Source organism: Halomarina pelagica, from assembly GCF_024228315.1.
Taxonomy (GTDB): Archaea; Halobacteriota; Halobacteria; order Halobacteriales; family Haloarculaceae; genus Halomarina; species Halomarina pelagica.
Genome location: NZ_CP100457.1, coordinates 1 through 57,256, shown reverse-complemented (window position 1 = coordinate 57,256; position 57,256 = coordinate 1). Strand labels below are relative to the sequence as shown.

Below are 57,256 nucleotides of genomic sequence, written 5' to 3'. Positions count from 1 at the left end.
TTTCGAGCACCGCTACGCGGCTCGGCGAGCGGGCGAGGAAGGCGACGTCGTCGAGCGCGGCCATACGTCTTGGTACTGCACTGGAGCGGAATATGCCTTTGTGCTCGTCTACACGCTCGATACATCGAAAGGCCGTGTCCGACGGTACAGGTACAAGCGCGTCTGCAGATATACCACTCGCGATCTCGGAACGTTCACGCCAGACGGTCCAGAGCTGGTCGTCGATCGCAGCTTCCCCGAGTAACGGTAGAGGAGGATTTCGGCGGAGGCAGCCATTTCATCCCTCAGTGATGACCGGTCCTGTTGAGACTCTTATCTCTCGATAAGATAGATTCGATAGTCAACAATGCGAGTATCCGGCTGCTCGATATATCCTCCGAGAACGTGACATCCAAAACGAAAGGCCGACTGTTTCTCGACGGGTTCGGTCGGCTCGCTACTTGATGCCCTCGACAACCGCCAGACCAGAGAGTGGGCCGACGCTCCGCCGCTGGACGTTCGAGAAACCCGCCTCTCGGAGCCAGTCTTCGACTTCCTCGTGAGTGTAGATGTCTGCTCCGAGCGTCGTCAGATAGGTCAACGCGACGAACCGCAGGGCGGTCTGACTTACCGGTGTCCGTCCGCTTCCCTCCCACTGATCGAGCACGACGATCCGCCCGCCCGGCGTAAGGACATCGGCCACCCGCTCAAAGAGCGCAATGTTCCCGGCGGGATCGTGTGCGTGGACGACGTTGAACAGCAGTGCTACGCCATACCCCTGTCCGAGGTCGTCGGTTCGGTAGTCGCCCACTCGCGTGTCGACTTGTTCAGCCAACTCCGCCGGGATATTTTCGCGGATGGCTTCGATGGCGCCAGGGAAGTCGAAGAGAGTCGCCGAGAGGCCCGGGTGACGTCGACACAATTCCATCGCGTATAGTCCGTGACCCCCGCCGACGTCGAGGAGCCGTTCGGTTCCCTCTGGAACAGTCACCGTGTCGATCACGTCATCGAGGAGAAGAGAGGCAGTCGCTCGAAATCCCGCTTGGGCGATCTCCCAACGGCTGGGTTCTTCGTCGAACCATTCGTAGATGGACTGACTGGGTTCGCCGTTTCTGATGGCGGTTTCGAACTCACGCGCCCAGAACGGGAAGACGAGTTTCTTCCAGAAGGTGAGCCACGGCCCCATATCGGTCTCCGAATCAGCGAGGAGCCAGGTTTCGGTCATTCGGGTAAGCGTATACTGCTCGCCCTCTGTCGCTAGATAACCTTCGGCCACAAGGAAGTTGCACAGCACAGCGATCCCATCGGGATGCGCGTCCACACGGTCGGCTAGGGTTCCAGCTCCGAGCGGGGCGTCCGCTCGCGAGAGTGTCTCAAAGATGTCCAGCTCCAACGCGAGGGTCACCGATTCGAAACTCGCCGCACCGAATAGATCAAGCATCGGGGCCGGACCTCGGTTGAGCTTGAGTAACAATAGGCGCTCGATGAAGTTCGGGTTCACTGGCATGCGATCGGATAACGCTCTGGACCGAGATAACGATCTGGATCAGGGATATCGATCAATATGTCCGGGAGCAGCCGAGAGAAATGCATGCCTGTCATCTCGGATCTCGGGTGTTCCTCGCCACTCCGGGGGCCTGAGAATAACGCTCATAAATTCGCGCCGTCTACACGGTAAGAGAGCTTCGACAACAAAGTGGGGGAGATCTCCGAACGTGCTGCGATCACCGGACGCGTCCATTACGACGGGCGTATCTTCCCCATCGGAACGGAAATGGTAGTCACATGTCAGTAATTCGTACGAATGATATCGAGACCTACTACGAGCGCCGTGGCGACGGACCGCCGATCGTCTTCATTCACGGGGCAATCGTCGACCATAGCCAGTGGACGCCACAACTGGAGACGCTCAGCGACGAGTACACGACGGTCGCCTACGACGTCCGCGGGCACGGCCGGACGGGCGGCTCGACGACGGATCCGTACTCCATCGAACTGTTCGTCGAGGACCTCGAGGCACTTATCACAGCGTTGGATCTGGATCATCCCGTCCTATGTGGCCTCTCGATGGGCGGCTGTATCGCACAGGTGTACGCAGCCAGACACTCCGAGCAACTTGCCGGGCTCGTCCTCGCCGATACGTTCACTCCGGAGGTACTCGACTGGCGTGAACGACTCCAGTTTCTCATGCTGAAAGCCACCATCCCGCCGGTCCGACTCGTCGGCTACGAACGGGTGGAGAAGGTGATGGTATGGTTCCAAGAGCGACTCCAGGGCGAGGGGGTCAGCGGCGACTACGAGAAGATCGAACAGCTCCGCGCAGAGGGGCCGAAGATGGCAACCGACGAGTTCGCCAAGGTCATCCACGCCCTCACGAGCTTTCACGAGACGGACATCGACTTCTCGGCGATTGCCGTTCCGACGCTCGTCCTGTACGGCGAACACGACGCGGGGTTCATTCGCCGTCACGCACCAAAGCTCGGTGCCGACCTTCCGAACGCCACCGTTCGAGCGGTGCCCGACAGCGGCCATACGTCAAACCTCGATAACCCCGAATGTTTCACGATCGCGCTGCAGAATTTCCTTGCGGAGATCTCCTTCTGACGCGTTGTTCGGTACGGTAGGTGCCTCGCATCGTGTATACACATTCCGTCAGAGAATGATCCCTTGCTCTCGACATACGGTACGAGAAATCCACACATTGACGGGTAACGGCCACCCAGGTAGAGGAGATGAGATATGCAGTCCACTCCGAGGACGATGACCGGCTACCTGCGACGCTAGCTTGTTAACACGCTCGGAGAGCCAAGAGCGTAGTGGATGTATCGCGATGACCGCCCGCCCCTGCCTGACTGGATACTTACCATCTACCGGACGCTCAGCGCACGTATCCAGCGTGAGGAGGGTGGGCTGTCGAGAGAGACCGCAACGGACGTTATTGTCGCTGAGGGGATCGAAGCAGTCGACGCGGAGTACGCGCTCCAGCGGCTGATCGACCGCGGCTACCTCTACATGGTCGACGAGGAGCTATTCGTCACTGAGCCAGCGGCAGCCGAGGAGTAACGGATCGACGATCTCTCCCGTCGCTCGGGTGACTCGATAATGCGACATCGATAATTCGCCCTCAGCTGTCGAGGACGAACTCGGTATCCGTGATTGGGGTTGCCCCCTGTTCGACCGCGAACTCGACTGCTTGAGGATCCTTCATCAGAAAGAAATGGTGACCGTCGCGTGTCCAGTGTTCGACTGACTGTTTCAGGATCGCTGCGTGGTTCGTATACTGTTTTTTGACGACGCAGTACGCCTCGAACTCCTCGACAACCTCCAACTCGTAGTAGAATGGTTCGAGGAGTTCTTGGACGTGCTTGACCTCGTCGCTGGGGACGTCAAAGCGGTATTTCTCGCGGTTATAATACTGCTTGAGTTGGTTAAAGAGCTCCCAATCGTCGAAAAACTGTGCAAAGTGGTAGGTATCGTCGATCTCAAAGACGTGGATCGTCGTCGGCTCCACGTCAAACGTGGGCATACCGTACTTGTAGGCGAGCCACCCACATAACAGTGTTTCTGGAGTAGGTTGCGTCCTCGTCGGTGGTGTCGATTCGTCATCGTCGCCTCTTGAGCGGTGGGATGGCCACAGAACGAGTTGACGTGTGAATGATCGCGTTCGATCTGCTCTGCGTCTCGATGAGACTGATGTTCGGTGACGGAGACCGAACTATTCCTCCGATGCAATGCTCGATAGTCGGGTTTCTCTTCTCTCTGTGTGAAGACCGTGTGCTTCTGTCGAGGAAAACCTCTATGTTGGCGGCGGACGCTGTCTGTCGGTGCCTATGTCAATCCCTGACGTGACATCGCCGCGTTGTCTGCGGTGTGGCTTCGAAGCCCCCGCTGGGGATCGTGCCTGGGATCGAGTCAAGGTACCACCGCTCAGGACGATGACGCAGTGTCCCGAGTGTGGCAGTACGAACATCATCAGTCAACGCTACGAAACAGCGGCAGAGGAATGCAGCGGGCGAGAACACCACAGTCCAGTTCATTACCAACCATCCCTCCGAGAGACCACGGCCATGATGCATCGTTTCGTGGAGGCCAACGATTCTCGGTAGGGTCGTGATCCTCTGTAGGCACGCATACTCGCGGGTCCCACATAGTCACCCAGAGAGTGTAGACCATCGACGTATACGCCAGCAACTACTGCGTGTTCGTCATCCCCCCGTCTAGCACGAGTGACTCACCGTTCACATAGCCCGCTAGATCACTCGCGAGAAAGAGCGCAGCCTTTGCCACATCTTCCGGGGGCCCTCCCTGGCGCATCGGGATCGTCTGCATGAACGCGTCCTCATCCTCACTGCCGAAGATGGGCACGTCCTCCGTCGTCATCTTCACGGGATTCGCACTGCTGAAGGCTCGAACACTCACACATCAATTCAGGTCGATTGGTGGTACATAGTCGAGGGCGACTGCGTGTGCACTATCGAAGCGCACGCCAGCACAGGATGACGCCGACGCAGCCCATCACACTCCCACCGACGATGAAGCCGAGTTGGATCGTCGGCATTACAAGCGCGGGCGCACAGTCGAGCGTCCGCGTCCCGCCCACAATACACGCCTGCAGGGGCGCGAGCAGGCCGAGCGAGGTGCTCACCACGCCGACCAGCAGGAGGCCGATCCCGAGGGCGAGGCGGTCGGCCTGTCGGCGCTGATGCTCGAGCGTCTGCCAGCGCTGGCGGATGGCGCGCTCCTCGCACTCCGTCCCGCGCTCCATAGCCCCCTTTTTTCATGTGTCGTGATAACACTTTGTACTATCGCGCCTCGAGGTCGAGAGTGTCTCTCGGCAGGTTTATTTCGCTCACCGATCTGTTCATTGCATGTAGCCACTACGTATTTCTATTGTCCATCCACTACGGAACGTACGTGATGGCCTTGACGATACTCGACCTGTTCCTCGACCTCAAGCGCCTCGAAGACGACCTCGGCCGGCTCCCGCGCGCTAACGACGTGATTCGTGATGGCGCCCACAGCGTCAACACCTACTACAAGCGCTTCGATGGGAACTGGCGCTACGTCGAAACCGCCTATCGAGAGTGGTGCGAGACGGGTCGGTTGCCCGCTGACGCTCAGTAAGCTCTCGAGTGCCGTCGCCCAGACACAGGTGGAGAGGGGGCGTCGTCATTCATCGTGGGATGTAGTCGGTCGCCGCGCCCTCTGGGGTTCTGAGCTACGGCAGCCCCACTGGGGCATCTGCTGGCTGCTAGTTAGGCTGTTCTGATCGAATCGGGACTGTATGGGTTGGAATATATGGGGTGCTTCTGACGGTAGCATCCCGTACCGTGATATCGGACAACCGGTCATCCCGTCTCGATGAGCAGTGTGAAAATGAGACCGGCCGTTTGAAACCACTCTGGGGCAGTTAGGACGTACTCTGGCAGTACTGACTGCCCATAATCAAGTCTGTGGTACACCGAGGAGCCGGCTAAGGGGGTGATTACCAGGGGGTCGGTATTTCGAAGGGCAGGTAGTCGTCTTCCCACTCGTGGCGTGCAGAAAGGGCCTCCCGGTCCTGGCCTGAGAGCGCATACCAGTTGGTGCGGCGGTCGAGTTGGCCCTTTTCAACGTATCCGCGATTGACGAGCGTATCAAGATTCGGATACAATCGCCCATGGGTGATTTCACGACCCATCTCTGTTTCTAATTCACTCTTGGTCTGTTGGCCGGAAGGCCGATCGAAGCCTGCGATCACGCGCAACGGGTCACGCTGAAGCCCAGTGAGCTCTAATAGTGTCATGTCTAATCACTCTGTATCACAACCTCGGAGGTTTGGAAATGATGCGCGTCTTTATATCAGTGTCAAATTTAAAAATTCATTTGATTTAGTTGGAGGTATATTCTGAAGGCAGATAATGAGATGTCTTATGCCGTCCTCAACCCTGGCTAGAACACAGCCAGCGTTCATCATCAGGGACGCACCGACTGCAGACGAACGAACGTAGTGGGTCTCGGTGCTGGTCCCTTTATGAGCATTTACATTGCGTACCCGGCTGGAACAATGTGTCAAACCCGTATCTCTCGGGAGTCTCCTTCGATCGACGGGGAGTGCTGGGAATAGAGTCAGTGTGCGGACATCTATCACAGCCTGAATGGCTGGCCCCATCATAGAGATAGGGGCTGTGATCATCTTGAGAAAGGCAGCACCCTCGTGTTGTAACGGATACTGTGGCGATTTGAGCGACCTTGTCAACTAGTTTGGTCGTCCGCCTAACGCTCGGTTGTCCTTTTTGAGAATCCGCCAACGGTTGAGTTGGAGGCGCGCTGGGATTCTAGATCTCGACCAGAACCGCTTTTTGGCGGACGTTCTAACTCGGACGTAATGACCGATAGTCGTAGAATTCCACGGAGGTCGTTCCTGAGATCAGCTGTCGCAATCGGTGGTGCGGCGGCGTTCAGCGCGTGTTTGGGACGCGAGGAGCTTGATGTCCCAACCGGCCCGGACGACCTATCCTCGTTCCCCGAGCGCCAGCACGCCTGGAACAATGTCCTCCCTACAGATGACCACGGGAATGTCGTCGCCCCTCGCCATCGTGTCCTTCTATACCTGAACTACAGGCAACGTGGTCAACCGACTGAGGAGGACCGGACGACGATCGAAACCGCGGTCGAAGGTGTCGAACACGCGTACGAGCGAAGCGGAAACGGGCTGTTGATGACGGTGAGTTACTCGCGGGCGTATTTCGACCGCTTCGATGGTGCGCTGCCGCAGAGTGTCGATCTCCCGAGCCCTGAGGCGCTGGCTCCATTCGAGGACCCCGAACTCGACACGCCGGACGCAGTCGTTCACATAGCGAGTAACCATGCTCAGGTGGTATTGGGTACCGAAGAAGCCCTCAAAGGGAACCAATCGACACTCAATGGTGTCGATCAACCCGATGCATCGCTCACGGACGTGTTCAAGGTGGTCGACCGACGGACGGGATTCATTGGGGACGGGCTCCCGGCCGAGAACGCGGACGACGCCGAAGGCGTTCCCGCGGACAAAGTGCCCGAGGATGCTCCGTTGTTCATGGGATTCAAATCCGGGTTCGAGAAGAACCAGGCCAGTGAGGATCGCGTCACGATTCAGTCGGGGCCGTTTGTCGGCGGGACGACACAGCACATCTCGAAGCTCCAGCTAAATCTCAACCAGTGGTACAATCAGGACGACCGCTGGCAACGTGAGGCGAAGATGTTCTGCCCGTATCACGCAGAGAACGACATTATCGAAGGGGCGGGGGATAATCTCGGTGACAGTAGCAAGATCGACGACTGTGGACCGACGACGGAGACAGCGCGTGAGATGGGCGTCGTCGGACATTCGCAGAAGTCAGCAGCAGTTCGTGAGAACGATCAGCCGCTCATTCTCCGACGGGACTTCAACTCAACTGATGGCGATCAGGCGGGCCTTCACTTTCTCGCCCTCCAGCGCGAAATTGGTGATTTCGTGAAGACGCGAGAGGCGATGAACGGGACGGATGTCGCCGAGCAATCTGCGGTGGGTCAACGAAACAATAACGGCATTCTCCAGTACATTCGGACAGAGCGCCGCGGCAACTATCTCGTCCCTCCCCGCTCGTTACGAGCGCTTCCTCCTGCAAACCCGCCTGGTGACCGCCAAGAGGTGGCGCATGCGTCGTCGTGACGCCCTTCGGATGATCGGAGGGACATCTCTCGTCGGTCTCGCAGGGTGTACGGGATTGTTTGAGACGCGATCAGCGCGAGCGCCACCCCTCCCGGAGAATCGGCCAGATGCAGTCTATTATCCGACCCACTACGAGGGGATGAAAATGCTGGGAATGAATGAGCAGAGTGGCTACAAGTGCGCACTCACCTACTCGTACGCTCATCGGTTCTGGCTGATGAAACCGAACGGTATCACGAAGGTCGACATCCAGCCCGACGACTCGGTACATCTGATGCCAATCGTCTGGGATGCAGAGACCGGCCTAATCCCACCGGATATCAATCCGCAGGTGGAGATCACACGGGGCGGCGAGTCGGTAGACCAATTTGCACCGTGGCCGATGCTGTCCCAGCCGATGGGGTTTCACTTCGGGGACAACGCGCAACTCCAGGGTGACGGGACATATACGGTCGATGTAAGCATCAGCGGGCCGTCAACACGCCGAACTGGGGCACTAGCCGAGAATCAGGGGAACGCAACTTTTTCGTTCGAGTTCGAGTTCAGCGAATCGACGCTCAACGAGATCTCGTACACTGATATCCCTGAAGACAAGGAGGGGACGAAGGGAGCTATCGAGCTGATGGACATGCAGAGGCTGCCGAGTTCGCAGGTTCCAACGCCCGAGGCACTTTCTGGTGACGTTCGTGGCGCTGCGACGAGCGGGGATGCGAAATTCGTGGTGACGGTGCTCGACGGTGCATCCCGGTTCGGAGGTGACTCGAACCAGCGCTATCTTGCAGTATCACCACGCACACCCTATAATCGCACGATGCTCCCGATGATGTCGCTATCGGGGGCATTGAAACGAAACGGTGCATCGGTATTTGACGGAATTCTACAGGCGACGATCGATCCTGAGCTACAGTATCACTACGGCGCCGTTGTCTCGGACATCCAGTCAGGTGATGAAATTACAATCACTGTCGAGTCACCTCCACAGACTGCTCGACACGAGGGCTATGAGACTACGTTCGTCGATATGCCCGAACTGCAGCTATCGCTCTAATTCCACGGAGTATTTGGATGCGTATTCGCAAGCTATGATATGGAAGAGAAACACCTCGTGCTGGGCGCCCTTCTCGGAGTCGTCACGCTGCTGGTACTCACGGGTTTCGTGGTACGATTGGCGTAGAGAGATTCGCATGTCCACTGGACACCACGTAGCTACCCACATAGCGAACCAACAAGAGGACTCTGAGGAGAAGCCGGCCAGTGTCGATGCTCACTTCCACTTAGTCAATAGGTGGTCATAATATGAATCGACGAACGGTATTGAAACAGAGTGTCGCCATTACAGGCGGACTGATGACTGCAGGCTGTCTCAGCAGTCTCGGCTTCGAGACACAATCTGCGTGGCGGGATCCCCCGCTCGTTCAGAACAGGCCTGATGCCGTCTATTATCCGGCGATTGTCGAAGGGATGGGGATGTACGGGACGACGACAGCCGGCGATGTCGGATTTGCACTGATGCACTCGTTCCCGCACCGGTTCTGGAACCTAACTGGGACGAACAAGACGAAGGTCGTCGTTCGATCCAGTGATTCCCTCCATCTCATGGCGAGCGTCTGGGACGTGGAGACGAACACGATCCTGCCGATCGATATCTCCGCGGAGATCAGCAACGCCGACGGCCAGGTAACCAGCACCAATTTGTGGCCGATGATCTCGCCAAACATGGGCTTTCACTACGGAGACAACGTCGGACTTCCGGGGGAGGGACAGTATGACGTTACCCTTCGCGTCGGGCCGCTTCAGACCGATCGAACGGAGCCGTTCGAAGGCCGATTCACGGAGGCACAATCGGCGACGATGAGCTTCACCTTCGATACGAGTGAAACGTACAATCTCGAGTATCGACGGTTGGGAGAGAAGGCAGGGACTCGAGGAACTGTCGACCTGATGGAGATGCAAATGATGCCCGAACCCCTGGCGCCACGGAAGGGCAATCTTCCCGGTCGACTGATCGGTGACGGTTCCTCTGGTGACGCGACCTTCTTTGTCTCCGTTGTCGAGGCGGGAACTCGCTTTGGAGATGGTGATCGTCCGTACATGATCGTCTCACCGCGAACGCCGTACAATCGTGTCGTTCTCCCCCGGATGGCGCTCTCGGCGACCGTGGAACGCGGACAGAAAACGGTTTTTCAGGGACCGCTTCGGGCATCACTCGATCCAGAGATTAGCTGTTATTACGGGACGTCCATTCCGAAGATCAAGGTAGGCGACTCAGTCACGATTACCGTACAGACGCCGCCCCAGCTCGCACGACACGACGGATACGAGACTGCCTTTCTCGATATGCCACCAATCGAGTTCACTGTGTGAAAATTTGGATCTACCCGAACGTTCGAACTCACCTATCTTGGTTGGGTATCAGCGAGCAAACTCGAAAGCAAGTTTCAGCGGCAATTAGGACAGGTATAGTGGAATTGCTCCAGGGAGGGAGATGATCCAGAGGCTAATAACCGTGTATCCGATCATCACCGCGACGAACGGGTACTGGCTCTGAATCGCGACGAGCCGATTAGAAAAAAGATCGTACACAACCGCGTGCGCCGCCCAGATCGCAAGGAGATGCCCGATGAGCACGAACGCGATACCTAGTCCCTCAAACCAAGACGGTACAGAAAGAACCAGCAGATTCGCTGGTGGGGACAGTGGTGAGGTGAGTGCCATCATCAGTGCCGGGCTGAGGGACACAAGTAGTCCGGCATAGTGAGCTAGGTGATATCCAGCTGTAATCGCGAGGAGTGGTGGCGCAAACTGAAACGCAATCGTCCGAGCGGTGATGTAGGTACCAGTTCTGTGTCGTGAGGAGGGCTCGGAGGTCATCCTCCTCGCTTGTGTATGCCGCCTCGAATGCCTCTCGTTCGGAGTCATCGAACTGCTGGTAATGGTCTACCCCCTTGTGGAGCACGAGACGCTCGCTGGTTGGAAACGGCTGCCCGCAATACTCACACGCGCCTGCGGGTCTTTCAGTCCTAGGTATGGTAGTCCGTATTTGCGACATCACGATCAGTAGCTGTTAGGAAGAGCTAGCGGGCTCGTATTTGAAATCGTTCTAGTTCGAACCTCTCCACCCACTATCGAACCACTGGACGTCGCCACCATACGGAGACTGTCAATTAGAACAGGCCCGCTACTGAGGAACGAATCTGCGCAAGAATTCCGTTTGACGGCTGGACTGTTGCATCTCTATCAGAGCGATTGTGTTCAGCTGAGGTCTGACTCTACCCCCTCACGGGGTTCTTCTTCGTAGGCGTCGCAGTAGATGCACATGGAAAAGCGGTGACAGTGTAGCCGTATAAAACCACGCGACAGTAACCCAAGGTATGACGGAGAATCAGGCCGCTGATTGGTCAGATCGAGAGAGACCAATCACGATACCAAGAAGCACCGTGAGTCCCACGGTAGCAGCTGTTGCCCCATAGAGCGCCATACTCGTCGGTGTCGGGCGAAAGAGCACGATATCACCGACCGAGAGATGCTGAATCTTCGAACTTGTTCCGATAATCAATCCGAGCACAGCGCCGACTATGATTCTGATGAGGACGACTGCCCCAAAGACCCGCTTACCACTCCGTGTGTGTACGGCATCTCCCATGCCTTTAGGCAAGTCACGTAGCGTAAGAACCCTCTGTTCGAACTGTGTTATTAACTAATGGCGGCAGAAATAGCATATTTTGGTAGAACCGCCCCATCTAGTAGCAGTCGGATTATTGTATTCGTAGCCGTATGTCCGATAATGGTCGACCGAATCAGAAGTCGCAACCAACAGGCACCATTGATAGGTGAGACATTGATCTCCACTTATCTATGAGCGAAGAATCCGACACCAGTTCCTCGTACACAGGAGGGAGTCCGTGGCCGCTCTTCGTTGCACTTGGCTTGGCGATCTCGGAAGTCGGCGTCGTCCTCGGGCTTCGACCCGTGTCTGTCGCGGGGCTTCTGTTGTTCGTGGGGTCGGTTACTGGGATCCTCACGGAGTCAGGATACATCTCTCGACCCACACTGGCAGCTGGTTCCCAAGGACTCGCGCTAATCGGGATCGGGATCGCGTTGATAGTTCAGAACCAGACCGGAACGACGGTTCGTGGACAGTCAATCGTCATCGCCGGGGGCCTCTGTCTTCTGGGCGTACTCCTTTGGGCGGGATTCGTTCGGACACGTACTCAAGAGACGCCCTCGATAACTGAGTCATCAGAAGCGACATCCGATTGAGACTACACTACGGAGTAGCCATACATGAAGTTCAATACCACAACGACTGCGATCGCTTTCATCATCCTATTCGCCGTCATCGTTGGCGGTACGGCGATGAGTCCCATGAGTACGAGTACTGTTGCGATGGTTAGCGTCGGCCTCTTGGTGTTCGGCGTGCTGTCGGTCGTCATCGGAGTCAAACACGGCGAATATCGAGCGAGCCACAGCTGATCGAACTCTCGAAAGCATAGTCAAGCGCCGGGAATGGATAGTTAATAACTAAGTCCTGAATTTTTGTTAACTGTAGCTAGTTATGGGCCGTTTCATAGCAGCCAATTTAATAAAACCCGATAGCCTAGCGTTCGTCAATGACCTCGTCAAACAGGGATTCACACGGCTCTTGTGAGGGATCCCACTCGCACGATCATGACCATGACCATGATCACAGTCACAATCACGACCACGATCATGGTCACGGAGACGACAAACCGAACTCGACGACAATAGACGAGGGTGACGTCGCACAGTTCTCGGTCCCCGAAATGGACTGCCCGTCCTGTGCCGGGAAAGTCGAGAACAGCATCCGGAAGATCGACGGAATCAACGACGTCGACCCACAGGTGACGACGGGGACGCTCACCGTTTCCTACGAGGACGACCAGACGACGGCAGATGCCATCGCCGACCGCGTTGAGAAAGCAGGGTACAGCGTCGAAAATTCCGGAGAGATCACGGCGAAGTTCACCGTTCCGGAGATGGACTGTCCCTCGTGTGCTGGCAAGGTTGAGAATGCGCTTGACGGCCTCGCCGGCGTGTCGATGACTGATCCGCAGCCCACGACCGGGAAGGTTGCTGTCACGTACGACTCGACGACCGTGACTGAGTCTGATATTGTCTCTGCCATCGAGAGTGCGGGCTACGAGGTCACAAACACAACCGCTGATGGCGCTGGAGGCAGCGACGATCTCGATACACAGGAGAGTATCTGGATGAGTCCACGTGCAATCAAGACGTGGATCAGCGGTGGCTTCGTCGCACTCGGACTCCTCTTCGAATTCGCCCTCCTCGGACAGAACGCCCAGGTCGCGAGCCTCCTCGGGAGTGAACTCCTTGTCGCAGACGTGCTATTCCTGATCGCCATCGCCATTGGCGGCCAGGAAATCCTCCGGAATGGCTACTACTCCGCCCGCAATCTGAATCTCGATATTGACTTCCTGATGTCGATCGCCATCCTCGGGGCGCTCGTCGCGAGCCTCGCGTTCGGCGAAGCCCTCTACTTCGAAGCCGCCACGCTCGCGTTCCTCTTCAGCATCGCGGAACTCCTTGAGCGCTCCTCGATGGATCGTGCACGCAACTCGCTGCAGGAGCTGATGGACCTCTCCCCGGACGAGGCGACCGTTAAACGGAACGGAACCGAGGAGACGATCCCAGTCGACGAAGTTGCGGTCGGTGACATCGTGGTCGTCAGACCTGGAGAGAAGATCCCAATGGACGGTGACGTCGTCGACGGCGAGAGCGCGGTGAACCAGGCCCCCATCACGGGCGAGAGCGTGCCCGTCGACAAGACGGAGGGTGACGAGGTGTACGCCGGCACGATTAACGAGGAGGGCTACCTGGAAGTGGAGGTCACTTCGGAGGCAGGCGACAACACGCTCTCCCGCATCGTCGAGATGGTCGAGGACGCGCAGGCGAACAAGACTGAACGCGAGCAGTTCGTCGAGCGCTTCTCGGCGTACTACACGCCGGTCGTCGTCGCGTTCGCCGTCCTCGTCACCCTAGGCAGTCCCTACATCATGGGGACGACGTGGTCGACGGCCGTCGTCTACGGCCTGACGCTGCTCGTACTCGCCTGTCCGTGCGCGTTCGTCATCTCGACGCCTGTTTCCGTCGTCTCCGGGATCACGAGCGCCGCGAAGAACGGCGTCCTCATCAAGGGCGGCAACCATCTAGAGGCGATGGGTGCGGTCGACGTCGTCGCGTTCGACAAGACAGGAACCCTGACGAAGGGTGAGCTCACCGTCACCAATGTCGTTCCGCTGAATGGCAACACTGAGGACGACGTCCTCCGGTGTGCCCGGGGACTCGAACAGCGCAGTGAGCATCCCATCGGCGAAGCCATCGTCGCGGAGGCAGGCGCAGCTGGCGTCGCCGAGCGGGAAATCGAGGAGTTCGAGAGCATCACAGGCAAGGGTGTCCGCGCCGACCTCGACGGAACGCCCCACTTCGCCGGCAAGCCTGGTCTCTTCGAGGAGCTCGGCTTCGACCTCTCGCACGTCCACGCGACGACTGATGGTGGCGTCGTCACCCAAACTGCACAGCAACTGTGCGAACGCAACAACTGCCTCGACCTCCTCGAGGACACGGTGCCTGACCTCCAGGCGGAGGGCAAGACCGTCGTCCTCGTCGGCACCGAGGACGAACTCGAGGGGATCATCGGCGTCGCCGACGAAGTCCGGCCCGAGGCCAAGCACGCGGTGCGCCGAATGAAAGAGCTCGGCGTCAAGCGGACGGTGATGCTCACGGGCGACAACGAGCGGACCGCACGAGCGATCGCCGAGCAGGTCGGCGTCGACGACTACCGGGCGGAACTCCTCCCCGAGGAGAAGGTCGATGCCATCGACGAGCTCGTCGACGAGTACGACGGCGTGGCGATGGTCGGCGACGGCATCAACGACGCGCCCGCCCTCGCCACCGCCACGGTCGGCGTCGCAATGGGCGCCGCCGGGACGGACACGGCCCTCGAAACGGCTGACATCGCCCTGATGGGCGACGACCTCGCGAAACTTCCCTACCTCTACGAACTCGCGAACGACGCAAACGGCGTCATCCGCCAGAACATCTGGGCGAGTCTGGCGGTCAAGGCCGGCCTCGCCCTGGCCGTCCCGTTTGGATACGTGCCCATCTGGTTGGCCGTCCTCGCGGGGGACGCCGGTATGACGGTCGGTGTGACCGGCAACGCGATGCGGCTCTCCCGCATCAAACCGAAGACGGGTGGCGAGTCTGACGCTGTCAATTCGTGAGCATCTAAAGTAATGGGTCAATCATCTAATTCGAGCGACGACGGCGGAGGCGAGGCCGAGTACCGCCAGTACCCGTTCGGTCTATCGTCGTATCAACTGTTTTTCTTCGTCGTTCTCGTGGGCCTGATCACGCCAGGTCTTGTCGTCTACTTCTTGGAAACATCGAACCTGTCGGGCATAGCAGATCTCGTCTGGATCGTAGGGTACGGGACGACCGTTTTCGTCGTGTGGTTCATCTGGATTCGTCCTCTCGATCTCATCGGGTCGTCCGGCCACGACACGTCCCTCCCCGATACAGACGCTGAGGATGCCTCTGCAGATGAGGATGAAGAATCGATCGACGAAGAAGCATCCAATTCAGGATCAGATGCTGCGACAGACACTAAACGACCGGATGCGACCAAGGAGCGGTCGACCGAAACCGATCCAACAGCAGACGCTGGGTAGACTAAACCACAGTACTGACTGCTCTCCGAAACCCTCTTCGAGTTACCATGTCCCTCTCCGATCACGACCACGGCGCCGAGGCTGAACCGACTCCCAATTCAGATGGGAGTACGCGACGATTAGCACTCGTCGCCGTCGTCAACTTCGTCGGCTTCGTCGTGGAGTTGGCTGGCGGGCTCCTGTTCGGGTCGGTCGCCCTCATTAGCGACGCGCTCCACATGCTGTTCGACATGCTCGCGTATGCGATGGCGTTCGGCGCAAGCTATACCGCCGAACGCTTCGAGGGCGGCGAGGCGTGGTCCTACGGGCTACATCGACTCGAGCCGGTCGCCGCCTTCCTTAACGGCATCCTCCTCTTGCCGATGGTCGGGTACATCCTCTGGGAGTCATACCAGCGGTTTCTCAATCCGGTCGATATCGATCCGGTACTGACGCTCGTCGTTGCGACTGGCGGCCTGCTCGTCAATATCGGCTCGGTCTATATCCTCCAGGGCGGTGAAATGAGTCTCAATGAACGCGGTGCGTTCTATCACCTGCTCGGTGACGCCAGTGGATCGGTTGCAGTCATCATTTCGACACTAGCCGTGGCGGTGTTGGATCTTCCCGTGGCTGACCCCGCTGCAGCGGTCCTCATCGGAGTGCTAATTCTGTGGTCGGCCGGGAAGGTGCTCCGCGAAAGCACGACGATTCTCCTCGAACGGAGCCCGATCGATCCGACCGATCTGCGGAACGAACTCACAGGGATCGATGGCGTCGAGCGCGTCGACGATCTCCACGTCTGGCAGGTGTGCAGCCAGCTTACCGTTGGGACGGTGCGTCTCGTCGATTTGGCGACCACGATCGAGGAGCGTGAGGCCATTCGATCCCGTGTACATGCCAGCCTGACAGAGCGAGGCATCGACCATGCGACGATCGAGCTGACGGAATCCCTCACCTCGGACGCGACACACGCTGATCGAACGGGGCACACGCATTGACCAATGACTAGAGCACCTGCCCCGGAATTGTACGATGTACTCGACGAAACTCAGGACGATGTGGTCGCCATTCGTGTTGGCCGCGGGACGAAACGAGGGCACGAAGAACTGTACTCGTTGCTTGCCGAAACGACTTGGAGTCGGCTACGTGTCCTCGTAGAGAGCGCCCGAACTACGGTTCGGTAGCGAATCGGTTGTACAGCGTTTCGATGACGTACGCATCGACAAATCCGTCACAGAAGGCCCAGACTGCTCTGGTAGCGAGACCTACAGTCCGGTATTGTACCCGGGATACAAGTCCTCGAACAGTCGCTCCCATCGTTCTCCCCAACTGAAATACGAACGAATGCCGATGAATACGACGGCTGCCGACTAGAACGTCCCGACAGCCATTCCCAACGCCTTCGTATCGACCGGATAGGACGTACCTGCGTCGGTCATATTACCGAATTCGTTCGCCTCGGGTAAATCTGTTTGTTACTTGGGTCCGAGTCGGGAATACTGAGCGACGGCCCGATTCGGTGCTTCACTCGCGTTCGAGATAGAGTGAATACAGGATGATCGCGAGTCCGATCGCGACGAGAATGCTATTGATCAAGACACCCATCTCGAGAGAGACGGAGAGAATTTGATTCGCAATACCTGCCAGTAGCGCCCCGAACGTGATAATTCCGAATCCGACACCGAGAGCGCGGAGTGAAGCGGCCCCAGTCCGCCGATAAGCTTTGTAGGCGATAAACGTGATACCGCTCCCCAGCAGCAGTATCACCGTCTTCACGACGACGATTGCAGTGCCGGTCCACGTCATAGTTCGTCTCCCATCTTCGACCAGATGTCGGCGAGGCGTTCGTCAGCTTTCCGTGGTGGTCGTTCGACCGTCACCGAGAAGTTATCCTCGTCGTCCATTGAGATCGTTACGTCATCGAAGTCGCGTTTGTATTTCGTGGTTCGGCCTCCACCAGGGTTGATTATGTCCTGTTCACGGACGAGCGAGGCCTCACTGAGGAGCTCCAGTTTTCGGTACAACGTCGATTTGGGGATGTCACAGGCGTCGATGAGTTCGTTTGCGGTCATAGGTTCAGCTGTTTCTCGGAGGATGGCCCGACAGTCGGCGTCATCCAACGCATCGAGGACGTCTTGCAACGAGGGAGAGTCCCGAGATGACGCTGGATCGCTCACCATTATCTGAGTTTGGGAGATACGCGGGATATACAATCCGATTCAGACTCATCTGACTACGTGAGATTTCAGCGGAAGTGAGAAATTCCTCGCGAACTCATGTGCCATCAATATTCTCAAGGTGTCGTATTCCGTCGTCAGTAACATCATAGAGCCCTCGTCCGAGTGGAGAGATGTGTCCTTGCTCATGTAGCCGAGCGCAGGTCTGATCGACCGTGATCGGATGGCGATCCGCAATTTTGGCGATATCCATCACACGGAGCGGTGCGTTCGTGACGAGAATGTCGAGAATCTCTCGGTCGGTTTCGCGGTTGAGTTCACTCATTATTTCTTCTGCTCGCATGTTCGCAGTTGATTTCTCTCGGCGTCGCTGCGCTGGATCGCTCATCACGCATAGCCCTCCTCGGCGTAGACGTCGAGCAGTTCTTGGTAGCGATTCCGAATCGTCACCTTGCTCACGTGGGCCGCTTTGCTGACTGTTTCCTGTGTCAACTGCTCATTCGTGAGGTGCGTCGCGGCGTAGATCGCGGCCGCAGCAAGGCCTGCAGGACTCTTCCCACTATGGGCACCCGCTTCCATTGCCGTCGTAAGCAAGTCTCGTGCTTGGCGTGTCGCCTCGTCACTCACGTCCAGTGCTGACGCGAACTGCGGAACATACTCTAGTGGATCGGCAGGTTCGATTTCTAATCCGAGTTCCCGGGATGCATATCGATAGGCCCGCTGGATACGGATCTTTTCCACGCGACTGACTTCGGCGAACTCCGAGAGCGGCCGTGGCGTCCCGTGCTGTCGGGCTGCAGCGTACAGCGACGCCGTCGCCATACCTTCGATCGACCGACCGGGAAGGAGATCGTCCTTGACTGCCCGCCGATAGATCGCCCCTGCTGTCTCCCGAACTGGGTCTGGGACGTCGAGGGCAGATGCCATCCGACTGATTTCGCCGAGTGCTTGCTTGAGATTCCGCTCGTGGGCGTCTTTCGTCCGGAACCGTTCGTCCCACGTACGAAGACGCTGCAGGCGGGCTCGCTTGCGATTGGATACCGACTGGCCGTAGGCGTCTTTATCCTGCCAGCTGATCGTCGTACTGAGCCCCTTGTCGTGCATGAGCTGTGTCGTCGGCGCCCCGACGCGGCTCTTCTCGTCTTCTTCGTCGCTATAGAACGCCCGCCACTCCGGTCCCCGGTCAATAGACGCGTCGTCGAGCACGAGGCCACACTCTTCACAGGTTTGTTCACCGTGTTCCTCGTCGTGGACGACCTTGCCGCCACACTCCGGACAGGATGATCGCTGCTGGGACTCGGCGGTCGATTGTCGTTCATCTTTGCGGCCGTTATCGAGGGTTAGTTTCGTGTTGGTCATGGATTCAGGACCTGCATCGTTGGCCTCGAATGGGTCTCTCTAGCAAAGGTACGTGCAGACGCCAGAAGAGTACGGGGCGGATTCCCAACAATTAGGAATCCGCCGATACGGTTTATCGAATACGGACGAAGGAAGAGAACACGGCAACAACGCACGGCTTACTTCGAGATACTATGCAGGTGTCATCGATCATCACGCGAGTTCGATACGGCTTTCGGGAGTTCCCGGTCTCCTATGTGCATCTAACGGGGGCCACACTCGTCGTAACCTATGCTGTGATGCTCCTCGGCGCATACACGAGTGCAATCGGCGCGGGATTATCCTGCCCAGACTGGCCGACGTGCTACGGAACATGGGTTCCCTTTCTCCATCCCGAGATCATTGCCAATTCTTCGTATTCCGCACTCCAGATCTTCGCGGAGTGGGCACACCGTGGACTGGCGATGACAGCCGGCTTCCTCATCTTGGGGACGACGATTGGAGCGTGGCTTGCGTTTCCCAACAATCGTCTCGTCACGTGGTCAGGGACGGGAGCGCTACTTCTCCTTCCGATACAGGTACTCCTCGGCGGACTAACGGTGACGGAAAACCTCCAACCATTCATCGTGACCACGCACCTCGGCGTCGCGACGCTCATTCTGCTCTGCCTGCTAACCACATTCCTCACCGGCTGGCTTTCAGGCCGAGAAAGAATGCGGTACGGGCAAGTACCATGAACTCGGGTGCGCAAGATGACCATGGTGGCTAGAAGTCACCGGACGACTCCGAAGACGTTTCAATTGATGAACCTAAGAGAGCCACTATCCAAGACGGAATCTAAGAATGGTGCCAAATACCGGTCCGGTCTGTGAGGAGGAGTTCAGTGCCGCGGGCTCCGTTCGCGATCATACGTGGGATGTACACGGAGCGTGCCACTACTGTGGCGAGGAATGTGAGGACGACCAAGCGCTCTACACGCACTGGCTCACCGCGCATCCCGACGGACCTCTCACGTGTGGACTACAAACGGGCTGATACAGCCGTCGATTCGCCTACGTTCTCAGAACGGTTCTCCGAGGGAGGTTTCGGAGCTGCTGTCGGAGGACTGACCCGCCGACAACTTCTCCTCGCCGGTGGTGGTACCGCCACTGCCGGTCTCGTGATCGGCGCCACCGCTCTCTCTAACAATACGGGTACTGAACCGGATGGCGGCACGAATGCTGGAGGTGATGCGGGTGCCGTCACGACTGCTCCAATTTCTGAAACGCCGGGCGAATTCCGGTATGCGACGATGGGATCCGCTGATGTCGATGCCACGGTCACGTACTTCGGGAGCTGGAAGTGCCCGTACTGCGCCCAGTTCAGTACGGGGATGCTCTCATAACTCGTGACAGACTACGTGGAACCTGGAACAATCGCGCTCGAGTTCCGCAATCTCGCGTATATTGATGGCGACCCGTTTTTAGGCCCCGATGCACCCGCAGCCAGTCAGGCCGGATTAGCCGTCTGGAACACCGACCCAGCCTCGTACTGGGCGTTCCACGAATACGTGTTCCAGAATCAGCCACCCGAGAGCGACCTGTGGGCGACCGCCGAGAGACTGGTCGAGTTTGCTCAGGCCGCAGGTATCTCCGAGACAGCGTCGATCCGCACGGCAATCCAAGAAAACCAGTACGACGACGCGCTTCGGGCGACTGACAGGGCTGCGAGCGATGCCGGTGTCGACGCCACACCCACGCTCCTCATCGATGGCACGACGGTCAATCCACTCAGAAACGAATAGCGAACAAGACAGTTGATCGAAGATGCAGCTGGATCGAACCTCGTCGAACCTGAACGTCAGCCATGAAGGCACTGTCTAGTTTAGCACCTCGTCGGTTGGCGTTCGTCCATCGAGCGATTGGTGCGGTCTCTGCTGGTTATAGTAATGTACGTACTATTCAATCCATTCGCGTACGCTTGACCGACTGCCCACCCACGAATTATGGAAGCGGTCGACACACATTTTGAGTGGGCACTGTCTAGTTAAGCCAGCTTGAAAAGCGAGCAGTTCGTTGGTTTCGGTGTCTATGCTCAACCAAGAACTGCTCAGAGAGACGTTGGAGACGGCGAATCTTGAATGTTGGGAGCGTGAGGGGACGGCGACGCCCGTCAGGGCGTTCGCTGTCCGCCTCCACCAAGCCGGTTGTTCGCTCAGAGAAACAACAACGGTTTTCGCTGAACTGGGCGTTGAACGCTCTCACGGCGCGGTTTGGAACTGGATGGATCCGCTGGCTGACAGCCGCCACGACCCGCCTGAGGCGCAGCCGAAGCGGGTCGCCGTCGACGAGACCGCTGTCACGATCAACAGCGAATGGTCTTGGTTGTGCGCTGCAATAGACCTCGACACCAATCTGATTCTTGGTGTCGCGTTGTTCGGACGACATGGCACTGATCCGGCGGCGGCGTTTCTGCATGGTCTCCGCGAGAAACACGATCTCTCGGATGCTACGTTCCTCGTCGATCAGTTCGGCTATCGGACTGCCCTTTCTCGATTAGGATTGAGCGGTCGGTTCGACTATACCGACCGAAACCCCATTGAGAAATGGTTTCACACGCTCAAAATGCGGATCGACCGCTTCCATACCTCGTGGGTGGGCAGTCGATCGAGTGTCCGCGAGTGGCTTGAACGATTTATGCACTACTATAACCGTCAGAAACCGCACCAAGCTCTCGATGGAAAGACGCTGATTGAGGTGGTGCAGAACTAGACAGTGCCCACGCATCGAATCTTTTGCTCGATTGAAACGTTGGATCGCGTGGCCCTCTTTCTGTTCTTTTTATAGATACACTTGCGTAGCATATTATTGATAGGGCGTAGTCTCACGATTTCGTGGTGACCGTCGTGGCCAGTAGGTCGAGCGACGGCTCCGGGGCGTTCTGGCTCTGGAACGCTGGCTTGGCGGTGATGGTATTCGTCTCCGTTCTCCCGGTCGGCTTCCTCCAACTCGAGGTCGCCTTCACTCAGGGATATGACGCCGCCCGGAGCCTCGCGTTCTACAATCGCGAACTCGTCCAACTCCTGTTCTGGGCGCGGTTCCCTGGCGACACGCTCCTCATTCTTGGGACGCTCGTGTTCGCATACGATGTGGTCCAGAAGCGGTTCGCGCTCCGCTCCGTCATGACACCTGATGAGGCGCCCGCATCACGGAGCATCTCGGAACGCGTCTTCTGAGAAGACGATGACTAACCCAACAGGCGAAGGATGTGTTCCTCGTGCCGACGGAGGATTTCTATCACTTCGACAAAGGTAGCTAATACTGGATGGTCAACGTCCAAAGGTTCGTATAGGTACGAGCAGAGAGTCGTGTAGTCATGGTCACCTGACGACCGCTCAGATCGGCGGACATGGAGCTGCTCCTGTCGTCGTTGAAGCCACTCCTCACAGTCCCGGGTCAGCGATTGAAGTGTTTCGTGGCGGCTGGTCAATTGGGTGGCCGAAAGGCCCTGTAAGTCTTCGTCGTCGATATCGACAACCGTGTCTCGGATCGTCTGGGTTGTGGACTGCGCATCCGTGAGCGTCGCAAATTCGTTCTCGAGGGTTTCCAAAAAGATCTGACGGCTATCGATACACCGCTGAGCGGCATCAAGAAGTCGGTGTTTGATAAATGATGAAAACGATGTCGCTTCCGAAATCAAGAGCAGAACATCGGCCCCAAATTCGGCACTGATGCTCGCCTCAAACGAATCATCGTAAACATCGTCGTAGTGATCGACTGCCATGACGGTCTCCCGATAACAAGGCTCGGTCACGTCACGGACAGACTGCTGCGCAGATGAGAACCGCTGATACACCCCACCAGATGGCTGTTCGATCTGTGGCGTGGTTGTTTCGAGACGCTGGGTACGCTTGCGAAACCGCCGGAAGGCCTGGCACTCGCGTTCAACCTCGCGTCGCTCTCGCCGAACGCTTTCGAGGGCAGCATCTAGATGCGTCGGCCAAGAAGGTTCTCCGGTGGTCATGGCCAGTGTAGCGGCTCATGGATTGTGTCAGTGGTACGGCCAATTTCGGCCATCGGCTTCGGGGTGAGGCGTGTGCCGGTAACTGCGCTCGCGACTACCTCATCTACCCGGAGAACTCGCTGTACGAGACGCTCCCTTGGTCGACGATGGTCTGACTCTCGGGAACGTCTCCGTCCGGCGGCATACTCCCTTCGGCAGGGCCACCGGGGTCGCCGACGACGATCCGGCCGACCATCCCCAGGGTCTTGTGTGGAATACAGAAGTAATCGTATGTACCTGTGGTTTCAAACGTGTGCTCGTACGTCGCCCCCTGTTCGCTTAGAATCTCGCTGTTGAACGCGTCCGCACCCTCTGGAATCCGAGTGACCGACGCTGGACCGTTCCCTTTCTTGTAGGCGGTCGCCGAGTGGCTCCCGCTCTTGATCTCGAACGTGACCGTGTCTCCGGATTCGACGAACAGGCCGATCGGGTCGAAATAATACTCGCTGCCCTCGGTAACCATCATAACCGTATTCGAACCTACCTTGGAGCCGCCCGAACCACCGGTCTCCTGTGTCTCTGTCGTGGTCGGCTCACCGCCACCCTCATCACCATTCCCTGAGCTACTACAGCCTGCGAGACTGGTTATGCCACCTGTTGCGAGAATCCCGGCTGTCTTGAGCAGCTGTCGGCGCTCCATATTTCTCTTATCAAAGGCCCCAGCATAAGGGGATAACGCGGATTCCCAATACATAGGACACCGCCCTCATTTGACGTACTGAAGCCGCAAAGTTAGAGTGATGGCATTCCGTCCGACAAAGCCCCATTTTTCACTTGGTCTGCGGATCATCGGTCAGACCCATAGAAATATTCGTCGAGGTGAGCCCGATGGTTGATCCCGTTCTTGCGAGCCGACTCCAGTTTGCGCTCACCACGATCGTTCACATCATCTTCCCAGTGATGAGTATGGGACTTGCACCGTTTCTCATCTATTTCACCTGGAAAGAAATTCGCACCAAACAGCCGGTGTACGAACAGCTCCGTCGGTTCTGGACCCGCATCTTTGCGGTCAGCTTCGTCGTTGGAACGGTAACCGGACTCGTCCTCGAGTTTGAATTCGGAACGAACTTCGCCGCGTTCTCGACGACCGCGGGGGAGCTGTTCGGCGGCCCGCTCGCCCTGGAGGGGATGATGGCGTTCATGCTCGAAGCCACGTTCCTCGGTATCTTCGTATTCGGACGGGACCGGGTGTCTGACCGACTGTACTTCCTGTCGAGTATCGCTGTCGGGCTCGGCACTTGGCTCTCGGCCGTCTGGATTCTCATCGCGAACTCGTGGATGCAGACGCCGCGTGGCTTCGAAATCGTTGTCGAGAACGGCCAGCGAATTGTGAAGCTTACCGACCCGCTCGCGGCCTATCTCAACCCACGATTCCCCTACATGTTCATCCATATGCAGAATGCAGCCGTCGAGTCGGTCGCGCTCTTCATGGCCGGCGTTGCTGCCTACTACGTCTTCCGCCACCACGTCTGGGGCTACCCGATCGAACACATCGAGGTCTGGGAAAAGACGCTCAAAATCGCGCTCGTCGTCCTGCTCATCACGGCCCCACTACAAGTGATTCAGGGCGATGCCTACGCTCGCCACGTCTACGAGACCCAACCGCTGAAATTCGCCGCGATGGAAGCCGTCTGGGAAACCGACTCTTACGTCCCCGAGTACATCGTCGCGTTCCCCACGGACGTCAACGACCTCCTGAATCCACGGACGAAAGATCTCTTCGGCATCGGCATCCCGGGGGGAGCATCCTGGCTGGCGAGTGGTGGAAACCCACAGGCGACAATACGCGGCCTCGAATCCTTCTCGACGAAGGCCCCACCAGTGGCGATCGTCTTCTGGGCGTTCCGGATCATGGTCGCGCTCGGTTTCTGGTTCATTCTGTTGGCTGTCTGGGGTGCCTATCGATGGTGGCGTGGGGAACTCTTCGAGGACGACTTGTTACACAAAGCGTTGATGGCGTCGTCTCTCCTGGGATTCGTCGCCGTGGAGGTCGGCTGGATCGTCACTGAGGTTGGACGACAACCGTGGGTCATTCAGGGGGTAATGAAGACGAGTGCCAGTGTCTCTCCGAATCTTACAGGCGCCGAAGCAACGTTCACACTCTTCGGATTCGTTACCGGGTACATCCTGTTACTAGGTCTCTACACATACGTCGTCGGTCGTATCATCCGAGCGGGGCCGCCATCGAAAGACGAACTCACGCAGAGTGATGCTGCGCATGTCCGAGAGTCAAAGGTGACATCCGGTGACTAACGTCGGAGCGCTGGCCACGAAGCCGCTATTCGGATTACCGCTCGCCGAGCTCTGGTTCGCGCTGCTGTTTTTCATCTTCGGAATGTTCCTCTTTCTCGACGGCTTCGACTTCGGCGTGGGCGTCCTGTTTGCGACCCGTGACGACGATCACGAGAAAGAACAGCTGTTGGCGACTGTCGGGCCGTTCTGGGACGGGAACGAAGTCTGGCTCGTCGTCTTCGGTGGAGCGCTATTCGCGGCGTTTCCGTCCGTATACGCGAACCTCTTCAGTCGGTACTATCTGTTGATGTTCGCGATTTTGGCTGCTCTTGGTCTCCGAGGGCTCGCCCCAGAAATGTACGAAGAGCGTGAAGACGACCACTGGCGGACACTCTGGGGCTATTCATTCATCATCGGGAGTACTGTAACGCCGTTTCTATTGGGGCTGTTCGTGATGAACTGGCTGGTCGGAGCGACTGGGCTCATCACCCCAGTGGGGGTCCTCGGTGGTGTCACAGTCCTTGTCCTCACGATCGTCGATGGGGCGGCGTTCCTCGGCCTGAAAACCCGTGGCGCTCTGCGAGACGAAATGCGAAACTACGGTACCCGGGCTGCCGTGAGCTATCTTGGTATTGCGATCATTACTCTCGGGGCGATATATGCGACTGAGCCAGGGCTGCGCTCCTCGTTCCGTTCGCCCACTGTCGTTGCACTTGTGATGCTCACTGCTACGCTGACGGGGATCTATGTTGTCGCGCTCCGTCGACGTCGGTACTACGCCGCGTTCGCGGCGACAGCCACACTCGTCTTCGGACTAGTGGGGCTTGTCGCAACCCTTCTGTTTCCCTTCGTGGATCGGACTGCAGGACTCACCGTCCGAGAGGCGATTATCTCTACGCTTCCACTCAATCTCATGTCGATCATGGCGAGTGTGCTGCTCCCGATCGTGCTTGGCTACTTTGTCGTGCTCTATTCAGCGTTCAGTGGTCCCGTCGATACCGAGGAAACCTACGGATGAGACGCATAATCAGGCAACTGCGTATCGTTGAGTTGCGTAGACAGAGTCAAATAGAAAATCAACATCGCGTCCTGAATATGGTACGCTGAACCGATGACATCGACACAGCCCAATTCGGAACCCCGATTGCTGTCTCGGATTATAGTAACGTGGATCGAACTCACGGTCGTTGGGGTTGGAGGAGGTGCAATCGGTACATCGATCGGTGGCCCACCAGGATTGATTACTTATTTCGTCACGACCCTCCTCTCAGTTGGTATCCTCTTCTACAACGTGAACGAACTCATCAAACATTGGGTGTCATCCTATGCAGACACCATGTAGTCGTCTGCGTCGTCGAATTCGATTTCGTAAGTGAGTGGGTTTAACTGGATTGGCCAGTGAGCTCATAATGCTCCGTTGGTGTAGCTCGGCCAATCATCTCGGCATCTCACGCCGAGGACCGAGGTTCAAATCCTCGACGGAGCATTCTCGACCAGTTACCGAACGAGGAGAAGAAAAGGCTCCCGAGAACGAAGTGAGATAGCTGGTTGACCGATGTACAGATCTGGGTCAAGAATATGCTGACTTCTTCGCAAACCAACCTTGCTCGATGCACCGTTGTCGAACTCGTCGCAATCACGTTCCCGCTCGGCGCCAGTCTGGTGTTGGGAGTCAGCTTGTTTTCACTCCCGATAGCACTCCTCGGGTGGTTTGGAAGTGGATTGGCCGGGCTCATGGTTGCACTCAGCGCGAGTCGAACGTCGAAGAGCGATTACAGTCTCGTACAGTGGCCACGACCACAGACAATGGGTGACATTCTGATTAATGGAATCGCGTACAACAGCGTGGTACTGCTTGGTACGATTCTCGCACAGGTGGTGTGGCTCGCCTCGAAGAGCACACTCCTCGGCGTCGGGATCGGCGTGATACTACCGCTCTGGTTTCTCAAGCATGTTCATCTCCTCGTGTTTCTGGGTGAGTCTTGACCTCCTCCCACGGCTGAAAAGCCGTGGGATTCCCCGATGGGGATATTAGGGTTGCGCGTTTCCTCGGCGGTTCAAATACGCTTTCGCGTGGCCAGCGTCAACGGTCGCCGCCCAGTTGTTACCAAGGGCGTGCTTTCCAGCGCGTGTAGCCGGGGCAACGCGGCCTTCCCACCTGCACGTGGCAGGCGACCGTAAAATCACCAGAGTACTCTCCGCCAAATACTTCACAAGATGTTTCGCATGTACCCAAATATTATATTAGACGCCCCTAATTCTAGGACAGGCAGATGAGCCATCGATTCGGATTTAAAACGAAGGTATCAGAAGGGGCCCAGATATGGACCCATTGGGGTGACGGTGATGCTTGAAGAACTGATTGTCGACATAGTCGGACGTGATCCAGTGCTCCTGGGACTTGTCGGAGGGATTTTCATTGCCTCCCTCAATCTTCTGGGCGCGTTGCTCGTGCTCGTCTGGCGGAATCCGACAGAGAAGTCCCTCGATACGATGCTCGGGTTCGCTGCTGGCGTGATGCTCTCAGCGAGTTTCACGAGCCTCCTCCTCCCAGGTATCGAATTTGCCTCCGAAGCTACGTACCGCGGCGTGAGCGTTGCTGGGTTCGAACTTGCCGGGATCGTCCCGGTACTAATCGGATTCTTCCTCGGGGTCGCTGTCCTCGATCAGGGAGAACGCTGGGTCCACCAAGTCGGTCCGATCATCAGCAACCGCCTCGCGGATGACATCCAGACGGACGGCGGTACCGCCACCGCTGACACACAGACGAGCGACTCACAAAACGCGAATACTGACTCAGTGGCATCCGCCCGTTTGACGTCGCTCCTGCTCTTCACTGTCGCCATCACGCTTCACAACATGCCTGAAGGGCTTGCCGTCGGGGTCGGCTTCGGATCGGGTAACATCGGGAATGCGGTGTCGCTGATGCTCGCCATCGGCATCCAGAATATCCCCGAGGGCTTCGCCGTCTCGGTCGCCGCGATCAACGCAGGGCTCGGGCGGCGCTGGTACGCAGCGGTCGCTGGTATCCGGGCCGGCCTCGTCGAGATCCCCCTCGCGCTGTTCGGCGCCTGGGCTGTTGTCGTCGCTGCGCCCATCCTCCCGTACGCCATGGGATTCGCTGCGGGCGGGATGCTGTACGTGATTGGGGACGAAATCATTCCCGAGACGCACTCCCACGGGTACGAACGAGTTGCCACGCTCGGCTTCTTGGTCGGGGCGGCAGTGATGCTCACCCTTGACGTCGTCCTCGGGTGACGGTTCCCCGTAACCCTTGCTCTCTACGTTCCTCAGAGCCAGCTACCCCGAGCTTCAACCTGCTTCAGAAAAGGGATCAGTCAGGTAGAAGTGGCTCGCGGAGAAAACTTCACTATGACCTCGGATCGGCATCGAGTAGCGAATACTAATTCACGTGGACAATCCTGCCGGCCGGGATCGATTCGTCCACTGTCTCTCTTCGTCCTATTCGTACTGACACTCACGCAAATCCCCGTTGCGTCCGCCCACGGCACGACCGCAAACGGTGGACTCTCCCAAGAACACGGACTCATCTTGGCACTGGTCGGTGCCGCCATCCTCGGAGGGTTCGTCCTCCTCAAACGGTTCGATCGAGTCACGCCGACAACCGCTCTTTACGGTGTGTTCGTCGGGATCGCCGTTACTGCGCTTGGAGCCGTTCTCTTCGAGGGGCTCTCCCCGGATCCGACGTACACTGCGAGTTCGATGCCGTTTCCCCGATCGTTGTATCAGCCACTAGCCCTGCTGAGTGGCTTAGGCATCATGGTCGTGAGCTTCGTCGTTGGGTGGCTTCGCTGGCCATCCCGCCCACGGTACACGTTCCTCGGCATCCTCATGGGATTGTGGATTTCTTACCCCTACCTCCTTCCTGGACGGGCAAGTGATACACATCCACTCGGGTACGCTATCGTCCTCGGAACACCAATCCTGATCGGCTATGTCATCTGGAAGGATGCAGGGGGTGTCATTCGCGCAGTCATGCGTGATCCGGTTGCGCGTCGCTTCGGCATTGGCGTCGGTATCGTGTTAGCACTCTTTTTTGTTACCGTGACGGGCTACCTCTCGTTTTTCCCCGAAGAAGGGTTCCCCGAGGAGGTGACGGTCGTCGTTCTGCCCGCAATCTATCAGCTAGTATCGTGGCCCACCCTCGAAATCGCGATCCCGCATCTCCCGTTGGTACATATCCCGTTCTTCCTGGCCCTGTCACCTGGCCAGGTCATCGTCGTCGGGATGCTGAGCGCTCTCATTGGGTTGAACGCCGCTCTCATCGCCCGTCACTGGCGCGTCGAGGAACGAGCCGGTATGACCGAAGGGACCGCCGGGAGTGCTGCAATCGTCGGTACGTGTACCTGTGGGTGCTGTGGGCCACTCGTCGCGAAGATCGCGGTGCTTGCTGCCGGGCCATCGATTGCTGCCCCGCTCTACTGGGTATTCGTCGATTCGGCCTCGCCGCTCAGTGCGGTGTTCATCGTCGGGAGTTTCGTCCTATTCACCGGGAGTCTGATCTACTCGGTCCAAGCAGCCCGACAGCCCGACCAATTGGCCGCCATCATCCCGGCCGACTGAGGTGACGTATCTACCGTGAGAATACGGTAGCTGGGTTGGACGAATGGGTTAAGATATGAAGAACAAACATCGACAGTACGGTTAGGATTGCCAGCGGTACTAATCGTTGTCGGCACACTCGGGACCGGCTTCCTCTCGTCAACTCCGTTCTACCAGATCCTCTCTCGAGGATCATCGTAGCGGGCTTTGCGGTCGGGTACGCGGGCCTCGGTGTCTTCGGATTTCTTGAATGAAGCGATAGGTATGGATTTACCCGGTTACAGCAGCTATCTACCTGTTCGCGAGGTTAAAACCGCTACTTATTGATCAAGTCTCGAAACGAATTCGCCGCGAGAAGACTACCGGTCGCCACGACCGCTCCCATCGCGAACACTGGATTCAGCAACCCCGTCGCCGCGAGGGGGATCGTGATCCCATTATAGAGCAGCGCTAGCCCGTTGTTCTGTTTCACACGTCGACGAGCTGCATCTGCGAGGTCGAACGTCGTCTCAACCACTGAGAGGTGGTCGTCAACGATAGAAATATCCGTGGCATCGGACGCGAGCGCGGTCCCACCGCCGAGCGAGATACCTAGATCGGCCGTGGCGAGCGCCGGGGCATCGTTCGTCCCATCACCGACCATCGCGACCTGTCCACGGGACTGTAGCCGCCGAATCGTCGCAGTCTTGCCTGCAGGCGGAACCCCTGCAAACACGTGGTCGACTCCGGGGTGAGTGCCCAGGAAGTCAGAGGCGGCCTCGTCATCGCCAGTCAGAACGACGATCTCCATATCACGGGCACTCAACTGCGTGAGCGTATCGTCCCAGCCCACTCGTGGCTCGTCGCCCACGACGATGACACCCTCCGCACGACTATCACGACCGACGATAACCGGAAGCCGACCGACGTCACGAGCCGCTGTCGCCCGAGTTTCGAGGGCGTCGCTGACCGACCACTCCAGATCCACAAAGAGATCGAGATTGCCCACGAGAACTCGCGTATCATCAACAACCCCTTCGACGCCGGTCGCGTGGCTCGTGAACTCGGAGATGCGCCCTGCTCGCTCGCGGTCGTCTTCATTCGCGACCCCGCCATCGGATCTAGGATCCTCGCCGGCTTGCTCCTCCTGAGCGAATGCGGTCACGATCGCGTCCGCCGCCGGATGCGATGCTCGCTGCTCTAGGTCTGCGACGGCTCCCAACAGATCTGCCGGTGCATCCGCCTCGAGGACCTCCATCCGACCGGTCGTGATGGTTCCCGTCTTGTCGAAGACGACGACGTCGACGTTCCGAAGGCGCTCGAATACGGTTTCGTCGAACACGACGATGCCGCAGTCTACTGCCTCCTCGATACTCGTTGCGACGGAGAGCGGCGTCGCGAGCCCGAGTGCCCATGGACACCCGACCAAGAGCACTGACAACGCCGTCAGGACGGCGAGCGGGATGCCAGCCCCCACCACGAGTGACCACCCGCCGGCGAGAACAGCTCCACCCACGACGACTGGAATGACGAACGACGCGAACCGGTCGGCCTGTCGCTGGACACCGTGGTCTCCACTCTGGAGATTCCATACCGACGTGATGAGCCGGTCGATACTGCTGGATGCACTGTCACTCACCGTGAGTACAGCGGCGCCGTTCGTGACGACCGCTCCGCCGACGAGGTCGTCACCTGCCCGCTTCTGGACCGGGAGCGACTCGCCCGTCACGACCGCCTCGTCGACCGTACACTCGCCCTCGGCAAGCACCCCATCGACCGGGATGCGTTCGCCCTCACGGACGAGAACGCCCTCTCCTAGTTCGAGATCATTCACGTCGACCGTCGTGGTCTCGTCGGCGTCGTATCGTCGGGCATCAGTAACCCGTGAAATGGTAAGGTTCGTCAGGCGGTCCATCGCCCGCTGCTTGCTCAGTGATTCGTAGAAGATCGCAGCCACCACACTCGTAGCAACCACGATCGTCAGGTCGTAGAAGACGTCGATCCGCCCGAGAAGAAAGGCGATCGTGCTGTACACGTAGGCGCTCACGACGGGGAGTGCGACAAGCAGGTCTGTGTTCGGCTGTCGTATCTTCACACTGACATACGCACCCTGTAACAGCGGAAGGCCGGTGAACACCAAGACCACACCCGTTAGAACGAGAAAGAGCGGCAGGATCAACAGGCCATCTCCACCGCCGATCCAGGACGCACTCGCGTACATATCGAGCGTCCCATCGCCGAAGAACGACGAGACCTGCGCCGGATAGAGGAGTACCGCGTACGGGAGGAGCATGAACGTCCCGAAAACAACGCCCGCAGCGTAGCGAAACCCGAGCACCTCGTCGATGTCCCGTCCACCTGTCTGGTCTTGCCGCCGCGACTGGCCGACGACAGTCGTCGGACCATCACTGCCACCCTCACGACGCGTTGCCGTATAGCCCAGCGGACTTAGCGCGTTACAGAGGGCGTCCGCCGAGATTCTCGTGGGATCATACTTGACGCGAATCGTCTCGGTTACGTAGCTCGCTGCAGCGTCGGTAACTCCCGCACAGTCTTCGGCAATCGATTCCAGAAAAGCTTCACACGTCGCACAGTGCATCCCTTCTACCTGGAGAAAGACCCGTGACTCGGGCCGCTCTCGGTGGGCATGCGTCTCGCGTTCACCAGCGTCATCGTCAGCGCCGGGCCCGCCCGTGGGTCTGTGTGTCGTCTCCAGGTGACTGGAATGCTCCTCGTCACCGAGGACGCGCTGGACGTTCCGACATCCGGTAGAACAGTAGACGACGCCGTCTTCACCCGCGACTCGATCATTGGGGACGGCGCCACCACAGAGCGTGCACGTGGTAGGTGATGAATGGGATCGAGACATAGCTGATCACCACCGGCGAGAAGAGGTACAGCCTCGGCCGCAGAGCGTGGGTACTGACCTTAGTCGAACGGCCATTACTGGCAGTACAGATGCATCGACATTAATGCTGTTCGGAGAAGCCGCTTCAATCCTGAGATTTCTCAGAGAGTTCCGGTTGGAGAAACATGACGTTCGCGCGGCCGACGGCATCGAAATCTCGGAGTTGGTACACCAACTCGCGGATTCGTGCTGCAGAGCCTTGGCAAAAGATCGTCTCGAGACACCACTCCCCGTGGTGCATGTGTTGCGTTGTGCTGATGATATCCTCGAACTCCTGCTGGACGGTATGGAGTTCGCCGATGACGAGTGTGTGCTCGTAATCGAATGCCAGCGCTGCGACTGCGGGGCCTTCTAATCCTTCGAGCTCTGTGTGGCGCTCGATGTATTCGTGAATCGCCTCGCGGACGGCACGGGAGCGTGATTCCAATCCTTCATCTTGCCACGTCGTATCGAACGACTCAAGAACCTCTTGGGGAATATTCAAACTCGTTCGCATACGTGAGCCATAGATGGCACTCCTCAAGAGCGTCATTATTACGAACTCCCGAATCGGGTCATAACAACCCCTTTGAGCCATCCAGTACCCCTATCGAGTAGATGGCGAACAGCGTTCTCGGCCTCGCATTCGGGGCAAGTGTTCTCGGTCTTACTCACGGTCTCGCCCCGGGCCACGGATGGGCAATTGCCGCGAGTTACGCGCTCGACAAACCAAATAAATGGTTCTATGCCGCCGCATCGAGCCTCATCCTCGGTATCGGACATCTCATCAGTAGTATCGCGATGGTGGTCGTGTACTTCTGGGCGCTCTCGTATTTCGGGCTCACCCAGATTCCCTGGATGAACTACGTCGCTGGGACGCTACTCATCGCACTCGGGATCTGGCAATATTTCAATGGACACGATCCCACCGCACCGGATCACGGTAGCGACCACAGTGACCACCCCGAACACGACGGTCACGATCACGACCACAACAGCCACGGTCACGATCACACCCGGGACCACGGTCATAACTACAGTGACAACAAGAGTCGAGGGTGGATCGATCGAGTTCGGCGGATAGTTCCGTTCGTGGGCCACTCAAACCATTCACACTCCCACGACCACCTTGAGGAGACATCGGATCGCGGGCTCTACGGGATGGCAGTACTCGCGTTCGCCCTCGGTTTCACGCACAACGAGGAGTTCGATATCATTGCTATCTGCACTGGCTCGACCTATTGCCTCGAATTGATGCTCCTCTACTCGCTGGCCGTCATTACGTCACTCGTCAGTGTGACGCTGTTGCTCGTTGCTGGCTACCAGCGCTACGAGGACCGGCTTGAGGACTACGCGGAGTATCTGCCAACGTTCACGGCGACAATTCTCATCGTGATGGGTATTGGATTCATTCTGGGTATCTTCTAACAAAGCAGCTCTCCACAATCATCGCAAATTCGCCACTGCTGTCGGTGGTCGTCTTCCTAATCAAGATTGGTCTCATCGTCTGGAACGTCGGAGAGTTCATTGAACGCGTCGCCGCGACCTCGGTCGGTCGCGGCGGCGTCCTCGTTCCGTTTGAGGTCGCACCCCGGCCCCGCTATCTCGCGCTAACCGCGATCACGCCCGCACTGCTGTTCGCGTTGAGCATCGATGGCTTGCTCTCTCTCAGATAGACGGCGCGATCTTCGTAGTTGTGTTTCTCCCAACGGTATACCTGAATGTATGGTGGGAACGTGGTGGAGCGTCCGTGACAGGATTGAACAGTTCGTGCAGTACTAGAGCCGACAACGACCGCATCAAGCACTCGACAATCAACCGCCATCCGAGGAGCTAAACTGGATAATGCTAGAGATCGTACACCCCACACATCTGTCATATACTCTCGAGCGTGATAGAGTCTGTCTTACTTGTAATAGTCCAATGAACGTAGAGTCATCCAAGATACACCGCGATAAATCCAAATAGTGCAAATCCGCCGACGAAAGCCAACGCCGCAAATCGCCCCTCGTCAGCTTCGTGCGCTTCGGGAACGATCTCTTCGACAACAACCGTTAGTAAGATCCCTGCGGTGAATGCGAGTAACCCTAATTGGACGATCGGCGGCTGCCCGCGAACAGCCCAAAAGCCGAGAGTCACGCCGAGGAAGATCGGGATAGCAAAAGATGCTGAGATAATAAGTCGAAGTTGACGGGTAACATCCTGTGCTCGAAACGTGGCGATCGTGGCGAATCCTTCGGGGATATCTGCTGGGACCTGACCAAGAGCTAGTACCAATCCCAACGTCGGGTCAACAAGCGATCCAGTTCCAATCATTACACCATCGCTAAAGAGGTCAACCGCAACGCCGAAATAAACAGCCCACGGGCCGGTAGCTGCTCGCGGATTTACACGGCTTTGGACGAATGAAGTGAACCAATCGACAAGGGTGACGAACCCACCACCACTAACAAAGGCGAGGAGAATGATCCACGCAGGGCAACACCAAGCGCCTCTGGCATAAGTTCGATACTGATCACCCCAAGAACAATACCCGCAGCGAGGTGCAGTGAGAGGCTAAGCGTTCGGTTAGAGATGCGAGTACTTTCGGCGAGAAGTCCGCCGGCGAAGTTGCCGAATGCTGGCATCGCACTCAATGCTAGCGCAGTAAGATAGCCAGAAAGGACCACTGGTTGGCCCATCGAGACCTAGTGGGAAATACCTGCCGTGAATTATCAGGATAATAGCCATTATCTGATATCGAACTCACTTGCCAATAGCAGTGAGCGTCCCCTTTTATGCAATCGGCAGTCGTCAGTAGTACCTCCTAACATCCTATAGTATGAGCTTGTTAACTATTCGTAAGGATCTCACCCACATTATGAAGTAATTGCGACAGAATCATACGGAATGTGGTGAATTACGATAATATGAGCAAAGCTCTGTCAAAGGTAGCGATTGGCACGCAGATGCTAGTCCTAGTCCTTATGCTTCTCTTCTATTTTCTCTACCCTGGATCGCCTCCGGAACTAGTTGTAGGAGGGTATAAACTCGGAGTTGGACTACTTATAATCTCCATGATTATTCTACTTGTTAACTTACCTGATCTGTAGGATCGGTATACGGCGCTTGATTTCACGAATATCTCACGCTCCGACGGAGGTTGTAGCCGGTGCATTTGAGCACCATTTCACGGCGCTCCAGATGCCAGCTTCGCGCACGCACGGCTGCGCCGAGCGTGCGCTTGAGGCTTGAGAAGACGGTTTCGACCATCCACCGGCGGTTGTAGCGCATCGAACTCATCCGTGCGTTGTGAGCGTGATTGAGCGAGGAGTAGATTCGATGCTTGATGAGCGGACGAACTCCGTCGCTCGGAGTTCGTCGCGGAAGGCTTTCGCGTCGTAGCCCCGGTCAGCCGCCAACGAGAGCAGGTCGCCCGCGTTCCGGCGGGCGACCCGCGGGCCGATCTTCGCGTCGTGTTTCTTCGTGATCGTACAGTGGACGTCGGTGACGTCCAGCGTTTCGACGTCCACGAGAGCGGTGACTTTCAACGACCGAACGCGGTAGTGTGCTCGTTGGGCGTAGTACCGCGACGGGTGGTCGCGGTCGAAGCCAGTTGAATCGATTGCGGCGTGGCCAGTGCGTTTCTCCGCCGACGCGCGGAGAAACGCGCGCCAGGTCGTCGTCGGAAGCTTCTCGAACCAATCGCGGAGGACGGTGAAGTGGGGCAACCGCGTGAGGCCAATCTCTTCGAGTACGCCCGGCATTCGCTCAGCAAGTCGATCGTCTGGCGATAGGACTTGCCAAGCTCGATGCGGAGGACATGAAGTGTGAGCATCGCCCAGTCGGCGAACCCGCGATCCCCGACGGGGTCGGCGGGTTCGCCTGGATTCTCGATGACTGTTTTAGTAGTGGCAACCGTAATACCAGTGAGGCGGCGGATTTCGGATACCACACCAATCTGCTGCTTCGCTTTCGACGGAGATAACGGAGTCGCCACGCCGCAGTCTAGCGATCCTACACAGAGCAAACTTATCTAGAGGTATGAGTAAGCGGGCGTAGGGCGGGAAAATCATCTCCGAAGATCGCGCTCATTCCCCTAAGACTCGTGGTGGCTGGTTCGGTGCCGGATCGAACCATGCAACGATACCACCAATCGCGCCGTAGATGAAGACCATCGTACTCCCTGCGGCGAGAGCTAACCAGGGGTCGTACCCATTTATATACGCCCAGTTCGGCATTCGTCCTGCAACGATGACCGTAGGCGTGAAGAAAGCGCCATAGGGGATGAACGGGACGTACATCGCCAACGTAAGGAGGAGCGCAAACCAAACACCACCGAGCCCTCCTGCACAACAGCCGTGAACTGCTCGACGCCGCCGTGATCCACCTGCTAGTCGACCACCGAGGATGCCGGCAATGATCCCCATAGCGAGGAATAGTCCCGCGCTCTGAAGGTGACTATGACGAAGCGGCTGGGTCAGTAGTAATACGAGCAAGTACACTAGCTGTATGCTCACAGCTACACGGAGTGCACGCAAATCGAGAGATCGTAGACTGAGTCTCATGTGAGTACCATCGACTAATGGCCATGAGAACCCAGCGCTGAGTGGCGACTCTCGACGGTGACGAGTTCAACGGTCGCGTGGTCGATCCCTAACCTTGTTAGGCCATCGTGAACGTTTTTGCGTATTCCGGATAACTCATCGAGTGTGGCCGCACTCTGTTGTACCTGGAGCGTGGCTACCGTCAATCGGCTACAGATCAGACAGACGTCCACAACAACCTCTACACCATCAATACCTTCGACCGTTCCGATGACCGTTGAATGTGGGATTGGACTCCGTTCGAGGAGAAGATTGCTACTCCGGCTGAGAACACTAACAGCAGACCAAGCAACGACAAGGGCGATGAGCACTGCCGTCAGCGGATCCGCGATACGAAGGTCGAACGCGGCGATAAGGGCTGTCGAAACAATAACCGTGATAGACGCACCGGTGTTGCCCACGAGATAATAGAACGCTCCTTCCTCGTTAAGATTCATTTCACCGCCTTGATCGAGGTAGACTGATCGGAGATTGACGAGAAGCCCACCAGAAGCAAGGACGATGGTGAAATCTGGGTCGATCATAACCGGATCGAGAAACCGCTGATACGCCTCGTAGACGATAAACTCAGCCATCGGTAGAAGTAACGCTCCATTCAGGAATGCAACGATCGGTTCGAGGCGATGCAGGCCGTATGACCATTCACCGGGACGGTCATATCGCTCAGCAGTGTAGCTCGCGGCGAACGCCACCGCATAGGCGAGGACGTCGAAGAGCATGTGGAACGCATCACTTAGTAGCGTGAGTGAACCGAATGCAAGCCCGCCGAGTAACTCGACGACAAACTCGACGAGATTTATGCCAGCTACGAGTGCGAGCTTTCGCGTTCTAATCTGCTCGTGCTCTTCTGAACCGTGTTGATGACCGCCACTCATTCGTGCTGATCGTCAACTGGCTCGGGTGCGTTATCAGTACGAGACCGTGTATCCGTACGTTCTCCGTCGGCGTCTACCCCTTCTGTTCTGTGTGCTTCCTGTTCTTCGTCGGCAGAAACCTCCCAGACGGAGGGATCACTCGGTGGGCCAGTAATGTCGAGTGGCCGAAGCCAACCGAACCAGATGACAGTGACGGCTGTACCAAATCCGACAGCCCAGACGAAGGAGCCAAGAGACGGTGCTCCTGCCTGTGAGAGGTAGTAATCAGCGATTCCCGGAACGAGAATGCCTCCGACCAGGATGATGATGAATGCCCGGCGGGATGTAACTTCCATCGTTTAAGTTGTATTGGTGAGATTGCTATCAGTGCACTCAAGAAGGAGACGGTTCGTCAGGCTTAATTCGGGAGAGTCGCATCGCGTTACCGGTAACGCCGACCGTCATTCCTGCATCACCGATGAGTACGGCGGCCCAGATGGGAACAAGGCCGAACGGAACGGCGACGGCGAGCGCAGCCTTCGCCCCAAGGCTCGTCCAGATGTTCTGTCGAATGACGCTATTACCCGTATGCGAGAGGTCATAGAGGTAGGGAAGTTTCGTAATGTCGTCGCTCATTAACGCGATATCCGCAGTCTCCAAGGCCGTGTCCGTTCCTGCAGCGCCCATCGCGATACCGACCGTCGCTGTCGCCAGTGCCGGCGCATCGTTCACCCCATCGCCGACCATCGCAACCTCGTCATATTCCTCAAGCAGGTCATTGATCACTTCGACTTTCTGATCCGGGAGCAACTCCGCACGATAGTCGTCGACGCCAACCTGTTCGGCGATCGAACGTGCGGTGCGCTCGTTATCGCCGGTGAGCATTACTGTTCGCTTGACGCCGAGTTCTTTGAGGCGAGCGATCGCCTCCGTCACCCCCGGTCGGATTTCGTCTGCGACGGCGATGACGCCCTCGAGTTCGTCTTCCGTCGCGACGAGAATGACCGTTTTACCCTCGGCCTGGAGCTCTGGAACGGTCTCGTCGAGGAGGTCCATACAGTCGTTGCGCTCACAGAGGTCGCGGCTCTTGGCCGTCGCCACACCACCGTCAGTGGCGGCGTGAACATGTTGGAGGTCGAATCCTAGCTCCCGGAACAGCCCTGGCTTTCCGGCGTAATGTGGCGTCCCATCGAGCGTTGCCTTCACGCCTTTGCCGGTGATGCTCTCGAACTCACCAACGTCCCGTGCTTCTACGGACTGCCCTTGTGCGTGATTGACGATCGCCTCGCCGATAGGGTGTTCACTCCGCCGTTCGAGCCCATGCGCACACCGAAGGACGTCTTCCTCCGAGTTCCCATTCAGTGGAACCACGTCGGTGACGGTGAGTTCCCCCTTCGTGAGCGTCCCGGTCTTGTCGAGAGCGACGACGTCCACGGCTCCCATCGCCTCGAGGTAGTTGCCGCCTTTGATGAGGACGCCGTTCTTTGCGGCGCTCGTGATCCCGGAGACAACCGAAACGGGTGTCGAGATGACGAATGCACACGGGCAGGCAAGCACGAGTAGCGTTAGCCCGTAAACGATATAAGTCGGCCACGCTCCGCCAAAGAACAGCGGCGGGACGACCGCGACGAGGACGCCGAACCCGACAACGATCGGCGTATAGTACCCCGAGAAGCGCTCGACGAACTGCTCACGCTCCGTCTTGTTCGCCTGCGCGTCCTCGACCATCTCAACGATCCGGGAGAGCGTGTTGTCGCTCGCTTCCGAGGTAACCTCGATTTCGAGATAGCCCTCCTCGTTGATGGTGCCGGCATACACCTCATCGCCAGGGGTCTTATCGACGGGAACGCTTTCGCCTGTGATCGGCGCTTGGTTGACGGCGCTCTCACCAGATACGACTTCCCCGTCCATCGGAACCTTCTCGCCCGGACGAACGACGACGATGTCACCGACAACTACCTCGTCGACCGGGAGCGTGACTTCTTCACCTTCACGCTTGACGGTCGCCTCGTCCGGTGAGAGGTCCATCAGCTCCTGTAGCGAGTTTCGGGCATGATCCATCGAGTATCGCTCGAGCAGTTCGGCGACGCTGAACAGGAACGCGAGCGTCGCAGCCTCGAAGTACAGCGACTCACCGAAGACGAAACCCGCGATAACGGCCCCACTGATAGCAATGGACATCAGAAGATCGATATCGAGATTCCAGTTTCGGAGTGAATAATACCCGTTTCGAAAGATCACTTGCCCAGCAACGGCGATCGCGATGAGGAAGAGCACGTCTGCGACGAACAGTTCACGGCCACCGAGGGTCGCGACGAGCACATTCTGGCCGGAGAGACCGAACTCGAAGAGAAGACCGAGCGCGACGAAGCTACCACTAATCCAGGTTTTGATCGCGCGCGGACTCGTCCAGACACTCTCGCGCTCGCCGGATGGATCACCCTCCGTGACTGTGGCGGTTTCCGTCGACGATTCGGTCACATCGTAGCCAGCCCCTTTAATTGCACTGACGATGTCACGGTCGGAGAGTGATGACGAATCGTACGTAACGACTACCGTGCCTGTTGTCGGTCGAGTATCGAACCTCCGAACACCGAGTGCGTCCAGCGCGTTTTCGACCTTACCTGCGCATGAGGGACAATCCATTCCGGGAACGGAGAACGTTGCTGTAGCCTCGTTCTCGTCCGTCTCGACGCGATAGCCTGCCTTCTCGACGCGTGCTGCGATTGCCTCCGAGGTGGTTCGAATTTCTTCGTAGGAGACAGTCAGTGTTCCTGACGTCACCTTCGGGTCAATGGCATGGATCCCGTCGAGTTTCCGAATGCTGTTTTCCACTTTGCCCGCACAGGAGGGGCAGTCCATCTCGGGGACGGATAACTGGATGACGCTGTTATCGTCGGACGTAGTCCCGTTCTTTCGGTCATGATTGTGGTTACTATGGTCATGACCATCCTGGTCGATTCGCCCGTCCGAAGAAGACGATGTCGGATCTTCCTTCTCGGGGAACTCACTCATATCTTCGATTAGTGTCCACAGTATTATTAATTCGGCTGTTAGAATCCGGGGCGTAAAGACCCATCATTAGCAACAACACTACCCTACATTACTAGCCTGGTGTGGTATTTTGAATTGTGTTAGCGACATCACGATTGTACATGTGGTTACCAACGTCACAGGGGTATTCTACTAGTAGCTGGTAAGGTAGTAGCTGGATCTAACAGGTGTGTTGAGGTAGCTGCACGATCAAGGTTTATTCATGGAACTGGCTCCGTGGAGGCGATTCCAGCCTCCATTCTTCGGCGATAGATCGCCAGAGAGCACCTATATAGAGATCCGATACGGCAATCACGAGGAGAGAGAGTGTAGCCGAGCAGTAAGACTTCGGCATCGGGAAGAGACAGTGACCGGGGTATAATCCAAAATGCAAATAGATCTCGGCGTCCCCGGCGTACTCCTAAGTGTCGCACTCCTCCTCGTGTTCGGTGCTGTCACATACATGTGGCAAACTCGTAGAGCGGCGCAGACTGATGGAGGATACACCACGTCTATCGAGGGTGAAACGGAAACCGAAAAACTCCCCGGACTCGCCCGCTGGTTCACGACGGTCGATCACAGGGACATCGCAATCCTGTACATCCTGTTCGGCGTCGTCGCGGCCCTTTGGGGTGGAACCGACGCTATGATGGTCCGGACCGAACTCATCACCCCCGGTAAAACCATTTGGGGAACGGAGACGTACAATGGGTTGTTCACGACCCATGGAATTACGATGATATTCTTCTTCGTCGTCCCGGTGTTCTCAGGGATTGCCAACTACTTCCTCCCACCGCTTATCGGGGCGGACGACATGGCGTTCCCCCGTATCAACGCTATCGCCTTCTGGCTTCTACCACCAGCATTAGTATTGGTTCGAGGCGGCCTCATCACTGAAATCCTCGGTAAAGTGATCGAACCACTCGGCCTAGCCGCAATAGCGGCACCCCTCCTGGCACTTGAGCCAGTTACGACTAGCTGGACGATGTATACACCGCTCTCGGTCGAACAGGCAAATATGCAGGTCGATCTCATGCTGTTGGGTTTACACCTGAGCGGCCTTGCGACGGTGATGGCATCGATCAACTTCATCGTCACCATCTTCGCAGAGCGCTCCGAGAACGTCACTTGGGCAACGCTCGATATCTTCAGCTGGACGATGCTCACCATGTCGGGGCTAGCACTGTTTGCATTCCCTGTTCTTGGTAGCGCGCTCATCATGCTCTTTCTCGATCGGAACTTCGGGACGACGTTCTTCGCGATCGATGGCGGTGGGCCGATGCTCTGGCAGAACCTCTTCTGGTTCTGGGGCCATCCTGAGGTGTACATCCTCGTTCTCCCCGCCTTCGGGCTAACGAGCTTTATCCTCCCGAAATTTACTGATCGACGGCTGTTCGGATTCAAATTTATCGTATATTCAACCCTCGCGATCGGTGTCCTGAGTTTCGGCGTCTGGGCTCACCATATGTTCACGACGGGACTCGATCCGCGTGTCCGTGCGTCGTTCATGGCCGTAACGCTCGCAATCGCCGTCCCGAGTGCCGTCAAGGTGTTCAACTGGATGACGACGATGTGGAGCGGGCGCATCCGGCTGACCGCCCCGATGATCCTCATTATCGGTGGTATCGGTACATTCGTTATCGGTGGCGTTACGGGGGTGTTTCTCGCGTCAATCCCCGTCGATCTCGTCCTCCAGGACACGTACTACGTCGTCGGTCACTTTCACTTCATCATCATGGGCATCATCGCGATGTCCATGGTCGCGGCGAGCTACTACTGGTTCCCGATCCTCACCCGGCGGATGTACGATCAACGGATCGCAAAAGTCCAAGCTGGACTCATGATCGTCGGCGTTTTCCTCACCTTCACGCCGATGCTCATTATGGGATACCTTGGACTCCCACGTCGATATGCAACCTATCCCCAGCAGTTTACATTGCTTAATCAAATCGCCACTGGCGGAGCATATATCTTAGGAACGAGTGTCTTTCTCTGGCTCGTTAACTTCGTCCAGTCAGCACGTATCGGTCCGCTAGTAATGGACGCAGATGTCTGGAACCTAAAAGAGACCGGGCAATTTACCCGTGAGTGGCAGTGGTTCGAAGAACAACTCAAAGAGCGATACGATATTGATGACCAACTAGCAGTACAGAACCAATCGCCCACCTCTAATGAGTAATCAGACGTTCACCTAAATTCGCTTGAATTAAGCACTGGTCGATTATGTCGGCCAAAGACCTTGGCCATAGCGTATCAGAAGGATATTAACTAGAACGTCACGGTACTCGGTCGTACTATATCGCAAACACTTCCCGAAACGCTGGTGATTGTGCTCTGAACCACTGCCAAATTCGCGTTGATCGTTGCGGGGCTCTCATCGTTAATCATCGCCACTATGGCGGGACTGACCATGATGGGTAGGTTTCTCGACATCGAAGTCGACGTCTGGATCTGACAGTCGTCACCCTCGTCTCAACTTCTGCGATCGCCACTGCTGAGTTCGATCCCACCACTGTCGTAACCGCCTCAGAAGTCGCCTTGAGTTTCGAACTTCCGTTCGTCCTCGTTTCCCTGCTCTGGTTCATTCGTGAAGAGGTGCTGATGGATCCGTTTTGTAATCGGTCGAGTACGACAAGCATCCTAGGGCTCGTTATCGGGCTTATCATCGTGTTGAACGTGTAGTTACTCTACACGACCTTTATCGGCTGATTACCCGCTAATGGAAGTATACAGCGTTACTCCCGTACGAGGTAGAGGCATCCCAAATGAAGAGCTATCGACGAGTAATGAATCAGGAGATGGAACGGGGCGAGTGAGAAGCGATTTGAACACCCCCACTCTTGGGTTTGATATGGGCGATGCTCCAACTGGGTCTCGATCTGGTCGACGAACCATCCTACTGGCGTTCTCCCTCGTCATCCCGATCGCAGGCGGCTTCGGACTCTACGTAGGGGCCTTGCTCCCAAATTCAGCCACCGTTGGACTTTGGATGCTCCAGTTTCACCCGACTCCGGCAAAGATGGCACTCTATGGAATAATCGCTATGACGATTATCCTCGGTACACTGCTCGGCCTCGTCCATACAGCCTCGCGCTTTGATCCAAAGACCACGCAGTAGCTAACTTTACTCAGCCTCCATGGAGGCCATCTTATCGAGGCTGTACCCCTCGAGATAAAACTATACAGATCAACGAAAGCCAGGGATTGAAACTCTTGTCACCTAACTAGCCGAAAATCCAGTAGGCTGGCGGAAGGCGTCCGTGAACGAAGAGAGCAGCAGCAAACGTATAGGAGACTTAGATGGTAATGTGAACTGCTCCTGATCGATTCCTGGGTTACTTCTCGCCGTTTTCTCTAGAAGCGATGTACATACTATCCTAGGAACGCAGGGGACGCCGTCGGTAGTGAAATCAACCAAAGGCTCGTGATCGTGTATCCGATCATCACAATGACGAATGGATATTGGCTCTTAATGGCCTGCATTCTCGACGGAAAGGTCGCATAGGCAATCGCGTGTGCGAGCCAGATTGCAAGTAGGTGACCGACGAGGACGAAGGCGATATTTAACCCACCGAACCACCACGGGAGTGTAAGGACGAGTGGGTTTGAAGGCGGTGAGAGGGGACTCTGAATGACTTGTATGACCGGGAGAGAGAGCGAGACGAAGAAGGCGAAGTAATGCGCAAGGTGATACCCAGCGGCGATCGCGAGTAACGGGAGCGCGAATCGTAGTGCGAGGGTGCGTTCCGAGAGGTACGTTTCTGCGACACGCCAAGAGCGTCGCGTAGCGACTAAATATGCTCCCAGGAAGACAGCATATCCACCCACAAAAATCACGGCATAGACCGCAAGTGCGGGGACACCACTGCGAACGAGTATACTGACGGCGGCGGCACCCACTGTCGTCGTGACGAACCCAGTGAAGGTCAACTCCCAAACGAGGGCGATGACGAACGCAACGTCGTCGAGCCCTGAAACGATATCAGACTCCGGCAGAGCAAATCCATGAAGTTGTACCCTGAATCCATCGTCACTCCACTGAATTGGGGAAACGGCACCATAGAATCGAAAGAAAGCAGAGACGGGATCGACATTTTGGAACCAGGTATCTGGGGAGAACACAAGTGCTCCGCCGAGCGTGATACCAGTGTATCCGAGCAGCGTAAGTGAGAGCGTGCGTGGAAGTGTATTCACGGCTGTCGTCGTCTCGATCCAGACGAGGACTAGGAAGCCAATAACTGCGGGCCAATGGCCTATCGACGCGGGATACGACCGATCGAGGGTCGGAAGCCACTCCGCGATCGTGCGCCATGGGTTGAGTGCAGGCCAAGGATTTCCTATAAGATAGGTAACCATCGTAAGGCCCGCGCGCACACCGGCGAACACAAGAATGATCGCTGCGTTCACCGTTGGGACCTGAGGACCAACTAAACCCCGCCAAACGATGTAACCCAAGGCGATGACCCCGATAAGCTGAGAGACGACGATCACACTGCGTTTAAGACCGGCACGAGTAGGAACAGAGAGTCTCCAGTCGTGTATACCTTCGATAAAGCCTCGATCAGTAACGACGCTTGCTAGAAGCGCTGATGCACCGATCGTTGATCCTCCGGTGAGAAGATACAACCAGCGCGGGACATCTAGTCTATCTCGGCTTGCACCTGTATTCGAGAGACTCACTGCGGCATTACTCGCCGCGACGGTGTCGACAATCGTTACTAAGAGAGATAGCCCCAACACGAGATAAACGAGCCGCCGACAGTGTACGTGCCACGACGGGGTATCAGCAGGCATCTTCTGCACATCGTTTGGACACCGAATTGTATCTATCGCCTTGGTTCTCCACGACAGAAATCTATGTCTGGGTCACGGGGGTTGGAGGACGAAAAGAGACGTGTCACCACCAACAAGCAGCAGTGCTACGACTCAGATATCCCGAAGAGCCTGTGTAATACGCTCCCACAGCGAATGAGAGTGTTGAGTTCGCTCAGATGGTTCGCTAGAGGGTTCTTCGTGCTCTTCTAGTTCCTCGCGTACTTGATCGCAATAGATACACATCACATCGCATCACGAGGTGCAGTAGCATAACTCCTCGTGAACTACCCCACTCTACCGCTCACCTGACGGCTCGCGCGTGAGGGTGGGGCTTCCTGTTTCCACGACGCGCTTTGCAGATACAGGTGTATCCACAGGGAGCGCAGCGTTGATTCGGAGCGTCCCGCTCCTAACCGCTTTGTGATACCGCGAGAAAGGATGTTCCACGCCGCGTTCGCATCTCTATCCGCCTCAAACCCACACGCCGGGCACGAGTGTTCACGGACCCACAACGGTTTCTCGGTCGAAACGCCACAGGACGCGCACTCTTTGGTCGTTCCTCTCGGATTCACGGTGACGAAGTGCGTCCCCTCGCGCTTGCATTTGTACTCAAGCATCCGGAGGAACGTTCCCCATGCCGCACCAGTGCGGTTCCGTGAGTTGCCCGGTAGTTCGACCAACCCTTTCGCGTCCAAGTCCTCCACGGCCACGAAATCGTACTTGCGGGCGTAGTAGTTCGAGAGCTTGTGCAAGAAGTCACGGCGCTTCCGCTTGAGGTCCGCGTGACGTTCAGCCACGATGCGGCGCTGTTTCTCCCAATTCGCAGAGCCATGTTCCTTCCGCGAGAGGTTACACTGTGCGCGTTCCAACTGCTCGCGTTCATCGGACAGGTCGAGCGATTCGACGGCGGTTCCATCGGTGTCGTGGGCGTACTTGAGCATCCCCACGTCGATACCGACGCACTGCTCGGGATTCTCTGGTTTCGCGGGTGGGTCGTTCGGGGTTTCGATGCCAAGGATAGCGTACCACTTCCCGGTCGGTTCCTGCTTGACTGTGACAGTTTTGATTTCGGCGTTGTCGGGCAGGTCGCGGTGGAAGGTGATAGGTATCTCACCGAACTTCGAGAGCCACAGTCGCGTCCGACCGCTCGTGTTCTTGAGCTTGAAGCCAGATTGACTGTAGGTGAAACTGCGGTACTCGTCCGGTGCCTTCCACTTGAGCGTCCCGACGCGTGAGCCGTTCTCTTTGCGCCCCCGGAGCGTCGAGAGGTTGTCGTACAGCCGTTGAACGACTTTCTGGAGAACCTTTGAGTGGACGCTCTTCAGGTCGTTCCACCACTTCTTGAGGCTCGGCAGAAGCTTTTGTTCGCTGTATGCCGAAGTGCCGTCGGTGCGGTTGAGGCGGTGAAGGAAGTGGTTGTAGACCTGCCTACAGGTATCGACAGTCCACGCTAACCGCTCTGCGAGGGCGTCGGACGGGATGAGTCGATACCTGTAGTTGTAGTTCACGAGCGTTCTTCGATGAGTTCGTCCAATTTGTCTTGGACGAATCGGGAGAGGTTCAAGTGATTCTCCAGAATCCACTCGGCTTGGTCGTCGCGGACGGTGATGTTCTTGCGCGTTGCCACATGAGTATGATACATACGATACTCCATAAAGATACTGACAGCATACGGTGGGCCTGTGGGCCTGCCGTCGAACAGTGTATGAATAGCGTGCGGCGTTGACGAGACGCAAAGCGTCTCGTCCGCACCCCAGAACGCGAAGCGTTCTGGGGACGCTGTATCCCCTCCCTACTCGTGGCTTCGCCGCTCGTTGAGGAAGGGGCCTTAGCGCCTCAATTCAGGTAACGGCTCGAATCGATCGGGGGAAAACGGGCGCTTGATTACGATCTACGTCGACGTATACCGGGAATGAGGTCGGACAGCTCCTGGACGGACTCGGTGCGACAACTCGGCACTGTGTTCGTAGAAATCACCGGTCTCTCCGGATTGCTCGGGCTTTTCACGGTCATCCTCGTTCTCCAAGGCGTGGTTCACCCGGCGTTCCTGTATGGCTCTGGTACAGTGGGTTTAACGCTCGCGATCGCGCTCAGCCGTTCGTCGAGCACCTTAGCGCCCGTGAGATGGCCACAACCGAAACAGCGGGTCGATTGGATCACCTCCGGGATAGCGTACACCGCAGCTCTCGGTCTCAGCGTTCTACTCGGCGATATCGTCTGGAGTGTTACCCAACACGGATTCATAGGTACCACCGTGAGTGCGATCGTACCGATATGGCTGCTACGACACATACGCTTCCTGCTCACATTGACGGCGTGACCCCCTAAGGTTGACATCCTCTGGTCAAATAAGTCCAATCGCGGAGAGATATGCGAATGCAAACTGGATCGCATTATAGAATCCATGAATGAGAGATGGAACGACGAGGTTGCTCGTATAGAGGTACGTTCCGCCGAGAACAAGGGCTTGAACGAAGACAATACCGAGATACAGTATTTTCCCGTCACCAGTCAGCGAGAAAATGTGGATGAGTGAGAATATCGCACTTGCGAGTATCACTGCGCGAATCGGATGGGAGACGTCGGCCAGAGTCCCTTGAACGACACCTCGATAGAGGAGTTCCTCGCCAGGACCGACGAGGAGTATCGAGAGGGGGACGAGGAGGAGGAAGGTCATCGGAGCATCACGGGCCGTCGAGACGACGTTGTTCTGAGCGACCGAGATACCGTAGGTTTCTAGTATAACTGATATGATCATCACGAATCCAACGAGTCCCACCGTACCGACGATAATCGTTGCAGCGTCTTTCCACGACGGAGCATGTATCCGGAGTAGATCGCCGAGTTTATTCGATCTGATAAGATAGCCGATCGCTACGCCACCGAACGCGACACCTTGAAGCAATACTGTTCCGAGAAGTAGCCGTCGTGCTGGCCGATCAACGATACGAATTCCGACCGATTCTAGCAGTCCGATTGTGACAACTACTAGAATGCTCCCGGCAATGTAGGCACCGATCGCCAAGCCACCGACTCTGAGTGTCGCCCTCGCTGTATCGCCTGACTGGCTCTCGGTAAACATGATTTCAGCGTCGGTTCGAACGGGGTGATCAAACAGGTTTCGGAAATCAGCCAGAGGGAGTGATAAACGAAGCAACGGTTATGCAACCGGCCGAGAGATGATCCAGAGCGAGAGCATGGTGTAGCTGATCATGAGTACCGTCAGAGGTAGATGGGGAACGAGGACCGATCTTTGCGACGTCCGTTCAGCGATGACATTGTGGGCTGCGACGACAGCGATAACGTGGCCAGCAATGATGAGGAGCACCTGTGTCCCCCAGAATACGGCAAGCGAGAGCCAGCTTAGCGGATCAACAACGATGATAGTATTGAACCAACCAGCGATGACGGTCACAGTCTTTCCCGTGTTCTCGATGACGTAGGGGTAGTTGTGGGCGAATTCGTAGGCTGCAGCGATCGGGAGAATCGTCGGCGCGACCACGGAGGCAGCGAGGCGGCGATGTGAAGCCGATTCGTCCAGTAACGATAACAATGATACCGAACGCTACCACAAATAATCCATACCCGAGTAGGTAGAGCAACACGCTTACTGTCGGTCCCACGGCCAGGAGGTTGCGAGTTGCAAACAGAACTGATTGGAACGTGAGAGTACTGGCAAACCCATCGAAACTGACCGTATAGACCGTCGCGATAACGAACGCGATGAGTGTGAGGCCGGTGATCGGACGCGTACAGTCCCACCAGGGAGCTCTCGTCGAGGCTGTATATCCTCCCTTCTCAGAACGGTGGGGGTGGATCAGCGCGACTCGACCAAGCAAACGATACAGTACTTCGAAGAAATCGGCATTTCTGAACCACGCAGGACCGAACAGGAGGCTCCCGAGATACATCAGAAGCGTGTAGCTGATGAGCAGCCAAGCAGTTAGTGCGGGAGAACGAGGTATGACGGTCAAATTCTCGATAACGCCAACAGCGATGACGTACGACACGAGCGCAGGCCAAGTACCGAGGCGATCTGGATACTCGATAAGGCATGTCTCGTCCCCTTCGACCGCACAGGTCACATGATATAGCGTCCGCCACGGTGAGAGCACCCGCCAGGGACTTCCGATAAGTATCGACACGAGCGCGATGCCCTTTAACCAGACCGCCCAGACAAACACGACCGCGAAGTTGTTCACGGTCTGCGCTCCGAGGATACCACTTCCGATGGAAACCACGAAAAGTAAAAGAAAACTGCTACGTGCTCCGAGGCTAAGCGCTCGCCCTACTATGGGTGGGAATACCTGGTGGGGACGGTGCGCCGTACGTGTAGAACACCCACGTCGAGTTGCCTCCTTTAATCTGCCTGTGTTGTTACTGAGGAGCCTGATTCATCGAATTTACAGACCGATCGGTCATAAAACTGGTCCGTAGATTTGAGGAGGCTTGCGAGAAGTAAGGCAATACTCGCAGTAAGGAACAGCGCTCCTGCAGGCGATTTTAGGTCAACAAACAGCCAGTAGACGGGGGCGGCTGCCGAAGGGCCCATCGCCAAGATAACAAACTTTCCAATAAGCGGTCCACAACAGCTACAGGCGTTTGAACCAACGAACGTAGCCGTACCTGCTGCACCCTGGTTCAAGCTGGTAGTTTCCTCGATGGTCCAGATACGAGCGAGGACCGCAGCATTGAGACCGACCAAACCCGCGATGAGACCAACGACAAGAAAGACACCGACCGAGAGCATCCCGGTGAAGGGAATAGATGGAAGCCACCATTCGAGAGTCGGCCACGTGACCAACGGGAAGAGCGTTGGGATAACTGTAATCGTCGTGGTCTCAGGGATCCCAGTTCCCTGTTCGGGGAAAAATGATAGAAACCCAGCAGTGAACATGAAGAAGAGTGCAACGATGAGCGCGACTCCACCACCAAACCAACGGGCGGTCTGATTGCGGAGTACGAGACTGAGGGTTCCAAGGCAATCCTTCCAGAGGATGTAGGCGACGGTGAACGGAACGCTTAGCGCGATAGCGTAGCCCAGCGGATGGGTATACTCACCGCCACTGGAGATCAGGGCCGGATAAGCGACCCATAAGCCGAGTTCTAAACCGAGAAAAGAGTACCGAGGACGAGTCGGCCAGCGAAACCGTCCGATGATGACGCTTGCCACCATCATCGAAAATCCGAGCAAGAGCGCGACCGGCAGATACCACGCTCGGGGGAAGGCGATCGATTCAGCGGTATAGTACGTCTCGGGTGCCAACTCCGTGAACCCGATCGCACCTATTGCAACTACAACCAGGCCAGTCAAGATACCAGACAAGGCCGTAGTGGGTCGGATACGCTGCCCTTGCTTGAAGAACACACTTCCTCCGAGAACAGCAAGACCGAGCACGAGAAACACAAGTCCATACCAATGTGGAATACCTGCTACTGTTGAAGCATTATGCGCAGATGCAGTAGGCACGATTCCGAGCACCAGTAAAATGGTTAGACAGATCGATCGTAGACGTGAAAAGCGTAGATTACGGAGCGGTGAAGCGTATTTACTTACGTCACCATCCCTGCCTTCTGTTTGATCCATGCTAGAATGCCCGGTCCTTGCGCGCTTTTACCTGACGGATTTGTACTCCTAGTAGTTCAGAGTATCAGACTACTCGTACTATCCATTCAGCTTATTCAAGCTAAAAATCAATTAGCAGCGCCGACTGCGGACATAACCAGAACAACTGTTTCTCCGAGCTGTGTTCTCAATACGTAACAATGGATTCGTTGATTCTACGTGATATTTGTTACCCAGTCGATCTCAGTAGGGAACATCTATTAAAATCACCCACAAACATGTTACACCGATACCGTTGTAACAGATTATCGGATTTGTAAACCCGCTAGTGACCCCTCGGTGATATACCCCCTATTGTCCTGGTGAGTCAAGAATAAGTATCCCAAACAATACATTCATAGAGAAATCTTCCAGTGGTCTTTGCGACTCGCTAGAGAACCGGGCCAATAGCGTAACGTCAATTTATCAGCATCACGGCTTATGTCTTGGGGTTTATCCATTCCAGTGATCAAATCCGGGTAGAGTGCGGATGTATAGACGAGAGTTTTTGCGGACGGCCGGAGGAACAGCCAGCGCCGTCACAGTTGCCGCTGGATCAGATACTGCCCAACAGAGTGAGAACACCAATGGCGGTGGGAACGAGTCCGGCGGTGGTGGCGGCGAGAGCGGGCCGATCGACTACGGTGGGTGGCTCGACGACGCCAACGGCTGGGAAGAGGGTGGCACCGTCGATCAGCGCGGGAACAAGGCGATCACCGTCAAGGTTGGTGTTGGTAAGGGGGGCCTCGCATTTGAGCCCGTTGCGGTCCACGTCGACGAAGGGACAAAAATAAAATGGGAGTCAGCGGGTCACAACGTTCACGCGATGTCTGGTGCTGATTTTCAATCCGAGATTCAGGGTCCAGAGAGTACATATGAGTGGACGGCTGAAGGTAGGCTCGTTGTCAATTACCAGTGCGATCCCCATGCAGGTCAGGGTATGCTTGCTGCCATCGCTATCGGCGACAACGTCCCACGAGCAGCACCGGCCGGCCTGGTGAAGCCCGCCGTCTCTAACGGTGCGAAGTCCCTTGCTATCGCGACCATCACTGCAATGGTCTCAACACTCGCACAGCAGCCAGGAGTTGAAGGTGGTATTCTCAATGCATAGAGACCGCAGCGTAGGCTGGCCGCTCCAGAGACTCCTGTACGAACGATGACGTGACAAACAGAGTGCGATCGTACCGACGGCACTGTCTCGAATCGATGGAAGTGAACCCTGTCTTGCTGATGTGACTGTCAGCATCGGCATATGCCCTCGACACTCGCCTTACGACGCGGTCTTCCGGACGATCGCGACGACTCCGTCGCACGACTGGCCGGCGTACGACTCAACACAGCTCTACGACCGTAGCGCACTCGGTGCGCTCGAAGAGGATATTCGGACGGTTGCGACGGTCTGGTTCGCGCACGACGTCCACGACTCGGTCGATCACTTCGTCTGTCACCTCCCGTTGGCATATGTTGAGTTCCAGCCACACGATTGCTATTCCGGCGCCACGCAGTACGAGATGGCCACCCTCGTTCGCGCGTTCGTGCTGAAAGAACTCCACGGATGAGACCCCGAGGCCGCGCTGGTCGACTATCTCACTCACCACCCTCGACTCGGCGAGCAGCTGGATCTCGAGACGGTCCCCGATCAATCGACAGTGTGGCGCAGCTGGCACACGCGCTTCACAGCAGACCTCCGCGAGACCGTCAAGACCGCTGCCAGGACGATCCTCATCAGGGCGTAGCATGCAGGTGTTACGGTCCCGCGTGACCCAGAACGGACCGTCCAACACCAAGACGGCGATGTAGAAGCACCGACGCCTGACGACCTGACCGTCCTAGAGCAGGCGGAGGAGATCACCGACCACGTCAGTCGCGTCGTCTTCCCGGCGTTTTCGCTCGACCGTGGCGACGGCTGCGAGATACCGGGGAACGCCTTCTGGGACTTACAGACGTATCTGGGCCTCCGAGAGAGTCTCGCTGCGAACGAGGGCGCTTGCAGTATGCAGACCAGCGAGAAGGCGCAAGCGAAGCGGCTGCTCCAGCGCGGCAGGGATCGGTACGAAACTGATCGAAAACTCCATCTCGGCGACAATGAGTGGCATGAGACGACGCTCATCTACCGCCGGAAAGAGAACGCCGACCATGATGATCACTGCCAGTATTCGGTGTTCATGACGAATCGAAGTAGCGGAGTGCTCTCCGAGTACGGCTCTCGGTGGGAGATCGAGAGCGGCTACAAATCGATCAAGCGGTTCATGGCCGCCACCACGTCGAAGCACTTCGGACTCTGGTTCTTCTACTTCGCGTTTGCCTGCCTGTTGTACTCCATCTGGCGTGCGGTCGATCTGCTCGTCCAAGTCGACGTAACTGACGTGTACGAGCATGCGCCGATGGTGACGGCTGACAATACGCTCACGCTGCTGAAAAAGGAGACCGGAATCGGATAGCACGTCGCTCAGCCCAGGCGGACGCCGTAGTCTGGAGTGACGACACTCTCCTGAGCACCGAGAGATCACGGAAACAGTTGCTCGGACGACAAGAGTCCGCCTCCGAAGTGGGCTGTGAGCCAGATTGAAGACGGTGATTCGGCCGAAATCACGCGCCACAGCCCACGATACCCGGTGTAGTCTCAACTTCCAACCCCGCAGCAGTCTATATCGCACCATACAGTTTATGAAATGGCGTCTGCTCTAATTCACCCGGTACGAGCCCTGTACCGCGCGTTTTCTCCGGGAATGGTGGTGTCTGATGTTACTACCGCGTAGTTCAGTACGCGGCAGTGAATTTATACATCCTCACTCCGTCTGTGAACCCAGAATGATACCCGACACGCAGGCAGACGGTACGCCAGGGGATGAGCCCCTCAGGGAGCCAATCGACGCCCGTCTCCGCAGCATCGACGCCGGCAACTACCGCCGATCGGTGCGATCCGCGCTCGAAGAGTTCGCCACCGTCGTCTGCGAGGACGGCGACATCCAGGCCGTCGACGACATCACCAAACACGACTGCCGCTACTACGCGCAATACCTCCGCGACCGTGCGAACCGCGACGGCGACCAGTTCAGCGCTCGAACCGCACACAAGAACTACGCGTTCGTTCGAGCGTCGTTCACCTGGTGGCAACGCGACGACCGTATCGCGACCAACCCGGCGCAGTGGCGCGGCGCGACCGACGAACTCCCCGAGATAACGAGTGACCCCGACCGACAGTTCTGGACCAGACAGGACCGGACGGCGATCCTCCGACACGTCGACCAGCAAGTGGACGCCGTCCTCAACGAGGGCGACGACCCCCTTCCAGCGTTCCGCGATCGCGCGATCGTCTACGTCCTCGCCCTCTCGGGCGTTCGCGGCGCCGAGGTGTTCCGCGATCCCGCCGACGACCGTCGCGAGGGACTACGCTGGTCGGACGTCGACCTCGACGGCGGGATCCTCCGCGTGTTCGGCAAGACCCGGACCTATCAGTCCGCTCCTCTCCCGACGGACGCGCGGAGCCGTCTCCGGCGGTACAAGCAGGTACTCGACCCGGAGGAGGGATGGCCCGTCTTCCCCTCGCTCCACCGCCCGTCGCTCTATCGCACCGTCCGAGAGGGCCTCGCCGACGAACTGCCGGAGCAACGGATCGAGGAGTTGCTCGACGAAGGGGGACCGCTCGCGGTGATGCGGAAGTACGATCTCATCCCGCCAGCACTGTCGGTCCGCGGCGCTCGCACGGTAATGAAGCGCCTCTGCGAGGCGGCCGACCTCGACATCGACGGCGAGTACCTCAAACCGCACGGTGCCCGTCGAGGGCTCGGCCACCAGCTGTACACCGAGGGCCAGGCCGAACTCGCCCAGGAGGCGTTACGGCATCAATCGGTAGAGACGACCCACCAGGCGTATCACGACGTGCAGGCCGAAGCGACCGCTCGCCGTGTCGATGAAATTCTGAGCTGGGAATAGACCACACTACGTTTCCGATGAATTCAGGAAAAACAGTAATCCCTAGATCCGTCGTTGGGGATTATATGTCTCCTTTCGTCCGCATGTAATCGTGGTACGTATATGTGGTCGAAACCGCGATACGCGTTCCCTGACCGTCCATCCGGTGAAGTGTATGTATATCTCAGGGCCAGTGATGTCGAAGCTCGGCAAACTCTCACTGCACGTTCTGGGTGAACCACTATAGAACGGTTGATTAGGCATCTTCTCGTCCTTCATTTCTGAAACCTAGTCTGTAGGTCTGCTAAATCTGAATACTATTCTTCTCCAGGATAGATATCTACTCATAAATTGTATACTATTCATGCTATTCATACTATTAAAATAGTCCATCCCTACTGTCAGTTCTTCACCAATGACAGCGTAGCGGTTTATTGGTCGATGAATAGAATACTATTCATCGGATTTTTGAATCTAATTCTCTCGAGCCTTTTCAAACCGCTCAACAACTTCAGAGATGAGGCCTTCCTCAACAACCGTCCTCAGGAGCGCGTCTGTCATCTCCCGAACAACGATATTTTGATAGCCACGTTCACTGAGTTCGCGTTCCAGCTCGTAATTCAGCCACGAATCGAACGCCTCGATTGTCTCCTCACGGGCGTAAAATGGTCGTTGGTTAGCTTCCTCATAGGTGAATGCGCTATCCGTCATTGGATCACGCTCGTTGATTGGCTCTTCCGCTGAGGCGTTATTGGCGACCGATTCGGTGGTTTCCTGTGCGACACCGGTGTTTTCTGAGTCGTCGGGTCCCTCCCCTAACGTTTCACCGAGATCAGCAAATGGGTCTTCGTTAGTCATGACGGACCACCTGCCCAGCCTCAATGATATGAGCCAATTCGTCGAAACACGTCAGTTGGTCACAGTCAGGATCATAGTCCAATAGTGGTTTTCGCTCACCGTACGCCTTTGTGATGCTAGTGCGATCTCGAATTCCAGGAGTCGGTTTCAATTCGCCAGCGTCGACGGCCTCCCAGTCCGTAATACGGGCAAAGTTCGGGATGCGGTCCTGCAAGCTACTGTGTGAATTGAGACGTTCGAGCAGTTGCCGGTCTTGAGTCTGCTGGTCAATCCGTCCACTCAGCATGTTTGGGACGAGCGCAAGGACGTCAACGTCCATGTGCTTTCGTAGCGGAGCAATCTGGCGCTCGATGGTGCGTTCTAGTCCGGATATCGCCTCATTGCCGGGTGCCAGTGGAAGAACGAGATTGGACGTCGCGACAAGGGCGTTGTCGGTTAGGCGGGAGCGATACGCCGGAGAGTCCGTGATGATATAATCGTATTCGTCGCCAAGCAACGGCTCAACAACTTCACGCTGCAACAAAGCTGACGGTTGAAAAACGTCACCAACGACGATTTCCCGTTCAACCTGCTCAAGATCCTCGCTTGAGGGAAGGAGGTCGAACTCGTAGTCGGTCCCGTAGATGACCGCTGTAGGATCTGCGTCGTCGAAGAAGACCTCGCCGATGCTCTCGTCTGTATCATGATAGTGATCATCGAATCCGAGCCCGACTGAAGCGTGGCCATTCGGATCGAGATCGATGAGAAGGACTTCGTGATCGTGGGCAGCAAGCTGACGTGCCAGATTTACAGCGATAGTCGACTTGCCAACGCCACCTTTCAGCATACAGACCGAGACTGCTCGAGAATCCCCTGTCGTGTCTACAGATCCGTATGGGCTATTTGGACGACCCGTGCTATTCTCACTATTTTCCCCAACCATGCTATTCATGAATAGGTACCTGAGACCACTTATAACTACGGAAAACGGATAGTATAAATAGAATGAATAGTGCCAGGAGAGGAATAAAAGAAATGTTATGAATAGTACAGAT

The 57,256-nt window shown here is 56.9% G+C and carries 52 protein-coding genes, 1 tRNA gene and 8 pseudogenes (1 of these 61 cut by a window edge); 30 read left to right on the top strand and 31 right to left on the bottom strand.

Translation table 11 applies throughout. The annotated features are described in order from the left end of the window. On the bottom strand, positions 1 to 64 hold the 5' end (the start) of the coding sequence (locus tag NKI68_RS22130; RefSeq protein WP_254547312.1) for a helix-turn-helix transcriptional regulator. 728 nt of this gene lie to the left of the window's left edge; only the first 64 of its 792 coding nucleotides appear in the window; the start codon lies at positions 62 to 64; its stop codon lies beyond the left edge, outside the window. 372 nt (positions 65 to 436) lie between these two features. Beyond that, positions 437 to 1,486, bottom strand: coding sequence for a methyltransferase (locus NKI68_RS22125; protein WP_254547311.1), 1,050 nt, complete (start codon positions 1,484 to 1,486; stop codon positions 437 to 439). 278 nt (positions 1,487 to 1,764) lie between these two features. On the opposite strand from NKI68_RS22125, the gene NKI68_RS22120 reads away from it, so the two are divergent. Together NKI68_RS22120 and NKI68_RS22115 are read left to right on the top strand one after the other, a co-directional pair. Further along, the gene (locus tag NKI68_RS22120; RefSeq protein ID WP_254547310.1) at positions 1,765 to 2,583 is read left to right on the top strand and encodes an alpha/beta fold hydrolase; all 819 of its coding nucleotides are present in this window, start codon (positions 1,765 to 1,767) and stop codon (positions 2,581 to 2,583) included. 216 nt (positions 2,584 to 2,799) lie between these two features. Continuing rightward, positions 2,800 to 3,042 (top strand): hypothetical protein, encoded by a 243-nt coding sequence (locus NKI68_RS22115; RefSeq protein WP_254547309.1) that lies wholly within the window; start codon positions 2,800 to 2,802, stop codon positions 3,040 to 3,042. A gap of 61 nt (positions 3,043 to 3,103) precedes the next feature. Here NKI68_RS22115 and NKI68_RS22110 read toward each other — a convergent pair whose 3' ends face one another. The 3 genes and pseudogenes from NKI68_RS22110 to NKI68_RS22100 form a co-directional block, all read right to left on the bottom strand. Continuing rightward, on the bottom strand, positions 3,104 to 3,505 hold the full coding sequence (locus tag NKI68_RS22110; RefSeq protein WP_254547308.1) for a hypothetical protein: 402 nt from the start codon (positions 3,503 to 3,505) through the stop codon (positions 3,104 to 3,106). A 665-nt stretch (positions 3,506 to 4,170) separates the two neighbouring features. Then, positions 4,171 to 4,359 (bottom strand): annotated as a pseudogene (locus tag NKI68_RS22105) (SDR family oxidoreductase); the annotation flags it as partial. A 91-nt stretch (positions 4,360 to 4,450) separates the two neighbouring features. Further along, entirely contained in the window at positions 4,451 to 4,744 is a 294-nt protein-coding gene (locus NKI68_RS22100) for a hypothetical protein (RefSeq protein ID WP_254547307.1), read from the bottom strand. A gap of 152 nt (positions 4,745 to 4,896) precedes the next feature. Between NKI68_RS22100 and NKI68_RS22095 the strand changes: the two genes are divergently transcribed. Further along, positions 4,897 to 5,103, top strand: a complete 207-nt coding sequence (locus NKI68_RS22095) for a homing endonuclease associated repeat-containing protein (RefSeq protein WP_254547306.1) — start codon at positions 4,897 to 4,899, stop codon at positions 5,101 to 5,103. Between the two features lie 361 nt (positions 5,104 to 5,464). On the opposite strand, the gene NKI68_RS22090 is transcribed toward NKI68_RS22095, so the two are convergent. Beyond that, positions 5,465 to 5,764 (bottom strand): helix-turn-helix transcriptional regulator, encoded by a 300-nt coding sequence (locus NKI68_RS22090; RefSeq protein ID WP_254547305.1) that lies wholly within the window; start codon positions 5,762 to 5,764, stop codon positions 5,465 to 5,467. A 582-nt stretch (positions 5,765 to 6,346) separates the two neighbouring features. Here NKI68_RS22090 and NKI68_RS22085 point away from each other — a divergent pair. The 3 genes from NKI68_RS22085 to NKI68_RS22075 all read left to right on the top strand — a co-directional run bounded on the left by NKI68_RS22085 (position 6,347) and on the right by NKI68_RS22075 (position 10,015). Next, a complete protein-coding gene (locus tag NKI68_RS22085) occupies positions 6,347 to 7,651 on the top strand; it encodes a DUF7405 family protein (protein ID WP_254547304.1) in 1,305 nt (434 codons plus the stop codon). Continuing rightward, the gene (locus NKI68_RS22080; RefSeq protein ID WP_254547303.1) at positions 7,638 to 8,699 is read left to right on the top strand and encodes an iron transporter; all 1,062 of its coding nucleotides are present in this window, start codon (positions 7,638 to 7,640) and stop codon (positions 8,697 to 8,699) included. The genes NKI68_RS22085 and NKI68_RS22080 overlap by 14 nt, the downstream gene beginning before the upstream one ends. Positions 8,700 to 8,947: 248 nt before the next feature. Next, positions 8,948 to 10,015 (top strand): iron transporter, encoded by a 1,068-nt coding sequence (locus NKI68_RS22075; protein ID WP_254547302.1) that lies wholly within the window; start codon positions 8,948 to 8,950, stop codon positions 10,013 to 10,015. 84 nt (positions 10,016 to 10,099) lie between these two features. Here the strand turns inward: NKI68_RS22075 and NKI68_RS22070 are convergent. From NKI68_RS22070 to NKI68_RS24010, 3 genes and pseudogenes are all read right to left on the bottom strand, one after another. Next, a pseudogene (locus tag NKI68_RS22070) lies at positions 10,100 to 10,495 on the bottom strand (hypothetical protein); the annotation flags it as partial. Positions 10,496 to 10,589: 94 nt separating this feature from the next. Continuing rightward, positions 10,590 to 10,700: pseudogene (locus NKI68_RS24060) on the bottom strand (DUF7410 domain-containing protein); the annotation flags it as partial. 333 nt (positions 10,701 to 11,033) lie between these two features. Beyond that, a complete protein-coding gene (locus NKI68_RS24010; protein ID WP_438267828.1) occupies positions 11,034 to 11,294 on the bottom strand; it encodes a DUF7520 family protein in 261 nt (86 codons plus the stop codon). 212 nt (positions 11,295 to 11,506) lie between these two features. Between NKI68_RS24010 and NKI68_RS22065 the strand changes: the two genes are divergently transcribed. The 5 genes from NKI68_RS22065 (at position 11,507) to NKI68_RS22045 (ending at position 16,337) form a co-directional block, all read left to right on the top strand. Beyond that, positions 11,507 to 11,911, top strand: a complete 405-nt coding sequence (locus NKI68_RS22065; RefSeq protein WP_254547301.1) for a DUF7541 family protein — start codon at positions 11,507 to 11,509, stop codon at positions 11,909 to 11,911. 24 nt (positions 11,912 to 11,935) lie between these two features. Further along, positions 11,936 to 12,124, top strand: a complete 189-nt coding sequence (locus tag NKI68_RS22060) for a DUF7333 family protein (protein WP_254547300.1) — start codon at positions 11,936 to 11,938, stop codon at positions 12,122 to 12,124. A 137-nt stretch (positions 12,125 to 12,261) separates the two neighbouring features. After that, positions 12,262 to 14,913 carry a heavy metal translocating P-type ATPase gene (locus NKI68_RS22055; RefSeq protein WP_254547299.1) on the top strand — a complete coding sequence of 884 codons (2,652 nt, stop codon included), beginning with the start codon at positions 12,262 to 12,264 and terminating at the stop codon, positions 14,911 to 14,913. Positions 14,914 to 14,925: 12 nt separating this feature from the next. Further along, positions 14,926 to 15,360 (top strand): DUF7996 family protein, encoded by a 435-nt coding sequence (locus NKI68_RS22050; RefSeq protein ID WP_254547298.1) that lies wholly within the window; start codon positions 14,926 to 14,928, stop codon positions 15,358 to 15,360. Between the two features lie 47 nt (positions 15,361 to 15,407). Next, entirely contained in the window at positions 15,408 to 16,337 is a 930-nt protein-coding gene (locus NKI68_RS22045; protein WP_254547297.1) for a cation diffusion facilitator family transporter, read from the top strand. 526 nt (positions 16,338 to 16,863) lie between these two features. Here NKI68_RS22045 and NKI68_RS22040 read toward each other — a convergent pair. From NKI68_RS22040 to NKI68_RS22025, 4 genes are all read right to left on the bottom strand, one after another. After that, on the bottom strand, positions 16,864 to 17,145 hold the full coding sequence (locus tag NKI68_RS22040) for a DUF7521 family protein (RefSeq protein WP_254547296.1): 282 nt from the start codon (positions 17,143 to 17,145) through the stop codon (positions 16,864 to 16,866). Then, entirely contained in the window at positions 17,142 to 17,519 is a 378-nt protein-coding gene (locus NKI68_RS22035; protein WP_254547295.1) for a winged helix-turn-helix domain-containing protein, read from the bottom strand. The genes NKI68_RS22040 and NKI68_RS22035 overlap by 4 nt, the downstream gene beginning before the upstream one ends. A gap of 94 nt (positions 17,520 to 17,613) precedes the next feature. Next, positions 17,614 to 17,904, bottom strand: coding sequence for a helix-turn-helix domain-containing protein (locus NKI68_RS22030; protein ID WP_254547294.1), 291 nt, complete (start codon positions 17,902 to 17,904; stop codon positions 17,614 to 17,616). Next, positions 17,904 to 18,875, bottom strand: coding sequence for a transcription initiation factor IIB (locus NKI68_RS22025; RefSeq protein ID WP_254547293.1), 972 nt, complete (start codon positions 18,873 to 18,875; stop codon positions 17,904 to 17,906). Before NKI68_RS22025 ends, NKI68_RS22030 begins: the two co-directional genes overlap by 1 nt. Positions 18,876 to 19,054: 179 nt before the next feature. On the opposite strand from NKI68_RS22025, the gene NKI68_RS22020 reads away from it, so the two are divergent. Both NKI68_RS22020 and NKI68_RS22015 read left to right on the top strand, forming a co-directional pair. Continuing rightward, the gene (locus NKI68_RS22020; protein WP_254547292.1) at positions 19,055 to 19,591 is read left to right on the top strand and encodes a COX15/CtaA family protein; all 537 of its coding nucleotides are present in this window, start codon (positions 19,055 to 19,057) and stop codon (positions 19,589 to 19,591) included. Between the two features lie 650 nt (positions 19,592 to 20,241). Next, entirely contained in the window at positions 20,242 to 20,637 is a 396-nt protein-coding gene (locus NKI68_RS22015; protein ID WP_254547291.1) for a DsbA family protein, read from the top strand. 75 nt (positions 20,638 to 20,712) lie between these two features. On the opposite strand, the pseudogene NKI68_RS22010 reads toward NKI68_RS22015, so the two are convergent. After that, positions 20,713 to 20,865: pseudogene (locus NKI68_RS22010) on the bottom strand (integrase core domain-containing protein); the annotation flags it as partial. A 58-nt stretch (positions 20,866 to 20,923) separates the two neighbouring features. Here NKI68_RS22010 and NKI68_RS22005 point away from each other — a divergent pair. Continuing rightward, positions 20,924 to 21,604: an IS6 family transposase gene (locus tag NKI68_RS22005; RefSeq protein ID WP_254547290.1), complete on the top strand. Its 681-nt coding sequence runs from the start codon at positions 20,924 to 20,926 to the stop codon at positions 21,602 to 21,604. A gap of 152 nt (positions 21,605 to 21,756) precedes the next feature. After that, positions 21,757 to 22,068, top strand: a pseudogene (locus NKI68_RS22000) (nitric-oxide reductase large subunit); the annotation flags it as partial. Between the two features lie 11 nt (positions 22,069 to 22,079). Here NKI68_RS22000 and NKI68_RS21995 read toward each other — a convergent pair. After that, positions 22,080 to 22,856, bottom strand: coding sequence for a DUF7260 family protein (locus tag NKI68_RS21995; protein ID WP_254547289.1), 777 nt, complete (start codon positions 22,854 to 22,856; stop codon positions 22,080 to 22,082). Between the two features lie 103 nt (positions 22,857 to 22,959). Beyond that, a complete protein-coding gene (locus tag NKI68_RS21990; protein ID WP_254547288.1) occupies positions 22,960 to 23,535 on the bottom strand; it encodes a plastocyanin/azurin family copper-binding protein in 576 nt (191 codons plus the stop codon). 188 nt (positions 23,536 to 23,723) lie between these two features. Here NKI68_RS21990 and NKI68_RS21985 point away from each other — a divergent pair, with 188 nt between their 5' ends. The 6 genes from NKI68_RS21985 to NKI68_RS21955 all read left to right on the top strand — a co-directional run bounded on the left by NKI68_RS21985 (position 23,724) and on the right by NKI68_RS21955 (position 29,711). Continuing rightward, positions 23,724 to 25,148 (top strand): cytochrome ubiquinol oxidase subunit I, encoded by a 1,425-nt coding sequence (locus NKI68_RS21985; protein ID WP_254547287.1) that lies wholly within the window; start codon positions 23,724 to 23,726, stop codon positions 25,146 to 25,148. Continuing rightward, complete coding sequence (cydB, locus tag NKI68_RS21980; RefSeq protein WP_254547286.1) at positions 25,141 to 26,145, top strand: cytochrome d ubiquinol oxidase subunit II; 1,005 nt, start codon at positions 25,141 to 25,143, stop codon at positions 26,143 to 26,145. Before NKI68_RS21985 ends, cydB begins: the two co-directional genes overlap by 8 nt. Before the next feature lie 393 nt (positions 26,146 to 26,538). Then, positions 26,539 to 26,613 (top strand) — tRNA-Glu (locus tag NKI68_RS21970). A 320-nt stretch (positions 26,614 to 26,933) separates the two neighbouring features. Beyond that, a complete protein-coding gene (locus NKI68_RS21965) occupies positions 26,934 to 27,113 on the top strand; it encodes a hypothetical protein (RefSeq protein ID WP_254547284.1) in 180 nt (59 codons plus the stop codon). A gap of 360 nt (positions 27,114 to 27,473) precedes the next feature. After that, positions 27,474 to 28,385: a ZIP family metal transporter gene (locus tag NKI68_RS21960; protein ID WP_254547283.1), complete on the top strand. Its 912-nt coding sequence runs from the start codon at positions 27,474 to 27,476 to the stop codon at positions 28,383 to 28,385. A 294-nt stretch (positions 28,386 to 28,679) separates the two neighbouring features. After that, positions 28,680 to 29,711: a hypothetical protein gene (locus NKI68_RS21955; protein ID WP_254547282.1), complete on the top strand. Its 1,032-nt coding sequence runs from the start codon at positions 28,680 to 28,682 to the stop codon at positions 29,709 to 29,711. 295 nt (positions 29,712 to 30,006) lie between these two features. Here the strand turns inward: NKI68_RS21955 and NKI68_RS21950 are convergent, their stop codons facing one another. Beyond that, positions 30,007 to 32,385 (bottom strand): heavy metal translocating P-type ATPase, encoded by a 2,379-nt coding sequence (locus NKI68_RS21950; RefSeq protein ID WP_438267829.1) that lies wholly within the window; start codon positions 32,383 to 32,385, stop codon positions 30,007 to 30,009. Positions 32,386 to 32,394: 9 nt separating this feature from the next. Here NKI68_RS21950 and NKI68_RS24005 point away from each other — a divergent pair, with 9 nt between their 5' ends. Next, the gene (locus tag NKI68_RS24005; protein ID WP_438267831.1) at positions 32,395 to 32,520 is read left to right on the top strand and encodes a hypothetical protein; all 126 of its coding nucleotides are present in this window, start codon (positions 32,395 to 32,397) and stop codon (positions 32,518 to 32,520) included. Between the two features lie 142 nt (positions 32,521 to 32,662). On the opposite strand, the gene NKI68_RS21945 is transcribed toward NKI68_RS24005, so the two are convergent. After that, positions 32,663 to 33,073: a CopG family ribbon-helix-helix protein gene (locus NKI68_RS21945; protein WP_254547280.1), complete on the bottom strand. Its 411-nt coding sequence runs from the start codon at positions 33,071 to 33,073 to the stop codon at positions 32,663 to 32,665. A 101-nt stretch (positions 33,074 to 33,174) separates the two neighbouring features. On the opposite strand from NKI68_RS21945, the gene NKI68_RS21940 reads away from it, so the two are divergent. Together NKI68_RS21940 and NKI68_RS21935 are read left to right on the top strand one after the other, a co-directional pair. Beyond that, positions 33,175 to 33,984, top strand: a complete 810-nt coding sequence (locus tag NKI68_RS21940; protein WP_254547279.1) for a hypothetical protein — start codon at positions 33,175 to 33,177, stop codon at positions 33,982 to 33,984. A gap of 44 nt (positions 33,985 to 34,028) precedes the next feature. Next, positions 34,029 to 34,232 carry a hypothetical protein gene (locus tag NKI68_RS21935; protein ID WP_254547278.1) on the top strand — a complete coding sequence of 68 codons (204 nt, stop codon included), beginning with the start codon at positions 34,029 to 34,031 and terminating at the stop codon, positions 34,230 to 34,232. 259 nt (positions 34,233 to 34,491) lie between these two features. Here the strand turns inward: NKI68_RS21935 and NKI68_RS21930 are convergent, their stop codons facing one another. The 5 genes and pseudogenes from NKI68_RS21930 to NKI68_RS21915 all read right to left on the bottom strand — a co-directional run bounded on the left by NKI68_RS21930 (position 34,492) and on the right by NKI68_RS21915 (position 41,011). Beyond that, the gene (locus tag NKI68_RS21930) at positions 34,492 to 34,872 is read right to left on the bottom strand and encodes a ZIP family metal transporter (RefSeq protein WP_254547277.1); all 381 of its coding nucleotides are present in this window, start codon (positions 34,870 to 34,872) and stop codon (positions 34,492 to 34,494) included. A 798-nt stretch (positions 34,873 to 35,670) separates the two neighbouring features. After that, positions 35,671 to 36,490 (bottom strand): annotated as a pseudogene (locus NKI68_RS21925) (IS5 family transposase). Between the two features lie 627 nt (positions 36,491 to 37,117). Further along, a complete protein-coding gene (locus tag NKI68_RS21920) occupies positions 37,118 to 38,017 on the bottom strand; it encodes a cation diffusion facilitator family transporter (RefSeq protein ID WP_254547276.1) in 900 nt (299 codons plus the stop codon). Further along, entirely contained in the window at positions 38,014 to 38,352 is a 339-nt protein-coding gene (locus tag NKI68_RS24055; protein ID WP_497007292.1) for a DUF7996 family protein, read from the bottom strand. The genes NKI68_RS21920 and NKI68_RS24055 overlap by 4 nt, the downstream gene beginning before the upstream one ends. A gap of 37 nt (positions 38,353 to 38,389) precedes the next feature. Further along, complete coding sequence (locus NKI68_RS21915; RefSeq protein WP_256562733.1) at positions 38,390 to 41,011, bottom strand: heavy metal translocating P-type ATPase; 2,622 nt, start codon at positions 41,009 to 41,011, stop codon at positions 38,390 to 38,392. A gap of 406 nt (positions 41,012 to 41,417) precedes the next feature. Here NKI68_RS21915 and NKI68_RS21910 point away from each other — a divergent pair, with 406 nt between their 5' ends. From NKI68_RS21910 to NKI68_RS24000, 3 genes are all read left to right on the top strand, one after another. Next, complete coding sequence (locus NKI68_RS21910) at positions 41,418 to 43,208, top strand: cbb3-type cytochrome c oxidase subunit I (RefSeq protein WP_254547275.1); 1,791 nt, start codon at positions 41,418 to 41,420, stop codon at positions 43,206 to 43,208. A 266-nt stretch (positions 43,209 to 43,474) separates the two neighbouring features. Next, positions 43,475 to 43,711 (top strand): divalent metal cation transporter, encoded by a 237-nt coding sequence (locus tag NKI68_RS24050; RefSeq protein ID WP_497007293.1) that lies wholly within the window; start codon positions 43,475 to 43,477, stop codon positions 43,709 to 43,711. A gap of 37 nt (positions 43,712 to 43,748) precedes the next feature. Further along, positions 43,749 to 44,147 carry a DUF7520 family protein gene (locus tag NKI68_RS24000; RefSeq protein WP_438267827.1) on the top strand — a complete coding sequence of 133 codons (399 nt, stop codon included), beginning with the start codon at positions 43,749 to 43,751 and terminating at the stop codon, positions 44,145 to 44,147. A 254-nt stretch (positions 44,148 to 44,401) separates the two neighbouring features. Here the strand turns inward: NKI68_RS24000 and NKI68_RS21905 are convergent, their stop codons facing one another. The 6 genes and pseudogenes from NKI68_RS21905 to NKI68_RS21885 form a co-directional block, all read right to left on the bottom strand. Continuing rightward, positions 44,402 to 45,823 carry a hypothetical protein gene (locus NKI68_RS21905; RefSeq protein WP_254547274.1) on the bottom strand — a complete coding sequence of 474 codons (1,422 nt, stop codon included), beginning with the start codon at positions 45,821 to 45,823 and terminating at the stop codon, positions 44,402 to 44,404. A gap of 315 nt (positions 45,824 to 46,138) precedes the next feature. Next, positions 46,139 to 47,352 (bottom strand): annotated as a pseudogene (locus tag NKI68_RS21900) (RNA-guided endonuclease InsQ/TnpB family protein). Next, positions 47,349 to 47,471: a hypothetical protein gene (locus NKI68_RS23655; protein ID WP_256562732.1), complete on the bottom strand. Its 123-nt coding sequence runs from the start codon at positions 47,469 to 47,471 to the stop codon at positions 47,349 to 47,351. Before NKI68_RS23655 ends, NKI68_RS21900 begins: the two are co-directional and overlap by 4 nt. Before the next feature lie 717 nt (positions 47,472 to 48,188). Continuing rightward, positions 48,189 to 48,926 (bottom strand): CPBP family intramembrane glutamic endopeptidase, encoded by a 738-nt coding sequence (locus NKI68_RS21895; protein WP_254547273.1) that lies wholly within the window; start codon positions 48,924 to 48,926, stop codon positions 48,189 to 48,191. Between the two features lie 78 nt (positions 48,927 to 49,004). After that, positions 49,005 to 49,346 (bottom strand): hypothetical protein, encoded by a 342-nt coding sequence (locus tag NKI68_RS21890; protein ID WP_254547272.1) that lies wholly within the window; start codon positions 49,344 to 49,346, stop codon positions 49,005 to 49,007. A gap of 858 nt (positions 49,347 to 50,204) precedes the next feature. Next, positions 50,205 to 51,431, bottom strand: coding sequence for a hypothetical protein (locus NKI68_RS21885; RefSeq protein ID WP_254547271.1), 1,227 nt, complete (start codon positions 51,429 to 51,431; stop codon positions 50,205 to 50,207). A 508-nt stretch (positions 51,432 to 51,939) separates the two neighbouring features. Between NKI68_RS21885 and NKI68_RS21880 the strand changes: the two genes are divergently transcribed. The 3 genes and pseudogenes from NKI68_RS21880 to NKI68_RS21870 all read left to right on the top strand — a co-directional run bounded on the left by NKI68_RS21880 (position 51,940) and on the right by NKI68_RS21870 (position 55,385). Further along, complete coding sequence (locus NKI68_RS21880; protein ID WP_254547270.1) at positions 51,940 to 52,560, top strand: plastocyanin/azurin family copper-binding protein; 621 nt, start codon at positions 51,940 to 51,942, stop codon at positions 52,558 to 52,560. Positions 52,561 to 52,945: 385 nt separating this feature from the next. Further along, a pseudogene (locus NKI68_RS21875) lies at positions 52,946 to 53,890 on the top strand (hypothetical protein); the annotation flags it as partial. Between the two features lie 370 nt (positions 53,891 to 54,260). Further along, positions 54,261 to 55,385, top strand: coding sequence for a tyrosine-type recombinase/integrase (locus NKI68_RS21870; protein WP_254547269.1), 1,125 nt, complete (start codon positions 54,261 to 54,263; stop codon positions 55,383 to 55,385). A gap of 453 nt (positions 55,386 to 55,838) precedes the next feature. Here NKI68_RS21870 and NKI68_RS21865 read toward each other — a convergent pair whose 3' ends face one another. Both NKI68_RS21865 and NKI68_RS21860 read right to left on the bottom strand, forming a co-directional pair. Beyond that, on the bottom strand, positions 55,839 to 56,222 hold the full coding sequence (locus NKI68_RS21865) for a DUF7970 domain-containing protein (RefSeq protein WP_254547268.1): 384 nt from the start codon (positions 56,220 to 56,222) through the stop codon (positions 55,839 to 55,841). Beyond that, entirely contained in the window at positions 56,215 to 57,144 is a 930-nt protein-coding gene (locus NKI68_RS21860; protein ID WP_256562731.1) for a ParA family protein, read from the bottom strand. Before NKI68_RS21860 ends, NKI68_RS21865 begins: the two co-directional genes overlap by 8 nt. Positions 57,145 to 57,256 lie beyond the last annotated feature (112 nt).

Coding starts and splice junctions, on each gene's coding strand:
- NKI68_RS21930 (WP_254547277.1), bottom strand. CDS start 34,872: ATGATTGGAACTGGATCGCTTGTTGACCCGACGTTGGGATTGGTACTA.
- NKI68_RS22080 (WP_254547303.1), top strand. CDS start 7,638: ATGCGTCGTCGTGACGCCCTTCGGATGATCGGAGGGACATCTCTCGTC.
- NKI68_RS21920 (WP_254547276.1), bottom strand. CDS start 38,017: ATGAGTGGCGGTCATCAACACGGTTCAGAAGAGCACGAGCAGATTAGA.
- NKI68_RS22035 (WP_254547295.1), bottom strand. CDS start 17,519: ATGGTGAGCGATCCAGCGTCATCTCGGGACTCTCCCTCGTTGCAAGAC.
- NKI68_RS22025 (WP_254547293.1), bottom strand. CDS start 18,875: ATGACCAACACGAAACTAACCCTCGATAACGGCCGCAAAGATGAACGA.
- NKI68_RS22100 (WP_254547307.1), bottom strand. CDS start 4,744: ATGGAGCGCGGGACGGAGTGCGAGGAGCGCGCCATCCGCCAGCGCTGG.
- NKI68_RS22045 (WP_254547297.1), top strand. CDS start 15,408: ATGTCCCTCTCCGATCACGACCACGGCGCCGAGGCTGAACCGACTCCC.
- NKI68_RS21895 (WP_254547273.1), bottom strand. CDS start 48,926: ATGTTTACCGAGAGCCAGTCAGGCGATACAGCGAGGGCGACACTCAGA.
- NKI68_RS22085 (WP_254547304.1), top strand. CDS start 6,347: ATGACCGATAGTCGTAGAATTCCACGGAGGTCGTTCCTGAGATCAGCT.
- NKI68_RS22115 (WP_254547309.1), top strand. CDS start 2,800: ATGTATCGCGATGACCGCCCGCCCCTGCCTGACTGGATACTTACCATC.
- NKI68_RS21990 (WP_254547288.1), bottom strand. CDS start 23,535: ATGGAGCGCCGACAGCTGCTCAAGACAGCCGGGATTCTCGCAACAGGT.
- NKI68_RS21965 (WP_254547284.1), top strand. CDS start 26,934: ATGGGTGACATTCTGATTAATGGAATCGCGTACAACAGCGTGGTACTG.
- NKI68_RS21870 (WP_254547269.1), top strand. CDS start 54,261: ATGATACCCGACACGCAGGCAGACGGTACGCCAGGGGATGAGCCCCTC.
- NKI68_RS22065 (WP_254547301.1), top strand. CDS start 11,507: ATGAGCGAAGAATCCGACACCAGTTCCTCGTACACAGGAGGGAGTCCG.
- NKI68_RS24005 (WP_438267831.1), top strand. CDS start 32,395: ATGCTCCTCGTCACCGAGGACGCGCTGGACGTTCCGACATCCGGTAGA.
- NKI68_RS22040 (WP_254547296.1), bottom strand. CDS start 17,145: ATGACGTGGACCGGCACTGCAATCGTCGTCGTGAAGACGGTGATACTG.
- NKI68_RS21985 (WP_254547287.1), top strand. CDS start 23,724: ATGGTTGATCCCGTTCTTGCGAGCCGACTCCAGTTTGCGCTCACCACG.
- NKI68_RS21915 (WP_256562733.1), bottom strand. CDS start 41,011: ATGAGTGAGTTCCCCGAGAAGGAAGATCCGACATCGTCTTCTTCGGAC.
- NKI68_RS21885 (WP_254547271.1), bottom strand. CDS start 51,431: ATGGATCAAACAGAAGGCAGGGATGGTGACGTAAGTAAATACGCTTCA.
- NKI68_RS22120 (WP_254547310.1), top strand. CDS start 1,765: ATGTCAGTAATTCGTACGAATGATATCGAGACCTACTACGAGCGCCGT.
- NKI68_RS22090 (WP_254547305.1), bottom strand. CDS start 5,764: ATGACACTATTAGAGCTCACTGGGCTTCAGCGTGACCCGTTGCGCGTG.
- NKI68_RS24000 (WP_438267827.1), top strand. CDS start 43,749: ATGGAAGTATACAGCGTTACTCCCGTACGAGGTAGAGGCATCCCAAAT.
- NKI68_RS22005 (WP_254547290.1), top strand. CDS start 20,924: ATGCTCAACCAAGAACTGCTCAGAGAGACGTTGGAGACGGCGAATCTT.
- NKI68_RS21960 (WP_254547283.1), top strand. CDS start 27,474: ATGCTTGAAGAACTGATTGTCGACATAGTCGGACGTGATCCAGTGCTC.
- NKI68_RS22095 (WP_254547306.1), top strand. CDS start 4,897: ATGGCCTTGACGATACTCGACCTGTTCCTCGACCTCAAGCGCCTCGAA.
- NKI68_RS21860 (WP_256562731.1), bottom strand. CDS start 57,144: ATGGTTGGGGAAAATAGTGAGAATAGCACGGGTCGTCCAAATAGCCCA.
- NKI68_RS22110 (WP_254547308.1), bottom strand. CDS start 3,505: ATGCCCACGTTTGACGTGGAGCCGACGACGATCCACGTCTTTGAGATC.
- NKI68_RS22060 (WP_254547300.1), top strand. CDS start 11,936: ATGAAGTTCAATACCACAACGACTGCGATCGCTTTCATCATCCTATTC.
- NKI68_RS21880 (WP_254547270.1), top strand. CDS start 51,940: ATGTATAGACGAGAGTTTTTGCGGACGGCCGGAGGAACAGCCAGCGCC.
- NKI68_RS21905 (WP_254547274.1), bottom strand. CDS start 45,823: ATGCCTGCTGATACCCCGTCGTGGCACGTACACTGTCGGCGGCTCGTT.
- NKI68_RS22055 (WP_254547299.1), top strand. CDS start 12,262: ATGACCTCGTCAAACAGGGATTCACACGGCTCTTGTGAGGGATCCCAC.
- NKI68_RS21940 (WP_254547279.1), top strand. CDS start 33,175: ATGGCGAACAGCGTTCTCGGCCTCGCATTCGGGGCAAGTGTTCTCGGT.
- NKI68_RS21945 (WP_254547280.1), bottom strand. CDS start 33,073: ATGCGAACGAGTTTGAATATTCCCCAAGAGGTTCTTGAGTCGTTCGAT.
- NKI68_RS24010 (WP_438267828.1), bottom strand. CDS start 11,294: ATGGGAGATGCCGTACACACACGGAGTGGTAAGCGGGTCTTTGGGGCA.
- NKI68_RS21910 (WP_254547275.1), top strand. CDS start 41,418: ATGCAAATAGATCTCGGCGTCCCCGGCGTACTCCTAAGTGTCGCACTC.
- NKI68_RS22125 (WP_254547311.1), bottom strand. CDS start 1,486: ATGCCAGTGAACCCGAACTTCATCGAGCGCCTATTGTTACTCAAGCTC.
- NKI68_RS22075 (WP_254547302.1), top strand. CDS start 8,948: ATGAATCGACGAACGGTATTGAAACAGAGTGTCGCCATTACAGGCGGA.
- NKI68_RS21995 (WP_254547289.1), bottom strand. CDS start 22,856: ATGACCACCGGAGAACCTTCTTGGCCGACGCATCTAGATGCTGCCCTC.
- NKI68_RS21865 (WP_254547268.1), bottom strand. CDS start 56,222: ATGACTAACGAAGACCCATTTGCTGATCTCGGTGAAACGTTAGGGGAG.
- NKI68_RS22050 (WP_254547298.1), top strand. CDS start 14,926: ATGGGTCAATCATCTAATTCGAGCGACGACGGCGGAGGCGAGGCCGAG.
- NKI68_RS22030 (WP_254547294.1), bottom strand. CDS start 17,904: ATGAGCGATCCAGCGCAGCGACGCCGAGAGAAATCAACTGCGAACATG.
- NKI68_RS24055 (WP_497007292.1), bottom strand. CDS start 38,352: ATGGAAGTTACATCCCGCCGGGCATTCATCATCATCCTGGTCGGAGGC.